Genomic DNA, 45,849 nt, shown 5'->3' on the forward strand with positions numbered 1-45,849 from the left:
GGGCAGGGGGGTGGGGCGGGGCTCGGCGACGGGGCGGCGGGCCGGGCAGTGGCAGGGGTGCGAGGCCGGGCGCGGGGACCCCGGGGCATCCACAGGTGGTGCTTATCCTCGTGTAACCGGGTGGTCGCCACACTGGCCGCCATGCGTGTGCTGGTGGTCGAGGACCATGAAGAGCTCGCCGAGACCGTGGCCGCCGGGCTGCGCCGCGAGGGCATGGCGGTCGATCTCGCGCTGGACGGGCCCACGGCCCTGGAGCGCGCCTCCGTCCACGGGTACGACGTCGTGGTGCTCGACCGCGATCTCCCCGGCGTCCACGGCGACCAGGTGTGCCGAACGCTGGCCGCGGGCGGCAGCCGGGCCAGGGTGCTGATGCTGACCGCGTCCGGCACGGTCGCCGACCGGGTCACCGGCCTCGGCCTCGGCGCCGACGACTATCTGCCCAAGCCCTTCGCGTTCGCCGAACTCGTCGCACGCGTACGGGCTTTGGCGCGCCGTGCGCAACCCGCGCTGCCGCCCGTACTGGTCCGCGGGGAACTGCGGCTCGACCCGGCCAGGCGGCAGGCGACCCGGGGCGGTTCGGGACTCGCCCTGAGCCCCAAGGAGTTCGCGGTGCTCGAACTCCTGCTGGCCGCGCAGGGAGCCGTGGTCTCCAGCGAGGAACTCCTGGAGCGGGCCTGGGACGAGGCGGCCGACCCCTTCAGCCAGACCGTGAAGGTCACCGTGAGCCGGCTGCGCCGCAAACTGGGGGAGCCGCAGCTGATCGCGACGGTGGACCGGGCGGGATACCGGATCGCATGAAGGACGCATCCGCGGGCGTCAACCGGTCCGCCCGGTACGGCACATGTCCGCCAGGGGTATCGCCCGAGCGACCTGCATCACCCGTGCCGTCCTCGGCGCCCGGGCCGTATGCGGCGTTCGTGCCGTCCTCGGCGTTCGTGCCGTCCGCGGAGGGCCCGCCATTCGTGCCGCACGCACGGCGTGTGGCATCGGCCGCCGTCGAGGGCGGGCCCCGCGACGCGTCCGGGGGCGGCACGTGATGGGCGGTGGGCGAGGGGCGGTCCCGGACGGGGGCCGGGGGTGGTCGGTCCGCGCCGGTGTCCGGTGGAGGCTCGCTCCGCGCAGCATCCGCTGGCGGCTCACCCTGATCTACAGCGCGCTGTTCATGGCCGCCGGGGCCGCCCTCCTCGGCTTCACCTATCTGCTGGCCTCGCGGGCCGCGCCGTCGACAGCGGTCGGGGGGTCCTCCGCGGGTTCCGGGCTGCCCGGGATCGACGGCGGAACCCCCGACCCGCCGACCCTCACGACGTACGCCGAGGCCCTGCGCGCCGACCAACTGCACCAACTGCTCGTCGAAGCGGGCATCGCGCTCGCCGTCATGACGTTCGCCTCCGTGGCCCTCGGGTGGCTGATGGCCGGACGCGTTCTCGCGCCGCTGCGCACGATGACCGCCGCCGCCCGGCGGATCTCCGCGGACAACCTCCGCCAGCGGCTGGCGATGCCGGGTCCCGAGGACGAGCTCAAGGCGATGGCGGACACGTTCGACGACGTACTGGGGCGGCTGGAGGGCGCGTTCGAGGCGCAGAAGCAGTTCGTCGCCAACGCGTCGCACGAACTGCGCACGCCCCTCACACTCCAGCAGGCGATCGTGGACGTCGCGCTCGCCGACCCCGGTGCGTCCGTGGAGAGTCTGCGGGCCGCGTGCCTGCGCGTGCGGGCCGCCGGGCAGGAGCAGGAGCGTCTCATCGAGGCCCTGTTGACCCTCGCCCGCAGTCAAGGCGGCCTGCGGCGGCGGGAGTTCATCGACCTCGCCGACCTGGTGGGCGAACACCTGCCGGACGGGGCGGTGATGGAGGGCGGCTCCCAGGACGCCGGGCCGGGGCCGGTGGCGGGCACCGACAGGCCCCAGGAGGACGACGAGTCCGAGCCACGCGCGACCGGGCCCGGGACCGGGACCGGCGACAACGGGAACGGTGGGACTGGGACTGGCGCATCCGAGCTCAGCCGGACCGGAAACGGCGAGCCCGTTACCGCCGGTCCCGGCGACGGCAAGACCGAGCCCGGCAAGACCGAGCCTGGCAGGACCGAGCCCGGCAAGACCGAACCCGTCAAGACCGGGAACGCCGGACCCGAGGACACCCTGCCGCACGTGCGGGCAGCACTCCGTTCCGCGCCCCTTCTGGGCGACCCCCAGTTGATCGAGCGGCTCGTCGTCAACCTCACGGACAACGCCGTACGGCACAACAACCACGGGGACGGCGAGCGCTGGGTCCGGCTGTGGACCGGGGCGGAGGCCGGGTGTCCGGTCCTGCGGATCGACAACTCCGGCCCGGTCATCCCGCGCGAGCAGGTGGCCGGTCTCTTCCAGCCGTTCCGGCGGCTCGGCGCGGACCGGACCCGTACCCAGCCGCGCGGCAGGGGCCGGCCCCGGGACGGTCTGGGGCTCGGGCTGTCCATCGTCACGGCCGTCGCCACCGCCCACGGCGGCACGGTCGAGGCGTGGCCCCGTCCGCGGGGCGGCCTGTCGGTGCGGGTGACCTTCCCGCCGTGCGCGCCGCGGCGCCCGGAAACGGATCGACAGGGTGTCGGGTCGGCGGGCGAGTGATCGACGCAGCGTCCATTGTCCGGACCGAGCCGGGGTCGGCATGCTTCGCGCGTGCCCCTGAATCGGATGACCTCGCCCCCGTCCCGCCGGTCCGTGCTGCGTGCCCTCGGCGGTGGCGCCGTGCTCGGAGCCCTCGCGGGATGCGGGGTGCCGGCGGCGTACGTGGACAAGGGCGACCGGGCCGGTGCCGACCTCTCGGCCACCGACAAGCGGCTGACCTGGGCGAACTGGCCGCTGTACATCGACACCGACGACGATGACACCACCCGGCGGCCGACGCTGGAGGCCTTCGAGAAGCGCACCGGGATCTCCGTCGACTACATCGAGGAGATCAACGACAACGACGAGTTCTTCGGCAAGATCAGCCCGTCCCTGATGAACCACCAGCGGACCGGCCGCGACCTCATCGTCATCAGCGACTGGATGTGTGCCCGGTTCGTCCGGCTCGGCTGGGTCCAGGAGATGGACCGGTCCCGGCAGCCCAACGTCACCAAGTACCTGGACCCGCTGCTGCGGTCGCCCGCGTTCGACCCCGGCCGCAAGTCCTCGGTGCCGTGGCAGTCCGGGATCACCGGCATCGCCTACAACCGCCGCAAGCTCGGCCGCGAGATCCGGCACGTGTCCGACCTGTGGGCCGACGACCTCAAGGGCCGGGTCACCCTGCTCTCCGGTCTGGACGAGTCGTTCGCGCTGCTCATGCAGGCCAACGGCGTCGACATCACGAAGTGGCGGGCCGACGACTTCCACCAGGTGTGCGACCAGGTCGAGCGCCAGGTCCGGCGCGGCCAGATCCGCCGCTTCACCGGCAACGACTACATCAAGGACCTCGCCGGCGGTGACGTGCTGGCCTGCCAGGCGTACTCGGGCGACGTGATCCAGCTCCAGGCCGACAACCCCGACATCCGCTTCGTCGTCCCCGAGGAGGGCGCCGAACTGTGGGCCGAGTCGCTGATGATCCCCAACCTGGCCCGGCACAAGGCCAACGCGGAGAAGCTCGTCGACTACTACTACGAGCCCGAGGTGGCCGCCGAGCTGGCGGCCTGGGTCAACTACGTCTGCCCGGTGCCCGCCGCGCAGGACGTCCTCGCCTCCTCCAAGGACAAGGACACCGCGGCCCTCGCCGAGGACCCGCTGATCTTCCCGGACGCGAGCATGCGGCGGCGGCTCGCGATCGCCCGCGACATCACCGCCGACGAACGCACGCAGTTCGCCAAGCGCTGGAATTCGATAGCCGGCCTGTGACCCCCGGTCGTCGGCCGGGGCCCGGCCGCCGTCACTGCTCGCGCAGCAGGGCCCGGGCCCGGGCCAGCCGGCGTGTGCCGGCGGGGTAGGGCAGCGCACGGGCCAGCGACTCGGCCCGTGTCAGTTCCTTCGCGCCCTCCCGCTCCGGGGCGAGCCGGGCCAACGAGGTGCCGAGGACGATCCGCGCCTCCACCTCGGTGAGGCGTTCCCCGGTCCGTTCGGCCCGGGCCGCCTCGGCGCGCGCGAGCCGCAGCGCGGCCTCGGGCCGCCCCGACATGAGCTCGGCCCAGGCCACCAGCACCGGCGCGTCGTCGCCGTGCCCGTCCAGGGCGTGCAGCGCCTGGTCCGGACGGCCGGTGCGCAGGGCGAGTTCGGCACGCGCCGTGCGCACCTCGTGCTCGGCCTGCCGGTCCCCGAACTCGGCGGCCACCGCCTCCGCCCGGTCCAGGAGCAGCGTGGCCTCTTCCGCCGCGCCCGCGAAGACCCGTACGCGGGCCAGGGTCGCGAGGGCGTACGGCAGGCACCAGGCGTCGTACGCCTCCGCGCCCGCGACCGCCTGTTCCGCGAGGGCGTGGGCGGGCCCGGCCTCCTCCAGCAACAGCCGCAGTTCCGCGAGGTTCCCGCGTTCGAACGCGGCGGCCGTCGGATCGCCGGACCGTTCGGCGAGGCCGAGCGCGCGGGTGCCGATCTCGACCGCATCGCGCAGCCGTCCGGCGCGCCGCGCGTTCTCGCGCAGCATCGACAGGACCGAGCCCAGCAGCGTCGGATCGCCGTACGCCTCGGCCGGGGCCAGCGCCTGGTCGCCCGCCTCGCGTGCCTGGTCGAAGCGGCCGGCGAGCCCGAGGTTGGCGGCCTGCATCGCGAAGGCGCGGGCCAACAGCCGCTGGCCGGACGCCCCCGGTACGTTCCGCGCCGCGGTCAGGGCCTGCCGCGCGGCCTCGTGCCCGGCCGTGTACCGCCCCTGGACACAGCGGACCACGGACAGGGCGACGAAGTGAGTGGCGGCCGGTTCCGGTCCGGTGCGCGCGGTCACCGGGTGCTCCCGCAGCGTGCGGCGGGCGGCCGCCGGTGCGCTCGTCCGGGCCAGGGTCTCGGCGAGCAGCGCCGCGGCGAGGACGGCTTCGTCACGGTCCTCGCGCCGCTCGAACTCCGCCAGCGAGAGCCGCAGGGCGTCGGCCGCCTGCTCGAAGTGTCCCATTCTGCGCAGGACATGGGCGTGGGCGAGCCGGGCGCGGGCCGCGTCGACGTCGAGCCGGGCCACCAGGTCGCGGTAGTAGCGGTCGGCGGTGTCGTTGGCGTACAGCGCCGCGGCGCGCTCGGCCGCGCGGCGCAGGTACTCGGCCGCGCGCGGGTCGTCGGCACGTGCGAAGTGCGAGGCCAGGGTGTCGACGGCGTCGGGGCGGCGTCGTCTGACCGCCTGCGCGAAGGCCGCGTGCAGTTGCCGGCGGCGGACCCCGGCGAGCTGTTCGTAGCAGGTGAGCCGGACCAGCGGATGCCGGAACGCCACCCCTTCCTCGGACCGCCCGGCCACCACGACGGGCCGTTCCTCGACGAGGGAGGCCGCGATGGCCTGTTCCAGGGCGTCGGCCGCGGCGGCGCCGGCCACCGGGGGGTGCAGTCCGTGTTCGGCGACGTCGAGCAGTTCGGACAGTGCGGTGTCGCCGCCCGCCACGGCGAGCGCCTCGACGACGCGGCGCGCGTCCGCGTCGAGCCGTACGAGCCGGTCGGCCACCAGTCCCCGTACCCCCTCGGGGGCGAGGGCGCCGCCGTCCTCGTCGGCGAGACCGTGGGCGAGTTCGAGGGCGAACAGCGGGTTGCCGAGGGAGAGTTCCCACACCCGGTGGATCCGGTCCTCGTGCGGGGCGTCGGTGGTCGCGTCGCGGACGACGGCCAGGCACGCCTCCTTGTCGAGCCGGCCCAGTTCCTCGCGCACGCCATGGCCTCGGCGCAGGAGGGAGGCAACGGCCGAGCGGCGCGCGTCGCCCTCGGGCAGCTCCTCCTCGCGGTAGGTGACCAGGAACCGCAGGGCCGTGTCCCGTTCCACGGCCCGGCGGGCCAGATGACCGAGCAGGCCGTACGAGCCCGTGTCCGCGGCGTGCAGATCGTCGAGGACGACCAGCACCGGACGGGCCGCGGCCAGGTCGCCCAGCAGCGCCGTTATGCCGCGGAAGAGCCGGTCCCGCTCCTCCTCCGGACTGCGTTCACCGGAGGTTCCCACCTGCCCGAGCGAGGGGAGGAACGAGGCCAGTTCGGGGTACTCGGCGCCGACCCGGGCCCGTTCGGTGGCGCTGTGCTCGGCGAGCCAGCCTTCCAGCGCCTCCGCGAACGCCCCGTACGGTGTGTGCCCCTCGGCATCCTGGCCGCCGCCCCACAGCACGGCCGTGCCGTCCGCGGCGGCACGTCGGGCGACCTCGCCCGAAAGGCGGGTCTTCCCGACGCCGGCCTCACCGCTGAGCAGGGTCACGGGCGGCCCGTCCGCGGCGAGGAGCCGTTCGAGCACGGTGTCCCGGCCCCGCAGCGGCCGTCCGCCGTCGGCCCGCAACAGGGCGGGGAGCGGCGGGGCGGCCGGGACGGGGGCGGGCGCCGCGGCCAGCGCGGCCCGGTGCAGCCGCTCCGTCTCCGGGCCCGGCCGTACGCCCAGTTCCGCGGAGAGGACCTCGTGGCACACGTGGTACTGGCGTACGGCCCGGCGGCGCAGCCCCTGGCGCAGCGAGGCGTCGATGAGGACCCGGTGGGCCAGCTCCTCGGCAGGGCTGACGGCGAGGATCTGCTCGGCCGTTGCCGCCGCCTCGGCGGCGGCGCCCCGCTCCAGGTGTTCCTCGGCGAGCCGCAGAAGCAACTGCTCACGCAGCAGGGCGAGCTGCCCGCGCCGTTCCTCGGCCCAGCCGGCGTAGCGGTCCTCCGGCAGGATCTCGCCGGTGAACCGGGCGAGCGCGTCGGTCAGTTCGTCCACGCCGCCGTCGGCGAGGGCGGATCTGCCCGCCGTCTCGGCGTCGTCGGCGTCGATCCGGACCGTGGCCGGGTCGAGGTGGAGCAGGGCGCCGTCCGAGATCAGGTACGAGGAGGCGGCGCGCTTGGCGAGTTCGGGTTCCAGGGCGTGCCGGGCGGCGTGCAGGGCGACGCGCAGGCTTCCGGCGGCGGCCTGGGGGTCGGCGTCGGGCCAGCAGATGTCCATGGCCTGTCCGCGGTGGAGGCGGTGGCCGGGGGTGACGGCGAGGAGCTTGACCAGAGCGCGGGCGCCGGGGCGTGGCCACTTCTCGGCGAGCGGGGGACCGCTGTCGCGAGTCGCGTGAAACCCGCCGAAAAGGCGCAGGCGGAGCAGTGGAGCGGCTGGTTCCGTCCCGTTCGACTCGTGCGCGCCCATGTCGGCGACAGCGTAACCGAGCACGCCGAGGACCCCCTGGGCGAGGCCCAGGGGGTCCGGTTCGGCCGGTGCGGAGCGACGATCAGGAGAGCTTGTACGTGGCGACCTGATGGATGGCGTTGTTCGGGATGTAGTAGCGGCCGCCGAACTCCTCGGCGGTCCGGTCGAAGCCGTTGTCGTCACCGGCGAGCGACAGCACCTCGTCGACCCCGTCGCCGTCCAGGTCGGCGGCGAGGTAGTTCCGCGCGCCCATGAGGGTGACGTTGCCCACGGCGCCCGACCAGGTGTCGGAGCTGTCGAAGATGCTCGGGTCCCACATCTGGAGCCCGCCGTCGACACCCGCGACCAGCAGCCTGCGGCCCCCGGGCCCGGCCATGAAGCCGCCGCCGTAGGACTGCGCGACCACTCCGGCCTTGCTGTCCTTGCCATCGGCCTCGTACCGGCGGAAGGCTGCGGTGCCCCCCTCGTACAGCGCCCCGTCCTCCGCCCAGTAGCTGAAGTGCGTCCACAGGCCGCCGTCGTAGCCGGAGTGCAGTACCTCGCCGGTGCGGCCGTCGCGGATCTCGAAGTAGTTCCGGGGGCTGAGGGACTCGGCCCCGTTGATGTTGATCGGGGCGGTGAGGTTCCACTGGTAGACGACCGCGTGCCCGTCCGCGTACGGGATCTCCTTCGACGCGAGGATGCCGTCGTTCGGGGTGGCGGTGCGGACAGGACCGACCGCGTCGGCCGGGGCCTTCGGCGCGAGGTCCCAGCGGACCTTGCCGTTCTTGGCGTTGAGCGCCACGGCGTCGGTCACCGGGCTGTCCAGGTCGTACGCGTGGAGGCTGGCGTACGCCGCGTACACCTTGCCGTCGTTCACCGACGGGTCGGTGAAGCGCACGTCGCCCGCGCTGCTGGGCGCGCTGTACGTCCACAGCGCGCGGCCGTCGCCGTGGTAGGCGCGCAGGGCGTCGGTCGGGACGAGGATGTCCAGCTCGCCGTCGCCGTCCAGGTCGGCCGGCTTCGCCGAGCGCACGTACTGGCCCTCGCCGCCCTCGATGGTGGCGAGGGTCTTGCCGGTCCTCCCGTTGAGGACGACCACGGCGGTGTCGGCCGCGACGACGACCTCCGGCTTGCCGTCGCCGTTGACGTCACCGGTCTCGACGTCGTGCACCGCGCCGGGCACGGTCGCCTGCCAGAGCTTCTCGGGCTTGCCGCCGACCAGAGAGGGACCCGCGTAGGCCCACACGCCGTCGGAGGACCCGGCCATGACGACGTCGTTCCTGCCGTCCTTGTCCAGGTCGGCGGCCTTGGCGTACCCGATGTCCGCCAGCAGCGGCGTCACGCCCTCGGCCTTGCCGTTGCCGAGCTTGAACGTGCGGATGTTCTCCGCCTGGTCGACGATCCGCACGTGCGTGCCCGCGGCGTCGCTGAACACGTCCTGGTACATCGGCGCGGCGGCAACACCCTTGTTCTGCCAGCTGACCACACCTTTGGCGTTGTACACGGTCAGGGACGCGTAGCGCCCGCCGCCCGGGTTCCCCGCGCCGTTGATCTCGCGGTCGTCCTGAGCGGAGGTGACCAGCTTGCCGCCCGCCATCTGGAGCCGCCAGATACTCGCCGCGTCCTTGCTGTTGGCGGCATCGCGCTTGACCGTGCTCGACCACAGCAGCTTGTCCGGGTCGGTGCCGTCGAGGACGCGAACGGTGCTGGCGTTGACGTAGTAGTCCGCGTCGAGGGAGGACTCGGCGACCGCGTACTCGTCGCCGGCCCTGGCGGTGAGGTCGCCGACCGTCAGCGCGGTGGGCAGGACGTTGTCGCGGCCCTCCAGGGTGGCCCGGTGACCGGTCTTCAGGTCGTAGGACGCCACCTCGTAGTGGACGGCGTCCGTGGAGTCCTGCTGCTCCAGCGCGACGATCCGCCCCCGGCCCGCGTCCACGCGCAGTTGACGGCCGTAGAGCATGCTGTCGGTCTGCCAGGTGACGGAGCCGTCGGCCGTGTCGAGCACGAGTGTGCGGCCGCGCGCGTCGACGCCGGTGGCCTTGGCCAGGTTCCAGGAGACGGCGACCTTGCCCTTGCCCAGGTCCTGGATGTCGCCCCAGTTGGCCTTGCGGGCCTCGCCGGTGTCGTACGTCCAGGTCGTCGCCGGCGTCAGCACGCCCTCCGCGGACGAGAAACGGATGCCCGTCAGGGTCATCGTGGCGGCGGCCGGGACCTTGGAGTCGCCGCTCATCCTCGGTGCGTCGGCGACGAGCAGGGTGCCGTCGACGATCTTGACCATGGAGGCGCGGTTGTACAGCTTCGACCACATGGTCTTGCCGGTCCTGCCGTCGAGGACGGTGACGAAGGTGCCCGTGGTCAGCGACGAGCCCGGAGAGGTGAACGGACGCGGGTACGGGGTGGTGCCGACCTGCGCCGAGAAGACCACGTCCGGGACGCCGTCGCCGGTCAGGTCACCGGTGGAGTAGCCGTTGTCCGAGTTGGCGGAGAACGGCGACACCGCGTTGTAGCCCATCAGGATCTGCGCCGGGTACGGCTCGATCCGCCACGGCTGCGTCGGCTTGACCTGCCAGTCCGTGAAGAACGAGCTGCTGGTGCGCGACCACGTCTCGCCGCCGTCGGCCGTGTGCCGCTGCACGTAGCCCATGCTGTTGAAGGTGAAGTAGTCGCCGTTCCTGCCGACCGGCACGGTGGCGCCCATGCCGCGCACGCCTTCCAGCGTGGAGCCGGCGGTCAGCGTGACCTTGGTCTTCGGGTCGACGGCGTCGGCGGACGAGCCGGCGGTGGACGAGTCGTCGAGCCCCGAGCCGCTTTCGGCGGACTTCGCCGCGTCCAGGGCGGCGGAGGTCTCCTCGGACTTCGGGCTCACCGCGCTGTCGTCGGCGGTGGCGCCGTACGGGTCGATCGCGACCCGGTCGGTCAGGCTCGCGGCCTCGGTGCTGGTCAGCTTCATGGCCGAGCCGCTGTCGTCGGCGGCCAGGGCCTGTGGGGCGGCGGTCAGGCACAGGCCCGCCGCGACCAGGGCGGAGGCGAGCCGCAGGGCCCGCCGTGACTGGGGGGCGCTCATCACTTGGCTCCCTGCGCGAAGCGGACGGCGGTGCCGTCGGCGATCACGGACTGGTTGTAGGAGTACTGGAGGGCGTCGGTGCCGGACTGGTTCGCGATGCCGACGGTGGCACCCGCACCCTTGTCCGCGACCGACTGGTACTGGACCGTCACCGCGCCGGTCGCCTCGTCGAAGACGACCTCGAAGGTGGAGCGGCCCGAAGTGCCGCTGGCGTAGGCGGCGTTGTTCCAGACGATGGCGAACCTGCGGCTGCCCGTGGTGCCGGTGGTGGCGGTCTGCACCGAGGACTTCTTGTCGAGGGTCAGGTCGTCCCACAGCGGGGCGACGATGCCCTTGACGCCGTTCGCGCCGGTCGTCGGCAGCGCGGTGTTGGAGTAGTCGCCGACGCGCGAGGACAGGAAGTTCACCAGGCCGTCGGTCGTGACGGAGGCGGAGGAGTACGAGACCCCGTACAGCTTGGCCGGGAAGGGCAGGGCGACGGTCGCGGAGTCCTCGTCACCGGTCAGGGAGACCTTCTTCGAACCGGCGATCCAGGAGTACGCGGCCGGGGCGCAGCTGTTGCCGTTGGCGTCGGCGCGGGCCGGGACCTGGACGTCCTTGGTGAGGTCGGCCGAGGCGACGGTGGCGGTGCCGGTGTAGACGCCGTTGCACAGGACCGGCGTCGCGGGCTTGACCGTCAGGCTGTAGGTGCCCTCGGCGACCTTCGCGAAGGAGTACGTGCCCTTGGCGTCGGTGGTGGCGGCGGCGACCGGGGCGCCGGTCACCTCGACGGTGGCACCGGCGAGCGCCTTCCCGGTGACGTCGAGCACGGTGCCGGTGACCTTGTGCGAGGCCACCGCCGTCAGCGCGAAGTCCTCGGTGAGGGCCTGGTTGTCGGTGACGGTGACGCCGGTGACCGAGCCGTTCGCGTACCCGTAGCCGCTGAAGGCGAAGGAGTACGTGCCGGCGGGCAGGGGGAGCTTGTACGTGCCGTCGGCGGCGGTGGTCACCGTGCGGACGTCGCCGCCGGTGCCGGTGGCCTTGACGGTGATGTTGCCGAGGGCCGTGCCGGTGGCCTTGTCGGTGACCTTTCCGGTGACGACGGCCGCCGTGTGCGGGGCCTGGTCCACGGAGGCGAGGATGTCGAGCTTGCCCTCGCCCCACACGTTGTTCATGTCGGCGGTGCCGCCGCAATGGGTGTCGTCGACATTGCGCGCGCCCTCGTTGAGCAGCTTGCGCGTCTCGTCGATGTTGCCGATGAGCGAGGGGGCCGCCGACCACAGCAGCGCCACCGCGCCCGCGACGTGCGGTGTCGCCATCGATGTACCGGACTCGGTGTTGTACGACGAACCGGGCCATGTGGACTCGACCTTGACGCCCGGCGCCGAGATGTTCGGCTTCGTCGAGCCGTCGACGAGCGAGGGGCCGAAGCCGGAGAAGGACGCGATGGTACCGGTGGAGTCGTAGGCGCCGACTCCGTAGGACGGGGCCTGTGAGCCGGGGGCGTGGGCGGTGGAACAGGTCTTGCCGTCACCGTCGTTGCCGGCCGCGAACGCCTCGAAGATGCCGGCGGCGTTCCACGCTTCGACGATGTCCTGGTAGAACGTCGTGTCGCCGCCGCCCCAGGAGTTGTTGACGATGTTCGGCGCGAGGTCCGGGCGCGGGTTCTGGCCGTTGTGGTCGGTCGGCGCGAGGATCCACTGGCCGGCCGCCAGCAGCGACTCGTCCGAACAGGAGGAGGACTCGCAGCCCTTGGCGGCTATCCACTTGGCGTTCGGGGCGACACCGATGCCGTGCTTGCCGACCATCGTGCCCATCGTGTGGGTGCCGTGGCCGTTGTTGTCGCAGGGGACGCCGCCGGCGCCGCACTGGCCGGTCGGGTCGTACCAGTTGTAGTCGTGCGTGAAGGAGCCGTCGCCGTTGTTGCCGCGGTACTGGGCGACCAGGTCCGGGTGGTCGTACTGCACGCCGGAGTCGACGTTGGCGATGACGATGCCCTCGCCGCGGTCGCCGTACTGGTTCCACACGTCGTCGGCGTTGATGTCGGCGACGCCCCACTCGGGGGTGTCGTCTCCGTTCGCGGAGGAGTCCGTGCGCGACGTGGTGATCTTGTTGTCGGCGGTCTCGATGTCGTCGAGCTTGTAGTGCTGCTCCTTGACGATCGACGCGACGTCCGGACGCTTCGCCAGCTCGTTCACGAGGTCCTGGCCACCGCTGACCTGGATCGCGTTGGCGATCCAGTAGTCCTGGTGACCGATCTTCTTCTTGTCCAGGAAGGACTTGAGGGAGGCCTGGCTGTCCGCGGCCTTCGCGCGCAGCTCCTTGAAGGCGGCCCTGGCCCTCGCGGCGTGCGTCTTCTGCTTCTTGGCGCCGGACAGGTCCGCCTGGTCCTTCAGGACGACGAAGAACGTCGCGTCGCCGCCCTTGGCCACGGCGGCGGTGAGCGCGGAGTCGACGTCGGCCGACGACGACGGGGCGGCGCCGGCGGCGAGTGCGGGGGTCGACGCGGTCAGCAGGGCGGTCGCGGTGAACGCGGCCGCCACCCAGACGGCGCCTCTGCGCCGGGGCGGTTGGGGCAGGTGCATCGGGGGTGCTCCTCCGGGAACGGTAGGGGGAGCACGGACGCTAGGAAGACACCGTTACTCGGGTATTACAGGGCGCGATGCGGCCGTACAACCGCCTTCATTCCAGGGCGAATCTCTCCGCGGTGTTCCGGTGGCCGGTCCCAACACGACTGTCCGCAAGAAGATGTTGACGCCGAGGCTCAGCGTGATGCCTTCCGCCGACGGCCAGTTCGCCAAGCGCTGGAACGCGATAGCCGGCCTGTGGCCTGGGTGCCGGACCGCGTTCCGGCGCCTTTGCCAACCCTTTACAACCCCGTCCGCCGCCGACTCGTCTCTCCGCTCGATCCGTAACCGGCCCGCCGTTCCCACCGGCGGGGGGGCCGGCGAAAAAAAGAAGAACAAGGGCCGCAACATCTTTAATTCCCCCCCCCCCCCCGCCACCCCCCCCGCGAGCCCCAGCGCGGTCCCGGCCCCGGCGAGCTCCACCGCGACCCGGGCACCCTCCGCCGTGCCCAGCCCCGTTCCGACGCGGGCCCGGGACTCGCGCCAGGTCTCCGTCCGGCCGGCCGGGGCCCCCGACACCGGTGTGACGGCCACCGCCGCGCCGTCCTCCGATGCCGGCGCGCTCGTGGGCGGCAGCGCCGCCGCCCTGGTCGCCGCGGGCGCGGTCGTCCTCGTCGTACGCCGCCGGCGGGCGATCGGGGCATGACGTCCCGCTCCGGGCGCATCCTCGCCGCCACCGCGCTGGCCGCGCTCCTGGTGGGCTGCGGCGGCCGTTCCGGCACCGGCGTGCGGTCCGAGGGGGCGCCCACGAGCGCCCGGCCGGACCGCCCGGCCGCGGCGGCCCCCTCCGGTGACGCGTCCCCGGCCTCGCGGTCCGGTGCGCGTCGGACGGTCCCGGTCCGGCTGCTGATACCGGCCATCGGGGTCGACACCCCGCTGATCCGGCTCGGACTGGCCGCCGACGGGAGCGCGCAGGTGCCCCCGATCGCGGCGCACGACCGGGCCGGGTGGTACCGGTACTCGCCGACTCCGGGGCAGAAGGGTCCGTCGGTGATCCTCGGTCATGTCACCGTCGGCGCGTACGGCGACGGCGTCTTCCGTCGGCTCGCCCGGCTGCGTCACGGCGACCGGATCGTGGTGCGCCTGGAGAAGGGCCGGCCGGTGGAGTTCGCCGTCACCGAGGTCCGTACCGTCGCCAAGGCCGACTTCCCCACGGACGCGGTCTACGGCGACGTGGACCGCCCGGAGCTGCGGCTCATCACCTGCGGAGGTCCCCGCTCCGGAAGCGGCTACCTCGACAACGTGATCGTGTTCGCGGCGATGACCCCCGCGAGCCACTGAACCCCGCCCGGCGATCCGGGATCCTGGGCCGGCGGACCGTACCCCCGCGGCCCGGGATCCCTCCCGTCCGGCACCGTCACGACCATGGAGAACGTTGAAAGGCTCCCGTGAGAAGGCAGCGTCCGAGCTGTTCGCCGCCCTCTACCCACGCCTGGCCGGCTGGTGCCGCCGTCTCGTCGACGACGACGGGACGGCCCACGAGATCGCCTCGGAGGCGTTCACCCGGCTCTGGTCCCGCTGGACCTCCGTGGCCGAGCCGCGGGGATTCCTCTACGTCACGGCGGCCAACCTCGTCCGGGACCACTGGCGCAAGCTGGAGCGCGAACGCAGGGCCGTGCGCCGGGCCACCGCCGAGGCCGCCGTCGGCCCGCGCAACGAACAGGCCGACCCTTCCGTACGCCTGCTCGTGCAGGCGCTGCCCGAACGGCTGCGCGTGCCGATCCTGCTGCACTACTACGCTGACATGCCGATCCGGGAGGTGGCCGCGCTGACCGGGCGCAAGGAAGGAACGGTCAAGTCCGACCTGCACGCGGCCCGCGAACTGCTCCGCGCCCACCTGGGGAGACGTCTTGATCACACACTCTGACGACGGCCCGGACTTCGGCCCCGACGACCCGCTCGCCGTCATCATGCGGCCTCCCTCCGCGTACCTCTCGCCGCCGCCGGGCCGGTTCGAGGCGGTCCGCCGGAGCGCGGCCCGGCGCCGACTGCTGCGCGCGGCGGCCGGGGCGGCGGTGGCGTGCGCGGCCGGCGCGCTGCTCGTGCTGCCGCTGCGGTCGGCGGCTCCGGCCGCGCCCAGGTCCCCGGTGGTCCCGCTGGCCCCGCCGACCGTGACCGGTCCGCCGGCGACGCCCACCCCGCGAGTGTCGCCCGAGCCGTCCCGCCCCCGTACGGAGGGGAGGGACTCCGCCCGCCGGAGCTCCGCTCCCAGCACGGCTCCCGTGCCCACGGGCCGTACGACCGGCACGGTCACCCGCAGTCCCTCGGCCACGGGGACCTCGGCACCCGCGACCGCCCGGCCCTCCGCCGCGCGGACCGGTGCCGTCCCCACCCCGACCAGGGAAGTCCGGCAGTGAGCGGACGCGGGTCCCCGCTGGTCGAGGGGGCCGTCGGAGGGGGGTGCGGGAGGGCCGGGCCCGGCGCTGTGCGATGGTGGCGGGCGCACCCATAACGCGGCCCTTCAGGAGCCATAAGTCGGCCTTATGAGGTCATAGCCCGGACCCGCCTACTGACTTAGGTTTGCCTCAGTTTAGGCTTCCCGTCGAGTCCCCCGCCCCTGCTCGAAGGGAACCTGATCATGCCTCGCCCTCTGCGGGTAGCCATTGTCGGAGCCGGCCCCGCCGGTATCTACGCCGCCGACGCGCTGCTGAAATCCGCAGTGGCCGCCGAGCCCGGTGTGTCCATCGACCTGTTCGAGCGGATGCCGGCCCCGTTCGGCCTCATCCGTTACGGCGTCGCCCCCGACCACCCCCGGATCAAGGGCATCATCACCGCCCTGCACCAGGTGCTCGACAAGCCGCAGATCCGCCTCTTCGGCAACGTCGACTACCCGCGCGACATCAACCTGGACGATCTGCGCGCCTTCTACGACGCGGTGATCTTCTCCACGGGCGCTACCGCCGACCGGGCCCTCGACATCCCCGGCATCGACCTCGACGGCTCCTACGGCGCCGCGGACTTCGTCTCCTGGTACGACGGTCACCCGGACGTCCCGCGCACCTGGCCGCTGGAGGCCGAGAAGGTCGCCGTCCTCGGTGTCGGCAACGTCGCCCTGGACGTGGCCCGCATCCTCGCCAAGACCGCGGACGAACTCCTGCCCACCGAGATCCCGCCGAACGTGTACGACGGACTCAAGGCCAACAAGGCCCTGGAGGTCCACGTCTTCGGCCGCCGCGGTCCCGCGCAGGCCAAGTTCAGCCCGATGGAGCTGCGCGAGCTGGACCACTCGCCGAACATCGAGGTCGTCGTCGACCCCGAGGACATCGACTACGACGAGGGCTCGATCGCCACCCGGCGCGGCAACAAGCAGGCCGACATGGTCGCCAAGACCCTGGAGAACTGGGCGATCCGCGACACCGGCGACCGCCCGCACAAGCTGTTCCTGCACTTCTTCGAGTCGCCCACCGAGATCCTCGGCGAGAACGGCGAGGTCGTCGGCCTGCGTACCGAGCGCACCGCCCTCGACGGCACCGGGAACGTCAAGGGCACCGGCGAGTTCAAGGACTGGGACGTCAGCGCCGTCTACCGTGCCGTCGGTTACCTCTCCGACAGCCTGCCCAAGCTGCCCTGGGACGTCGAGTCGGGCACGGTGCCGGACGCGGCCGGCCGGGTGCTGGAGGACTCGGGCGAGCACCTCGCGTCCACCTACGTCACCGGCTGGATCCGCCGCGGCCCCATCGGTCTGATCGGTCACACCAAGGGCGACGCCAACGAGACGGTCGCGAGCCTGCTCGACGACCACGCGAACGGCCGCCTGCTCACGCCCACTTCGCCCGACCCGGAGGCGGTCGACGCCTTCCTCGGCGAGCGGGACGTCCGTTTCACCACGTGGGAGGGCTGGTACCGGCTCGACGCGGCGGAGAAGGCGCTGGGCGAACCGCAGGGCCGTGAGCGCGTGAAGCTCGTGGAGCGCGAGGACATGCTGCGCGAGAGCGGCGCCTGAGTCGTCGATGCCCCGGACGGGGGCGGTTTTGAACGCGTTCAAGTCGGGGCGTACGCTCCCGGTATGAGCGACAGAGCCGCCCTGCTCCGGGGCATCCGTGCGTGGCTTGCCTTTTTCGTCGTCAGCCTGGTGCTCAGCGGCGCCACGGCCTTCCCGCTGGTGCACGAACTGCGCTGGACAGAGGACCTGTTGAAGGCCCTGTCCGTGCCGGAGCACCTGCCCGCCCTGGCGGACTGGATCGACCGTGTGCGCCACGGCCTCGACACCGCCGACTCCGACTACCCCTTCCTGCTCTACGGGACCGACTGGCTGGCGTTCGCGCATCTGGTGATCGCCGTCGCGTTCTACGGTCCCTACCGCGATCCGGTCCGCAACATCTGGGTCGTCGAGTTCGGGATGATCGCCTGTGCCGGCATCGTCCCGCTGGCCCTGATCTGCGGACCGATCCGCGGAATCCCCTTCTGGTGGTCGGTCATCGACATGTCCTTCGGGGTCTTCGGGGTGATCCCGCTGTACGTCGTCCGACAGAGGATCAAGCGCCTGGAGGCGCTCGGCGCCGGCCCGGCCCCCGTGCCGGTGCCCGCTACCTGAGCGCCGCCAGGGCGATCCGCCGGGACACCGGGTTCATCTCCTCGCCCTTGGCGTCGGTGGAGCCGACCGAGTAGACGACCGTGCGCGACAGGTCCCGGGTGGCCGCGATCACGGTGCTGTAGCCGTACCGGGCACCCGACTTGAGCCAGTAGACCGTGCCCCCGTACTCGAAGCGCTGGAGCCCCGCGCTCATGTCGGCGCCCTCGATGTCCGAGGGCACGGTGAACATCTCCTCCAGTTGCGGCCGCGGGACCAGGTCGCCCCGGAACAGGTGCGTGACCAGCCGCTCCAGGTCCGCGGTGGTGGAGATCATGTCGCCCGCCGCCCAGCGGTCCGCCTGGTTCCAGTCGGTGACGTCCACGAAAGCCGTCGTGCCGTCGGGCCGGGGCACCGCCTGGTACCCGTGGTTGTGCGGGCCGTGGATGCGCGGATCCGTGCCGGGGAAGTACGTGTGCCGCATCCCCGCCGGGCGGAGGATCCGCCGGGCCGCCTCGTGTGCGTAGCTGTGCCCCGTCACCTTCTCGATCAGCAGGCCCAGGACCGTGTAGTTGATGTTCAGGTAGTCCTGCCGGGTGCCCGGCGCGAACTCCGGTCCCTTCGCCACGGCGGAGGCCACCACCTCGCGCGGGGTCAGGGTGTCGAAGCGGTGCGCGTACGCGTCCTCGAAGGCGTCGCCGAACCCGTCCCCGGCCTGGATGCCGCTCGTGTGGTTGAGCAACTGCCGTACGGTGAGCGGCTCGAAGGTGTCCGGCAGCAGACCCGGCAGATACTTCTGCACCGGCGTCCCGAGCCCGATCCGCCCCTCGGCCGCGAGTTGGAGGACGACCGCCGCCGTGACGACCTTCGTGGTGGAACCGGCGCGGAAGCGGGCGTCCGGATCGGCCGCGCGACCGCTCTCCAGATCGTGCACCCCCGCGCTGCCGCGCCAGGTGCCGTCACTGCCCCCGACCCGCACGAGCGCGGCCGTGGCGTCCGCGTCCGGCAGCCCCGCCAGCGCGGCGCGCAGCGCGTCGGCGTCGGGCCCGGCGGACGCCCGCGCCACCGCCGGCGCGGCGGAGGCGAACGCCGGAGCGCCCAGCGGACCGGCGGCGAGACCGAGGACGAGGGCGGCGGCGAGGACGGCTGCGGTACGGCGTACGGGCATGCGGTGCTCCTGGGAGACGTGTGCCGGAAGCGGACACCGCTCATCCTCGGCCGGTGCCCCCGCCCCGGGATCCTCACCAGGCAGGGCACCGACCCCCGTATCCGCGCCGGGGTCGCCCCTAGGGGCACGGCGCCAACTCCCCTGGCTGCCGCACCCCTTGAGCCCCCTCCCTCAGTCCCTGCGCAGGGCCGTCAGCGCGTCGATGCGGTTGGTCGTGATCGAGTCGACCCCCGCGTCGAGCAGCCGGCGCATGGAGCGGCGGGTGTCCGGCGTCCAGACGGAGAGCAGATGGCCGCCGCGGTGGACCCGGGCCGCCAGGTCACGGCTCACCAGTGTGAAGCGGTAGTTGAGCCAGCGCGGCCGGACGACGTCGAGCAGGCCCTGGCGCGGCGGCGCCAGGCTCGTCCAGGTCAGCGCGATCTCGGCGGACGCGTCGGCGGCCCGCACCGCGAGCATGGCGGGGGCCGCGGCGCAGTAGTACACCCGCTCCCCGGCCCCGCACGCCCGCACCACGTCCACGATGTCGCGGGCGGCCCGCGCGTCCACCGATCCCGGCAGGTCGACCATGACCCTGCTGTCGCCGGTCGCCTCGAGGGCCTCCGCCAGCGTCGGCACACCCCCCGCCGTGAGTCCGCGCACCTCGTCGCCGGAGAGCGAGCCGAGCGGCCGGTCGTGTCCCCACAGACGCTTGAGCGTGGCGTCGTGCAGCAGGACGGGTACGCGGTCGCGCGTCAGACGCACGTCGATCTCGACGGCGTCCGCGCCCCGGTGGAGCGCGGAACGCAGCGAGTCGATCGTGTTCTCACGGGCGCGGTAGGGGTCGCCGCGGTGGGCGACTGCGGTCACGGTGCGCATGGGGCCATTGTGGTGGGTCAGAGCGCGAGCCAGGCCGCGGCGTACGTGTCGATCTCCGCGGCGAGTTCCGCCTTCTCCGCCGAGGCCAGGAACGACGCGTTCACCGCGTTCTTCGCGAGCTCCGCGACGCCCCGCTCGTCGAGTCCGAGGAGGCGGGCGGTGACCGCGTACTCGGTGTTGAGGTCGGTGCCGAACATCGGCGGGTCGTCGGAGTTGACGGTGACCGTCACCCCGGCCGCCACGAACTCCTTGACGGGGTGTTCGTCGAGAGTGCGGACCGCGCGGGTGGCGATGTTCGAGGTCGGGCAGACCTCCAGCGCGATGCCGTGCTCGGCGAGATGGGCGAGCAGCCTCGGGTCCCGCGCGGAACTCGTGCCGTGGCCGATGCGCTCGGCGCCGAGGTGGTTCAGCGCGTCCCAGACGGTCTCCGGGCCGGTCGTCTCACCGGCGTGCGGCACCGACCGCAGTCCCGCGGCGCGGGCACGGTCGAAGTACGGCTTGAACTGGGGCCTCGGCACGCCGATCTCGGGGCCGCCGAGACCGAAGGAGACGAGCCCCTCGGGCCGCAGCCGGTCGTCGGTGGCGAGCCGCATGGTCTCCTCGGCGGCCTCGAGGCCGGCCTCGCCGGGGATGTCGAAGCACCAGCGCAGGACGACGCCGAGCTCCTTCTCGGCGGCCTTGCGGGCGTCCTCGATCGCGTCCATGAAGGCGCGCTCGTCGATCCCGCGCCGGGTGGAGGACCACGGAGTGATCGTCAGCTCGGCGTAGCGCACCTGCTGGCGGGCCATGTCACGGGCGACCTCGTACGTCAGCAGCCGGACGTCCTCGGGCGTGCGGATGAGGTCCACGACGGACAGGTACACGTCGATGAAGTGGGCGAAGTCCGTGAACGTGAAGTAGTCCGCGAGCGCCTCGGGGTCGGTGGGCACCCGGGAGTCGCGGTGGTTGGCGGCCAGCTCGGACACGATGCGCGGGGAGGCGGAGCCGACGTGGTGGACGTGGAGTTCGGCCTTGGGCAGCCCCGCGACGAAGGCGCTCAGGTCGCGGGCGTCGTCGCGTGCGGTGATGTGCTCGGTCAACGGGTTCCTCCCCGGAACGGCGCCCCTCGGCCGTGTTCGGCGGGACGCGGGCGATCGGCTGATCGGTGGTTCGGGATCATCGTAGGCGGCCCCCGCGCCCGGGGCCCGGTGCGCCCTGCGGGCGGGGCTCCGTGCCGTCCCGCGCCGAGATCCACGCGGCGGCTCGGGCCGTAGCATGACGGAACGTACGAGAGAGGGGACCTCGCGCATGTCCGACGACGCCCAGAGGCCGACAGCCCCACGCGACGCCGGTCCGTGGACTCCACCGGGCGGGGCGGACCCGACACCCACGGGCGACGGCCGCGCCGACGCACCCACCGGGAACGGACCGGCGGAGCGGAACGAAGCGCCCGAGCGGGGCCGGTCGCCCGAGCCGGTCGAAGGCCTGGAACCGGGCCGGTCGCCCGAGCCGGGCGAGTCGACAGGGTCTGACGGGGCATTTGAGCCCGCTGGGTCCGACGGGGTGCTTGAGGCCGGCGAGTCGGCCGGGTCCGACGGGGTGCTGGAGCGGGACCCCGATCTCGCGACGGACGCGATGTCCGAGGCCGGGCGGGCGTTCGCAGTCGGTGGCGCCGATTCAACAGCACCTGCCGGTGATCCCGACCCGGCGGCACCTGCCGGTGATCCCGATCCCGACCCGGCGGCACCCGCCGGTGGTCCGGATCCCGCAGCGCCCGCTGTGCTCTCCGACCTTGCGGCATCCCCCTCCGACGCCGCCCCCGTTCTCGCGACCGACGCGATATCCGAGGCGGGGCGTGCGTTCGCCGCCGGTCCGGAGTCGGCCGTCCCCGTGCCGGACGGGGACCGGGACGGAGCGCCGGGCGCGGACCCGGCGGACGCTGCCGGTGCCGGTGCCGGTGCCGGGGCTTATGCCGAGGCCGGTTCCGGCGCTGGTGTCGAGGCCGCGACCGGCGATGGTGCCGAGGCCGAGGAAGCCGCTCGGTGGGTGGACCGGGCGTTCGACGGTGGGCCGGGGCACACGGTGGCCGCGCCGGGCGGTGCGTTCGCCGCCGGGCCGACCGGCCCCCAGGGTTCCGTGCCCGCGCAGGGCACCGACTCCTACGCCGCCCCCGGCACCGGGATCTCCCTCGGGAAGCGGGACGCCGACGCGGACGCCGCGTTCGACCCCTGGGCGCCGCCCCACGAGATCCCCTCGCCCGGAGGGCCGGCGCGGGGGAGTGCCGCGCAGCCACCGGCGTACGGCCTCCCGGCGATCACCTCGCTGCCCGGTGCCCCGGTCCCGCCGGGCCCCTGGAGCCCGGTCGGCCCCACCCCGGAGAACCCCTTCGCGCCGCCGGCGGCCGGGGGTCCCTTCGCGCCCCCGGCGGCGCACGCCCCCTTCGGCCCCCCGGCGGCCGCCTTCGCCCCGCCGGCGCCCCGCACCCCCTACCCGCAGCCCGCTCCCGGCGAGTACGTCCCTCCGCCGCCGATCGCCCCCGACGGTCCGGGCCTCCCGTACGGCTACGGCTACGGCTACGGATACGGCCACCCGCAGTACCCGGGCGCGCCGGGCTACGGCTGGCCCATGACGGGCCCCATGCCGAGCAACGGGATGGGCACCGCGGGCCTCGTGCTGGGCATCCTCGCGGCGGTCCTGTTCATCGCGTGGCCGCTGGCGATCGTGCTGGGCGTCCTCGCCGTGATCTTCGGGCTGATCGGCCGGGGCAAGGCCCGTCGCGGTGAGGCGACGAACTCCGGGCAGGCCCTCGCCGGGGTCATCCTGGGGGCCGTCGGGCTCGTCCTCGCCATCGGCGTGGGCGTGCTCGTGATCCTCCACGGCGGGGACGACGGCGGTGACGCGGGCGGCGACGACGGCTTCTCCACGTCGTTGGTGACCTCCCACCGGTGACCCGCGTCCGGGCCGGACGCCGGGCCGGACGCCGGGCTGTGCGGCGGGCCGGAACCGTGCCCGGGCCCCGGCCCCCGGTACGGCGTCAGCCGGCCGACGGCGGTTCGCCCCGTCCCGTCGCCGTGCCCCGTTCCGACGCCGGGCCCGGGCCCGCCTCCACACCCTGGCCCGTCGCGGCGTCCTGGCCCGGCTCCGTCGCCCCGGCCCGGCCTCCGGGGTGGCGCAGGGTGACGAGGAAGGCGACGGCGAGCGCGATCGCCATGCCGTAGAAGACGTACTGGTTGGCCTCGGCGAAGTCGGTGCGCACGCTCGACATCACGTCGCGCATGGTCGACGCGGTGGCCCCGGAGCCGGTGGGCTGCCGGGTGTCGGCGTTGCCCGTGACGGCCTGGGCGATGTCGTCGGCGATGCCGTGGGCCTGCGCCGAGGTCATGCCGTGGGACGTGAGCGTCGAGACGACGTTGTCCGTCATCCGGTGGGTCAGGACGGTCCCGAAGACGGCGAGGCCCACGCTCGCCGCGTAGTTGCGGACGGTCTGGGTGATGCCGGTGACCTCGCCGTAGGAGGCGCCGATGGACCGGTTGACGGCGTCGGTGGACGCGGGCGCCAGGATGAAGCCGATGCCGGCGCCCGCGAGGGCGACGTAGGGCCACTGGTCGTGCATCGACAGATCGGTGAGCTTGCCGGCCCAGAGGTAGAACCCGACGGCCCCCAGGATGGTGCCGATCTTCATGGGCGGCCGCGCGCCCTTCTTGTCCAGCATCCGGCCGCCCCACTGCGAGGCGATCGCGAAGCCGACGAAGAAGTAGAGCAGATAGAGCGCCGCCTGGTTGGGCGAGGCGCTGAGGGAGACCTGCGCGTAGACCGAGGCGAAGAAGAACACCGGGACGAAGGCGAGCATGGCGAAGAAGAGCACCAGGGAGTCCACGGTGAACGCCTTGTCCCGGAAGACCGCCAGGTTGACCAGAGGGTGGCGCCGGTCCCGCTCGTAGCGCCAGAAGAGGACCAGGACGACGAGGCCGCCCGCGATGCAGCCCCAGGTCGCCGCGCTGCCCCAGCCCCAGGACCCGGCCTGCTGGAAGCCGAGGACGCTCAGCCCCATGCCCACCGCGATCAGCACGGCGCCGACGCCGTCGAGGGACTCCTCGCGCCGCCGGTCGGGGATGCGCGCCATCGCGGTCAGGACGAGCGCCACCACGGCCACGGGCACGTTGACCCAGAAGATCGCTCGCCAGGTCCACGCCGTGAGCCAGCCGCCCAGCAGCGGGCCGACGGCCGTCAGCGCTCCCGACAGCCCGAAGAACAGCGCCAGGGCCCGTCCGCGCCGCTCCACCGGGAAGACGGCCACGACCACGGCGAGGGCCGCCGGGAAGAGGAGGGCGGCGCCCAGGCCCTGGGTCGCCCGGAAGACGATCAGCCAGGTCTGGGCGAGGTCCCCCTTGGGCACGCAGCCGCACAGCACCGAGGAGACGACGAACACCAGGGTGCCGACGACGACCACGCGGCGGGGCCCGAACAGGTCCGCGAGACGCCCGCCGAGGGCGAAGAACGCCGCCAGGGACAGCAGGTAGGCGTTCACCACCCACTGCATCCCGGACGCCGAGAGCCCGAGCTCGCGCACGATGTCCGGCGCGGCGATGGAGACGATCGTCTGGTCGATGAACGTCATCGCCACGGCGAAGAGCATCGCCGCCAGTGCGAGCGACTGGTTCGGGGTGCGGGGTCCAGGGGGCGCGGTGTCGCTCCGCGCTGCGTCGATGCCGGTCACGGGCACAGTCTCGGCCGGTTACCCGGCACCCGCATCCGGGCCGCCGCTCGGCCGGACCCGCGCGCCGACCTGCCGACGGGCACCCGGGAAGGCGCGCTGCCCCGCCGCCGAGCCCTTCCCGGGAACGGCCGTACCCGGGCCCGGTTCCCCGGTCGAGCCCGGCGGCTAGCGCAGTCGCTCGCGTGCCTCCATCAGGGCGAAGCCCAGCAGGTTCGCGCCCCGCCAGCGACGGGGGTCGTGGGCCCCGTGGTCGGTGGCGGCGAGTCCGATGCCCCAGACCCGGTCCATGGGGCTCGCCTCGACCAGCACCCTCCCGCCCGTGCCCAGCAGGAACGCCCGCAGGTCGGGGTGGGCGGCGAACTTGTGGACGCTGCCCTCGACGACGATCCCGAACCGCTCCCGCTCCCAGACGGCCTCGTCGAACCCGCGGACCAGCCGCCCGGCCTTCTTGGCCTGCGCCGGGCTCGCCGCGGCGAGCGCCTGTCGCTCGGCCTCGGCGTCATGGAACAGGCGTGCCTTGGACGCCATCATCCAGTGCTCCGCCGTCGCGTAGGCGACTCCCTCGACCACGAACGGTGACGGCCACCACTGGCTGAGACAGCCCGCCCCCACCTGGCCGTCCGCCCTCGGACGGTGCCCCCAGAAGTGCAGGTACTTCACCCGAGCCCCCGAGTCGAGCACACTGACCAGCGCGTCCCGCGTATCGATCTTCCCCATGCACGCCACTGTGGCACGCACCACTGACATACCGTCCTGCCTTTTCCAGGAGGACTCGACACCTGGTCGAAGGATTCCGTCGCGTAACCAAAAGGCAACAACGGAATCACTTGTTGGAGTCCCTTTGCTCTGTCAGGATCGGCACTCAAATCGAGCTGGAGCTACGCCGACCCCCGTCCCGACGGGGAGGACGGCGGAGGAGAGCGACATGCACAATCCGGGCCATCGCTTCCAGGCGCAGGACCGCCTCGCGGACGGCGCGCAGTACATCGGAGGCCGCCTGACGAAGGGCACCTCCGGCCGTACGCACGCGGTCGTGAACCCCGCCACCGGCGAGGAGGTGTACACCTACGAGCTGGCGAGCACCGCCGACGTGGACGCGGCCGTCGCCGCCGCCCGCGCCGCGTTCCCCGGCTGGGCGGCCACCACCCCCGGGGAGCGGTCCGACGCGCTGCACCGGTTCGCCGCCGTCCTCGCCGAGCGCGCCGAGGAGTTCGCCCAGGCCGAGTCGCTGCAGTGCGGAAAGCCCCTCAAGCTGACCCGCGAGTTCGACGTCCCGGGCACGATCGACAACACCGCGTTCTTCGCGGGCGCCGCCCGGCACCTCCAGGGCCAGTCGGCCGGCGAGTACTCCGGCGACCACACCTCGTACGTACGGCGTGAGCCCATCGGGGTCGTCGGCTCCATCGCCCCCTGGAACTACCCGCTCCAGATGGCCGCCTGGAAGATCCTCCCGGCGGTCGCGGCCGGCAACACCATCGTGCTGAAGCCCGCCGAGCTGACCCCGCTCACCTCCCTGCTGTTCGCCGAGGCGGCCACCCACGCGGGCATCCCGGACGGTGTGATCAACGTCGTCACCGGTCTGGGCCGGGAGGCCGGCGAGCACCTCGTCGGACACCCCGACGTCGCCATGACCTCCTTCACCGGGTCGACCGCGGTCGGCAAGCGCGTCGCCGAGATCGCCACCTCGACCGTCAAGCGCCTGCACCTGGAGCTCGGCGGCAAGGCCCCCTTCCTCGTCTTCGACGACGCGGACCTGGAGGCCGCCGTGCAGGGCGCGGTCGCCGGCTCGCTCATCAACACCGGCCAGGACTGCACCGCCGCCACGCGTGCGTACGTGCAGCGGCCGCTGTACGACGCGTTCGTGGAGCGCACCGCCGCCCTGATGGCGGGCGTCCGCGTCGGCGACCCGTTCGCCGCCGGCACCGACCTCGGCCCGCTGATCTCGCACGCCCAGCGCGACCGCGTGGCCGGGTTCGTCGACCGGGCCCGCGGCTACGCACGCGTGGTGACCGGCGGCGAGGCCCCGCAGGGGGACCTCAAGAGCGGCGCCTTCTACGCGCCCACGCTCGTCGCCGACGCGGCGCAGGACAGCGAGATCGTTCAGGCCGAGATCTTCGGCCCGGTCCTCGTGGTGCTGCCCTTCGACACCGACGACGAGGGCATCGCGCTGGCCAACGACACGCCGTACGGACTCGCCGCCTCCGCCTGGAGCCGGGACGTCTACCGCGCCAACCGCGCCACCCGCGAGATCAAGGCCGGCTGCGTGTGGGTCAACGACCACATCCCGATCATCAGCGAGATGCCGCACGGCGGATACAAGGCCTCCGGCTTCGGCAAGGACATGTCCGCCTACTCCTTCGAGGAGTACACACAGGTCAAGCACGTCATGTTCGACAACACCGCGGTGGCCGAGAAGGACTGGCACCGCACGGTCTTCGGGGACCGGCCGTAGCCCCTCCACCGGCTACGGCCCAGTGGCACACCAGGCCGCGACCACGGCCGCGACCCTTCCGAAAGGGCACCAGAGCATGGAGCAGTACGAGCCCGAACGCCTGTCCCCGGTACAACTGGCCGCCATGCGGCGCAGTCTCCGCAGCGGCAGGGCGTCCCTCACCCGTCGTTCGCTGCTGCGCGCCTCGGCGGGCGGCGCGCTGGCCGTCGGCGGACTCGGGGCGCTGACCGGCTGCGGCATCCCCGCGGCCGGCAGGACCCAGGGCGGCACGTCCGCCCAGGACCACTCCGCCACGGAGAAGACCCTCAACTTCTCCAACTGGACCGAGTACATCGACCTCGACGACAGCGGCAAGCACCACCCGACGCTGGAGACCTTCCACAAGCGGACGGGCATCTCGGTCAAGTACACCGAGGACATCAACGACAACAACGAGTTCTTCGCGAAGATCAAGCCGCAGCTCGCCGCGGGTCAGGACACCGGCCGCGACCTGATCGTCCTCACCGACTGGCTGGCCGCCCGCGTGATCCGCCTGGGCTGGGTGCAGAAGCTGGACCCGTCCAACCTGCCGCACGCCTACACCAACCTGTCGCCGCAGTTCCGCAACCCCGACTGGGACCCGGGACGCGCCTACTCCTACCCGTGGCAGGGCATCCCCACGATCGTCGCGTACAACAAGAAGGCCCTCGACGGGATCGAGGTGAAGTCGGTCTCCGACCTCCTCGACAACCCGAAGCTCAAGGGCCGTGTCTCGTTCCTCTCCGAGATGCGCGACACCATGGGCATGACCCTGCTGGACATGGGCAAGGACCCGGCGAAGTTCACCGACGACGACTTCGACGCGGCGATAGCCCGGCTCCAGAAGGCCGTCGACAAGGGCCAGATCCGCCGCTTCACCGGCAACGACTACACGTCCGACCTGACCAAGGGCGACATCGCCGCCTGTGTGGCCTGGGCCGGCGACATCGTCCAGCTCAAGAACGACAGCCCGGACGTCGACTTCGTCATCCCCGACAGCGGCTACATGACGTCGACCGACAACCTGCTGGTCCCCAACAAGGCGCGTCACAAGACGAACGCCGAGCGGCTGATCGACTTCTACTACGAGCCCCAGCAGGCCGCCGAGCTCGCCGCGTACATCAACTACGCGACGCCGGTCGAAGGCGTGAAGCCCTACCTTGCCAAGATCGACCAGGACGCGGCGAACAACCCGCTGATCGTCCCCGACAAGGCCATGCAGGCCAGGTCCCACTCCTTCCGCGCGCTGAGCCAGAAGGAAGAGACCGCCTACGAAGAGAAGTTCGCGAAGCTCACAGGGGCGTGACGATCATGACGACAGAAAACAGCGGCGACGTCCGCCTCTCCGGAATCAGCAAGACCTACGACAACGGCTTCACCGCCGTGCAACCGCTCGACCTGACCGTGCCGCACGGCTCCTTCTTCGCCCTGCTCGGTGCCTCGGGCTGCGGCAAGACCACCACCCTGCGCATGATCGCCGGTCTGGAGGAACCTTCCTCCGGCACCGTGCACCTCGGCGACCAGGAGGTGACGAACCTGCCGCCGTACAAGCGGCCGGTGAACACCGTCTTCCAGTCGTACGCGCTCTTCCCGCACCTGGACATCTTCGAGAACGTCGCCTTCGGCCTGCGCCGGCGTGGGATCAAGAGCGTCAAGAAGCAGGTCGAGGAGATGCTCGACCTGGTCCAGCTCGGCGAGCAGGCGCGCAAGAAACCCCACCAGCTCTCCGGCGGCCAACAGCAGCGCGTCGCGGTCGCCCGCGCGCTGATCAACCACCCCAAGGTGCTGCTCCTGGACGAGCCGCTCGGCGCCCTCGACCTCAAGCTGCGCCGTCAGATGCAGCTCGAGCTCAAGCGCATCCAGACCGAGGTCGGCATCACCTTCGTCCACGTCACGCACGACCAGGAGGAGGCCATGACCATGGCCGACACGGTCGCCGTGATGAACGCTGGCCGCGTCGAGCAGCTCGGCTCGCCCGCGGACCTGTACGAGAATCCGCAGACCACGTTCGTCGCCAACTTCCTCGGCACCTCGAACCTCATCGAGGCCGAGGTGGACACTCGGTCCGGCGAGGACATCGTCCTCAAGGCGGGCGGCGGCAAGCTGGTGCTGCCCCGGGCGCGATGTTCCGCCCCGGCGCAGACCGGCGGCAAGGTCCTCGTCGGCATCCGCCCGGAGAAGATCTCCCTCACGCACGCCGACGACGCGGGCGAGATACCCGCCGGCCGCAACCGGATCACCGGCAGGATCGCCGACTCCAGCTTCATCGGCGTGTCCACGCAGTACGTCATCGACAGCGCCGTCTGCCCCGAGTTCGAGGTCTACGCCCAGAACATCGAGCGGGACTCCCGCCTGGTCCCCGGCGCCGAGGTCGTCCTGCACTGGAGCCCGGCGCACACCTTCGGACTCGACGCGGCCCAGGACATCGACGCGGGTGTCGACACGGCCGAGGAGGAGGCCGCCTGATGGCCACCGTCACCGAGGCCGAAGCGCCGCCCCTCGCGCCGCGGCCCGCGCCGAAGCCGCCGAAGAAGCGGGGCCGCCTGGTCCCGTACTGGCTGCTCCTGCCCGGCCTGCTCTGGCTGGTCGTCTTCTTCGCGCTGCCGATGATCTACCAGGCCTCCACGTCCGTGCAGACGGGCTCCCTGGAGGAGGGCTACAAGGTCACCTGGCACTTCGCGACCTACTGGGACTCGCTCGCCGAGTACTGGCCGCAGTTCCTGCGCTCGGTCTCCTACGCGGCCGCCGCCACGGTCCTGTGCCTGCTGCTCGGCTACCCGCTGGCGTATCTGATCGCCTTCCGCGCGGGCCGCTGGCGCAACCTGATCATGATCCTGGTGATCGCCCCGTTCTTCACCAGCTTCCTGATCCGTACCCTGGCCTGGAAGACGATCCTCGCCGACAGCGGCCCGGTCGTGCACACGCTGAACACGCTCGGCGTCCTCGACGTGACCGACTGGCTCGGCTGGACCGCGGGCGACCGTGTCCTCGCCACACCGCTGGCCGTGGTGTGCGGTCTGACGTACAACTTCCTGCCGTTCATGATCCTGCCGCTCTACACCTCGCTGGAGCGCATCGACGGCCGGCTGCACGAGGCCGCGGGCGACCTGTACGCCCGGCCCTGGACGACCTTCCGCAAGGTCACCTTCCCGCTGTCGATGCCGGGCGTGGTCTCCGGGACCCTGCTCACCTTCATCCCGGCGGCCGGTGACTACGTCAACGCCGAGCTCCTCGGCTCGACCGACACCCGCATGATCGGCAACGTCATCCAGACCCAGTTCCTGAGAATCCTGGACTACCCGACGGCCGCCGCCCTCTCCTTCATCCTCATGGCCGCGATCCTTCTCATGGTCACGGTCTACATCCGCCGGTCCGGGACGGAGGACCTGGTCTAAATGCCCTTCGTCAACTGGCTCAAGCGCCATCTCGTGGTCATCGCGGGACTGCTGACCCTCGGCTATCTGCTGCTGCCGAACGTCGTCGTCACCGTGTTCTCCTTCAACAAGCCGAAGGGGCGCTTCAACTACGAGTGGCAGCAGTTCTCCACGGACGCATGGAAGGACCCCTGCGGCGTCGCCGACATGTGCGGCTCGCTCGGGCTCAGCCTCCAGATCGCCGTCTGGGCGACGATCGGGGCCACCGTCCTCGGCACGATGATCGCCTTCGCGCTCGTCCGCTACCGCTTCCGCGCGCGCGGCGCCGTGAACTCGCTGATCTTCCTGCCGATGGCGATGCCCGAGGTCGTCATGGCCGCCTCGCTGCTCACCCTGTTCCTCAACATGGGCGCCCAGCTGGGCTTCTGGACGATCCTGATCGCCCACATCATGTTCTGCCTCAGCTTCGTCGTCACGGCCGTCAAGGCCCGTGTCATGTCGATGGACCCGAGGCTCGAACAGGCCGCCCAGGACCTCTACGCGGGACCGGCGCAGACCTTCCTGCGGGTCACCCTGCCCATCGCCGCCCCCGGAATCGCGGCGGGCGCGCTGCTCGCCTTCGCGCTCTCCTTCGACGATTTCATCATCACCAATTTCAACGCGGGCTCGACCGTCACGTTCCCCATGTTCGTCTGGGGTTCGGCACAGCGCGGAACACCCGTTCAGATCAATGTCATCGGTACGGCCATGTTCCTGGTCGCCGTACTGTTCGTCCTGTCCGGAATGATCATCGGAAATCGCCGGAACAGGCAGAAGGCATAAAGCCCGTCACCCTTGTAGGGAGTTGAAATCATGGCCCCAAGCGCCATGACCCGTGGTAATCAGTGGACGAAATCCCTTTCCGACGCCCAGCCGGTCCCGTACTGGCTGGACGACCCCGGCAAACCCCACCCCGAGCCCGCGCTCACCGGCGCCGAGACCTGCGACCTGCTCGTCGTCGGCGGCGGCTACAGCGGACTGTGGACCGCGCTGATCGCCAAGGAGCGCGACCCCGGGCGGGACGTCGTCCTGGTGGAGGGCCGCGAGGTGGGCTGGGCCGCCTCGGGCCGCAACGGCGGCTTCTGCGCCGCCTCCCTCACCCACGGTCTGTCCAACGGGATCACCCGCTGGCCGGACGAGATCGCCAAGCTGGAGGAGCTGGGCGCGCGCAACCTCGACGCGATCGAGGAGGCCGTCGCCCGGTACGGCCTCGACTGCGACTTCGAGCGCAGCGGCGAGATCGACGTCGCCACCGAGCCGCACCAGGCGGCCGAACTGCGCGAGTGGCACGAGGAGCTGGAACGGCGGGGTCTCGCCGAGGGCATCGAGTTCCTCGACACGGCCGCGGTCCGGGAACAGGTCGACTCCCCGACCTTCCTGGCCGGACTGCACGACCGGCGCGGGGTCGCCATGCTGCACCCGGCCAAGCTGGCCTGGGGCCTCAAGCGCGCCTGCGTGGAGCTCGGGGTGCGGGTGTACGAGCACACGCCCGCCCTCGAACTGAAGCCGGCCGGCGCCGGCATGGCCGTCCGCACGCCGTACGGATCGGTCCGCGCCCGCCGTGTGGCCCTCGGCACCAACATCTTCCCCAACCTGGTCAAGCGCGTCCGCGCGTTCACCGTCCCGGTCTACGACTACGCGCTGATGACCGAGCCGCTCACCGCCGAGCAGCTCGCGTCCGTCGGCTGGAAGAACCGCCAGGGACTCGGCGACTCGGCCAACCAGTTCCACTACTTCCGGCTGTCGGCCGACAACCGCATCCTGTGGGGCGGGTACGACGCGATCTACCCGTACGGCGGCCGGGTGCGCGCCGAGTACGACGACCGTCCGGAGACGTACGCCAAGCTCGCCGAGCACTTCTTCACCTGCTTCCCGCAGCTGGAGGGGGTCCGCTTCTCGCACGCCTGGGGCGGCGCGATCGACACCTGCTCCCGGTTCTCGGCGTTCTTCGGCAGCGCCCACCGGGGCAAGGTCGCCTACGCGGCCGGCTACACGGGGCTCGGTGTGGGCGCCACCCGGTTCGGCGCCGAGGTGATGCTCGACCTGCTGGCGGGGGAGCGCACCGAACGCACCGAGCTGGAGATGGTCCGCAGGAAGCCGCTGCCGTTCCCGCCCGAGCCGTTCGCCTGGACCGGCATCGCGCTCACCAAGTGGTCGCTGGCGCGGGCGGACACGCACGGCGGCCGGCGCAACCTCTGGCTGAAGACGATGGACAAGCTGGGCCTCGGCTTCGACAGCTAGTCCCGCAAAGCGGTCGAGTTGAACACGCGTCAATTGTTCTTCCGAACCCGCGTAATGAACCGCCCGGACCTCCCTCTCCCTTGTGACGCGCCCGCGTCGACACGAGAGGGAGGTTCCGTCATGACAGGGCCCAAGGCGGCGGTCGAGTGGCTGGCATCCGTGGCTCCGGACCCGGAGGCCTGCCGCTGGGAGTGGGAGCGCAGTCCGCGCGGGGTCGCGCTCCTGCCCGCGGGACGGGCCTGGGACGTCCTGATCCTGCCGGCCGAGCTCGGCTATCCGACCCTGGACGTGCTGACCCGGGTGCTCGACCGGCCCGGGCCGGTGCTCGTCGACTTCGGCGACGCCCGGATGGGCTTCTTCGTACCCGCGGGCACGGCCGCCCGGTGGCTGGGCACGGGGGTGCGCACGGCGGGCCACGGCACCTGGATCGTGGTGCCGTACCCGGGGCGGGCGACCGGCGGGGTCCGCTGGCTCGTCCAGCCGGACGGCTCGGGCACCCTCACCGATCCGGCGCTGCTCGAACTGGCCATGCACGAGGCCGCGGCGCACCTCGCCGGTGAGGAGGGCCGCCGGCGGTGAGGGGAAGGTTTCGGCGGTCACGTGAACTCCGTTGCCCGCCAGGGGTCTTGACAACCGAATTGGTCTGGACCAAGTTGGGCGCGCGCTCCATCCCCAACTCCCCCATGCCCGGAGGCACTCATGGCCCCCACCAGACACGACAGACCCCCCGCACCCCGCCGTCGCAGGCTGCTCGCCGCCTGCGCGGCCACCGTCCTGGCCGTGCCCGGACTGGTGGCGCTCTCCACCACCGCTCAGGCGGCCGACGTGAACGTGGCCAAGAACGGCGGCTTCGAGTCGGGCCTGGGCAACTGGACCTGTACGGCGTCCACGATCGTCAACTCGCCTGTGCACAGCGGCGGTTCGGCGATGATGGCGACCCCGGCCGGCAGCGACTACGCGCAGTGCTCGCAGACCGTGACCGTGAAGCCCGACTCCCAGTACACGCTGTCCGGCTACGTCCGCGGCGCCTACGTCTACCTCGGCGCGAGCGGCACCGGCACCACCGACGTCAGCACCTGGACCCCGTCCGCCGCCGACTGGCAGCAGCTCGCCACCACCTTCCGCACCGGCGCGTCCACCACCCAAGTCACGATCTACACGCACGGCTGGTACGGCACGGGCTCCTACTGGGCCGACGACCTCTCGCTGACCGGCCCCGGCGTCGACGCGGGCCAGCCGCCCGCCGCGCCGACCGGTCTGAAGACCGGCACGATCACCTCGTCCTCGGTCGGCCTGTCCTGGACGGCGGTGTCCGGCGCGACCGGCTACGCCGTCTACCGCGACGGGGCGAAGGTCCAGACGGTCACCGGAACCTCGGCCACCGTGAGCGGGCTCACCGCCTCGACCGCGTACTCCTTCCAGGTCACCGCCACCAACGACGCGGGCGAGTCCGCCAAGTCGGCGACCGTCACCGCGACCACCTCGGCCGGATCCGGCGGCGGGGGCGGAGGCTCCTCCGACCTGCCCCCGCACGCGCTCGTCGGCTACCTCCACGCGAGCTTCGCCAACGGCGCCGGCTACACGCGCATGGCGGACGTGCCCGACAGCTGGGACGTCATCGACCTGGCCTTCGGCGAGCCGACGTCGGTCACCTCGGGCGACATCCGCTTCAACCGCTGCCCGGTCACCGAGTGCCCCACGGTCGAGAGCGACGCCGACTTCAAGGCCGCGATCAAGGCCAAGCAGGCGGCCGGAAAGAAGGTGCTGATCTCGATCGGCGGGCAGAACGGACAGGTCCAGCTCACCACGACGGCCGCCCGTGACACCTTCGTCTCCTCGGTCTCGAAGATCATCGACACCTACGGCCTGGACGGCCTGGACATCGACTTCGAGGGCCACTCGCTCTCCCTCGACGCGAGCGACACCAACTTCAAGAGCCCGACCACCCCGGTCATCGTCAACCTGATCTCGGCCCTGAAGACCCTGAAGGCCAAGTACGGGGCGAAGTTCGTGCTGAGCATGGCCCCGGAGACGTTCTTCGTCCAGCTCGGCTACCAGTACTACGGCACCGGGAAGTGGGGCGGCCAGGACCCGCGCGCCGGGGCGTACCTCCCGGTGATCTACGCCCTGCGGGACGACCTGACCCTGCTGCACGTCCAGGACTACAACTCGGGGTCGATCATGGGCCTCGACAACCAGTACCACTCCATGGGCGGCGCCGACTTCCACATCGCGATGACCGACATGCTGCTGACCGGCTTCCCGGTGGCGGGCGACGCGAACAACGTCTTCCCGCCGCTGCGCCCCGACCAGATAGCCATCGGCATGCCCGCCACCACCAACGCGGGCAACGGCTACGTGGCCCCGGCCGAGGTGAACAAGACCCTGGACTGCCTCACCAAGAAGACCAACTGCGGCTCGTACACGACCCACGGCACCTGGCCGGGCCTGCGCGGGCTCATGACCTGGTCCGTCAACTGGGACCGGTTCGGAGGCTGGGAGTTCTCGCGGAACTTCGACGCGTACTTCGGCTGAGGAAGAGCCACAGGCACGACAGCAGCACGGTGCACAGGCACCAACTGGCCACGACGTCCAGGGGCCAGTGGTAGCCGCGCCGGACCAGACCGAAGGCCACGCAGGCGTTCAGGGCCGCGCACACGCACAGCAGCGCGCCCCGGGCGCCCGCGGTACGGAGCAGGGGGAGGAGGAGCAGGGTCGCCGTCCCGTACGCGACGAAGGCGGTGGCGGTGTGCCCCGAGGGATAGAAGCCGGTGCCGGGTCCCATGACCGGGGGGCCCGGCCGGGCGACCAGTTCCTTCAGGGGCACGACCACCACGGGCACGAGAAGCATCAGGACCGCCGCGGCGGCCGGGGGCAGCCACCAGCGGTCCAGACCGGTGGCACGGTTGTGCAGGGCGACGAGGACCAGCGCCAGTGCGAGCACCGGAACCGCCACCTGGACGCCGCCCAGGTCGGCGAGCAGTTCGGAGAGGCGGTCCGGGTGCACGAGGCCGCCGCTCAGCCGCTCGTCCAGACGCACGAGCGGACCGTCGGCCACGACCTGCCAGGTGATGAGCAGGAAACACAGGCCGGGCAGGCCGAACAGAAGAGGCGTGCGGGACATGGGGGACAGCCTGCCATTGTCCGCAGCCGCCGCGGCGCGCGCCCACCCGCCGTCGACGGCGGAAATGCGGCCGGGCCCAGCAAGCGGAAGGAAGGGGCCCGCCGACGAGCGGGGCCCGAGGGCCGGGGGCCGGCCGGAGAAGGAGTCGGCCGCCCCGGAACAGGGGGGGGTGGTTCCGGGGCGGCCGCAGGACCGGAAATGCCGCGCGCCCCGGGGGGTTTGGGGCGGGCGACTGTCCGATCGTGAGGAGAACCGGAGCCGCAAGCCCCGGGTGTGTGCGCGAGGGCACGACCAGGCGAAGCCGGGGAGGCCTCGGCCCGGTACAGCCCACAGTCCCCTGCGGGCGGGTGTATCCCTGATCTGGTTAGAACCTACGGCAGCGGATGCGCCTCCGACAGACGGATTCGCGTCCCGCCATGCACCTCGCACACCTTCTTCACACGCTCCCACGGGAACGCCGCAGCACCGGTCCCCACGGAATCCGCCCTGGGGCGTCTCCGGGGTTCCGGTGCTGCGGTGACGTCCGCGTCAGATGCGGGAGAAGGCCTGCTCGATGATGTCGAGGCCCTCGTTCAGCAGGTCCTCGCCGATGACCAGCGGGGGCAGGAAGCGGAGGACGTTGCCGTAGGTGCCACAGGTCAGGACCAGCAGGCCCTCCTGGTGGCAGGCCTTGGCGAGCGCGCCGGCCGCCTCCGGGTTCGGCTCCTTGGTGTCCCGGTCCTTGACCAGCTCGATCGCGATCATGGCGCCGCGGCCGCGGACCTCGCCGATGATCTCGAACTTCTCCGCCATGGCGCCGAGACGGGTCTTCATGACCGACTCGATGTGCTTCGCCTTGGCGTTGAGGTCGAGCTCCTTCATCGTCTCGATCGAGCCGAGCGCGCCGGCGCAGGCCACCGGGTTGCCGCCGTAGGTGCCGCCGAGGCCGCCCGCGTGCGCGGCGTCCATGATCTCGGCGCGGCCCGTCACGGCGGCGAGCGGCAGACCGCCCGCGATGCCCTTGGCGGTCGTGATCAGGTCGGGGACGATGCCCTCGTCCTCGCACGCGAACCACTGGCCGGTGCGGCAGAAGCCGGACTGGATCTCGTCCGCGACGAAGACGATGCCGTTGTCCGAGGCGAACTGGCGGATGGCCGGCAGGAAGCCCTTGGCCGGCTCGATGAAGCCGCCCTCGCCGAGCACCGGCTCGATGATGATCGCGGCGACGTTGTCGGCGCCGATCTGCTTGTTGATCATGTCGATCGCCTGGGCCGAGGCCTCGGCGCCGGCGTTCTCCGGGCCGGTCAGCCAGCGGTAGCCGTAGGCGACCGGCACGCGGTAGACCTCGGGCGCGAACGGACCGAAGCCGTTCTTGTACGGCATGTTCTTGGCGGTCAGCGCCATCGTGAGGTTCGTACGGCCGTGGTAGCCGTGGTCGAAGACGACGACGGCCTGGCGCTTGGTGTACGCGCGGGCGATCTTGACGGCGTTCTCGACGGCCTCGGCACCCGAGTTGAACAGGGCCGACTTCTTGGCGTGGTCGCCCGGGGTCAGCTCGGCGAGCGCCTCGGCGACGGCGACGTAGCCCTCGTACGGCGTGACCATGAAACAGGTGTGGGTGAAGTCCTGGAGCTGCGCGGAGGCGCGGCGCACGACGGCCTCGGCGCTCGCGCCGACCGACGTCACGGCGATGCCGGAGCCGAAGTCGATGAGGCGGTTGCCGTCGACGTCCTCGATGATGCCGCCGCCCGCGCGCGCGGTGAAGACCGGGAGCGTCGACCCCACACCGGCCGCGACCGCGGCGAGGCGTCGGGCCTGCAGCTCCTGCGACTTCGGGCCGGGGATGGCGGTGACGACGCGGCGCTCCTGCGGAACTGCGGTCATGAGGGGCTCCCTGATGATGGTGCGAACCGGACGGTTCCCCGCGGACGGCGGGGCGGTCCGGGCGGGGGGTTTCGGACGCTTTCCTTCTCTCTTCGCAGGCTAGGGCCGAGAAGGGGGGGTCGGCATGCGCCATGTGGGCGTTGTCCGAGGAATCCGTTGTCCGCCGTGGACATAGCGGTGGACAGAGCGGCGGACACCACCGCGGACGCCACCGTGGGCGGGGGCGGACGCGCGGCAGCCGGCCCGCGGTGCCCCGCCGCCCCGCGGACCCGGCCGTGTAAACGGTGAACTCGCCCCGCCGGACCACTAGATTGGCCTGAGAGCGACAAGCGGACGGGCTGGTCAGGGGGGCGCACACGATGGACTTCGACGGTACGCGCGACGCACGTGGCACGCATGCCGACCCCGTGCCTCGTCCGGCCGCACCCCCCGGGCAGCCCGCCCCGCCCGGAGGAGCCCCGCCCCGGCCCGCGGGCCCGCCGCCCGCGCCCGGAGCCCAGCCGGCCCCCCGGCAGTCCGTCCGGGACTGGCTCAACGCGCCCCGCCCCGACGCCGCCCTCGGGATCTGGAGGTTCGGCTACGTCGCCCCCAAGGCGTCCAAGGAGCGCGGGCGCCTGCCCTCCGTGACCGTCGTCGGCCTGGTGATCCCCCTGGTGATCGGGCTGATCGTCTGGTCGCTGTGGCGCCGCGGAAACGTTCCCTACCAGCTGGTCGTGCTCAAACTGTTCACGCCCGACGACTGGTGGTGGGGCGGGACGACCGCCCCGAAGTCCTGGGAGGGCGTGGACGCCCGCATCGTCTACGACGGCCTCTTCTTCGCCGCGCTGGTCTACACGATGGGACGGCTCGGAAGCTGGCGCGAGATCGCCCATCACTTCGTCGTACGGCGGCCGCAGCCCGGCCGTGCCCTCGTCGCCGCCCTCGCGGCCCTGCTGACCCTGTCCTTCGTCTGGCCCGAGGCCTTCCCGGGCGTGAGCTGGGACCCCCTGCCGATCGTCAACCCGGTGCTGTCCCTGGTGGCGCTGATCGCCGGGGGCGACGACGTGTTCACGTCGCTGGCGATCAGCTACGGCGTCTACACGCTGATCACCGTGGCCGTGCTGGTGCCCTTCGCCCGGCTCGGCGGGTGGTGGCCGCTCGCCAAGGAGCGGTTCGGCGCCCGGCCGGCCGCCGCGGCGCCCTCCCCGGGCACCCCGGCGGAGCCGTCCGGCCCCCCGGCCGAATGGCCCGAACTGCGGGCGACCGGACAGCACAAGGCGGCGGAGCTGCTGTCCTCCGAGGTGCTGAGCGAGCGCATGAACGACGTCGACTGCGCGCGGATCGTCGGGGCCTGGACCTCCGCCCGGCGCGAGGGCCGGCTCACCGGCTTCAGCGACACCGTGCTGCGCCGCGGCGCCGCCGCCTGGACCCATCCGTCCGGAGCCCGCGACCTGCCCGTCCGCTCCGCCGCGCACGACCTGCTCGCCTCCCAGGTGCGGCTCGGCCGGTGGGTCGACCGGGAGCGCACCCCGGCCGCCTACTCCGGCGCCGGTGCCGCCCTCGGCCCGGCGACCCTCGGCACCTCGCTGCTGGCCGTCGGACCGTCCGGTTCCGGCAAGACGCGCCACCTCGTCCGGCCCGTCGCCGAATCCCTCGGGCTCCAGGCCCTCACCGCGCGCTGCGCCGTCGTCGTCGTGGCCGCCGCGGGCACACCGGTCGGCCCCGACGGCTCGTACGACGTCGTCGTCAAGCTCGGCGACCCCGAGTCCGTCCACGACCTGGACCTCTACGCCGACTGCGAGGACCCCGACGAGGCCGCCGCGTTCCTCGCCGAGGGCCTGGTCGGCAGCGCCGACGGCGTGGACGTCCGGCGCGCCGCCACCGCCCTGGCCCAGCTCCTCGGCCCCTACCGGGCCGTCCACGGCGCGTTCCCGACGATTCCCGTCCTGCGCGAACTGCTCGAAGGGGTGCCCGCGCTCCTGGAGGACCTGCGGCACGCCCTGACGGCCGAGGGGCACCCCGCGATGCTCCGCGAACTGGAGGCGCGGCTGCGGCAGAGCGGCGGCCCGAACGACCCCGGCCCCGTGCTGGCCGACCGGCTGGCGCTGCTGGACCGGCCCGTCTTCGCGGACTTCTTCGGTTCCGGCACCGGTGCCCGCCCCTTCTCGCTCCGGGCGGTGGCCCACCATCCGCTGCGGGTCCGCGTGGATCTGCCCGAGCGCGGCTACGAGGAGGCCTCCCAGCTCCTCACCCGGCTCCTGCTCGCCCAGTTCGCCGCCGTCGTCCGCGGCGCCGACCGGCGCGGACACTTCGCCTGCCTCGTCCTCGACGACGCGACCGGCGCCCTGACCGCCGAGACGGTCCGCCGCGTCCAGGGCCTGCGGGCGCACAACGCCGGAGTGGTCCTCGCCCTGCGGTCCATCGGAGACATCCCCGAGTCCCTGCACGGGCCGCTGTACGGAGCGGTCGGCTGCCGCATGGCCTTCTCCGGCGTCACGACCTGGGACGGCGGCCGCTTCGCCGAGTCCTGGGGCACCGAATGGGTGGAGGCGCGGGACGTGGCCAAGCACACCGTCTTCGCCGACCAGCCCATGACCCGGGCCATCCACGCGCTGCGCAAGCTGGTGACCGGCAAGGCGGTGACCACGGACGCCGTGACCGTGCGGCAGGTCGAGCGGGAGCGCTGGTCCGCGTCCGAACTGGCCCACGCCGTCCCGCCCGGCCACGCGGTGCTGTCGCTGACCAGCGTGAAGGGGGAGCACGCACCCCCGCTGCTGGTGGATCTGCGGGGGTGAGGGGGGCGGAGCTGCGGGGGTGAGGGGGCGGAGCTGCGGGGGTGACCGGCGGTGGTTCCGTGGTGGTGACCGGCGGTGGTTCCGCGGGGTGGTGAACGGTGATCCGGCGGGGCCGGTGACCTGGCGGGCCGGTGACTTCGGCCCCGGGGGCCGGTGACAACGGCCCCCCGGGGTGTCCCCGTCAGGCGGTTTCGGGGCGTCCCGGTGACCCTCCGGGGAACGTACAGGGCACGTATCGGGCCGAACGCATGGATATGCGGGCCCTCCGACCAGGGCTTCCGGGCGGGAACGCACACGGCGACCGTACGGTGAGGCAGAATCGACACAGGCCGTTCATACGCGGCGGCCAAAAGATCACAGAGATCGCCGAGCCCACACCGACCTGAAGGCCCCATGCCCCCGACGCTCGCCTCGCTCGTCCACCATTCCGCGCTCAAGCTCACGGTGCGCGCGGGCGAGGACCGCCTGGACGTACCCGTCCGCTGGGCCCACGTCAGCGAGCTCGCCGACCCCGTGCCCTACATGGAGGGCGGGGAACTGCTGCTGATCACCGCGCTCAAGCTGGACGCGGACGACCCCGAGGTCATGCGGCGGTACGTGAAGCGGCTGGCCGGCTCCGGGGTCGTCGGGATCGGCTTCGCCATCGGGGTCACCTACGACGAGATTCCGAAGGCCCTCGTCGACGCCGCCGAGGAGGAGGGGCTGCCGCTCCTCGAAGTACCCCGGCGCACCCCCTTCCTCGCCATCAGCAAGGCCGTGTCCGCCGCCATCGCCGCGGACCAGTACCGGGCCGTCACCGCGGGCTTCGCCGCCCAGCGCGAACTCACCAAGCAGGCCCTGAACGAGGGACCCGAGGGCCTGCTGGCCGCGCTCGCCGGACAGGTCGACGGCTGGGCCGCACTCTACGACGCCTCCGGTGCCGTCGTCGCCGCGGCCCCCGACTGGGCGGGCCGCCGCGCCGCGCGGCTCACCCCGGACGTGGAGCGGCTGCGCGAGCGGCCCGCACCCGCGAGCTCCGTGGTGGGCGGGGAGGACCGCGTCGAACTGCACTCCCTCGGAACGGGACGCCGGCCGCGCGCCGCGCTCGCCGTCGGGACCGAGGGCGCCCTCGGCACCGCCGAGCGCTACGCCGTGCACTCGGCGATCGCCCTGCTGACCCTCACCACCGAGCGCTCGCGTTCCCTGCACGCCGCCGAGCAGCGGATCGGCGCGGCCGTGCTCGGCATGCTGCTCGCCGGGGAACCCGACCACGCCCGGGCCGTCGCCGGGGACCTGTACGGGGAACTGCTCGACGCGCCCTTCCGGCTGATCATCGCCGAGTCGGCGTCCGCGTCGGCCGGCCGGGCGCACGCCGACGGGCACGCGCGCGTCGGCGCCGCCGCGCCCGCGAAGACCTCCGTCGCCGTGCCCGACGTCAAGGGCGATCCGCTGGGCGCGCTCGCGGAGGTCGTCGAATCGGCCGCCGTGCGTTCCGGGGAGTCCGTGCTCGCCGTGCCCGACGGCGAGCGGCTCGTCGTCCTCGCCGTGGACGGCGGGGCCGCGGTCGCCGCCTGCGGGGACTACGCCGCCGCTCTGGAGGCCGCGCGGGCCGTCCCGCGCGAGAAGGGCGCCGGGGCGGCGGGCGACGAGGACGAACTCGTCGTCGGGCTGTCGGCGCCCGCCGGTCCGATCGCCGCTCGCGCCGCCTACAAGCAGGCCGAGCAGGCCCTGTCCGTCGCCCGGCGGCGCGGCAGGTTCCTCGTCGAGCACGAGGAACTGGCGGCCGGTTCCGTGCTGCCGCTGCTCGCGGACGACGCCGTGCGGGCGTTCGCGGACGGGCTCCTGCGGGCCCTCCACGAGCACGACGCCACCGGCCGGGGCGACCTGGTCGCCTCGCTGCGGGCCTGGCTGTCGCGGCACGGTCAGTGGGACGCGGCGGCCGCCGACCTGGGGGTCCACCGACACACGCTCCGCTACCGGATGCGCAGGGTCGAGGAGATCCTCGGCCGCTCCCTGGACGACCCCGACGTCCGGATGGAACTCTGGCTGGCCCTGAAGGCGACGGCCGCGACGGGGGAGTGACCGTCTCCGGGGTGGTGTGAGGGTACGTCGGGGATCCGGGGATCCGGGGCTCCAGGGCTCCAGGCAGGTGGCGCCGGAATGCCCGGCGGACGGCCTCGGAGGGGCTCGGCCGACCGGCCCTCCCCGATGACGCTGGGACGACCCTCCACACCGATCGGCGGGGACCGATGCCGATCAGTCCAAACCGTCGCACCACGGCCCTCGACTGTTACGCGTCGGACAAACGCACCCCGGTGATCCCGGCCCTACCGTGGACGGAAGAGCAGTACCAGCAGGAACACCCCCATCGTCACACCCCATACGGAAGGGCCGGGACTCGCACATGCCCCAGGAAAATGTCGTGGGGGCCACCCACGCCTTCTGGCTCGCCGGCCGCCAGGCCACCGGCGAGACCACCTTCGACGTCACCTCGCCGTGGGACGGCCGCCTCGTCGGCCAGGTCAGCGTGCCCACCGACGCCCAGGTGGAGGAGGCCGTGGCCGCCGCGTACGCCGTACGCGACGAGTTCGCCGCCACCCCGGCCCACGTCCGTGCCGCCGCCCTCGACCACGTCTCGCGCCGGCTGGCCGAGCGCACCGAGGAGATCGCGCAGCTCATCTCCGCCGAGAACGGCAAGCCGATCAAGTGGGCCCGGGGCGAGGTCGGCCGCGCGGTGTCCGTTTTCCGCTTCGCCGCGGAGGAGGCCCGCCGCTTCAACGGCGGCGAGGCCCAGCGCCTCGACACCGACCTCGGCGGCCAGGGGCGCCTCGCGCTCACCCGCCGCTTCCCCAAGGGTGTCGTCCTCGGCATCGCACCGTTCAACTTCCCGCTGAACCTGTGCGCCCACAAGGTCGCCCCGGCGATCGCGGCCGGCGCGCCCATCATCCTCAAGCCGGCGCCCGCCACCCCGCTCTCCGGCCTGATCCTCGGTGACCTGCTCGCCGAGACCGAGCTGCCCGCGGGCTCCTGGTCGATCCTCCCGGTCGCCAACGACAAGATGCCCGCCCTGGTCCAGGACGAGCGCCTTCCCGTCATCTCCTTCACCGGTTCCGAGACGGTCGGCTACGCGATCATGGACTCGGTGCCGCGCAAGCACTGCACCCTGGAGCTGGGCGGCAACGGCGCGGCCGTCGTCCTCGCCGACTTCGCGAGCGACGCGGACCTCGACTGGGCCGCGACCCGCATCGCGACCTTCTCCAACTACCAGGGCGGCCAGTCCTGCATCTCGGTGCAGCGCGTGATCGCGGACGCCGCGGTGTACGAGCGGCTGCTGCCGCGCATCGTCGCCGCCGTCGAGGCCCAGGTCACCGGCGACCCGTCCGACAGCGCGACGGACGTCGGCCCGCTGGTCAGCGAGGCCGCGGCCGAGCGCGTCGAGTCGTGGGTGGACGAGGCCGTCGCGGCCGGCGCCACGCTGCTCACCGGCGGCAAGCGCGACGGCGCCTCCTACGCGCCGACCGTCCTCGCCGACGTTCCGGCGGACGTCACGATCTCCTGCGAGGAGGTCTTCGGACCGGTCCTGACCGTGCAGAAGGTGGACGGCGAGGCGGCCGCGTTCGAGGCCGCCAACAACTCCAAGTACGGCCTGCAGACGGGTGTGTTCACGCACGACCTGGGGACCGCCTTCCGCGCGCACCGCGCCCTGGAGGTGGGCGGCGTGGTCATCGGCGACGTCCCGTCCTACCGCGCCGACCAGATGCCGTACGGCGGCGCCAAGCAGTCCGGCGTCGGCCGCGAGGGCGTCAAGTTCGCGATGGACGACTACACCTACGAGCGCGTGCTCGTCCTGACGGGTCTCGCCCTCTGACCGGGACCTGACCAAAGCCGACGGCCCGAACCCACTGTGCGGGGGTTCGGGCCGTCGGCGTATCCCGGTTGCGGGACACGGGAGTTCAGGGCTGGACGAGGTCTTCGGGGGAGCACTCCCTCGCGTGGTACTTGGGGATCGTGCCGCAGACGGTGACCGTGCGGGGCGGGGCGTCGGCGGCGACGGCGAGCATGCCGGTGTATGTGTCGCGGTCCACCCGGACCGTGGCGGACAGTTCGAGGTCGTACTTGTCCTTGATGGTGACCGAGTCGCCGATGGCACCGCTCTCGATACGGCCCCAGACCGCCCCGCAGGCGGCGCTGTAGCGCAGCTCGATGTGCATGCCGCGCAGCCAGGTCTCGCGGGCGGTCGTCGCGTCCCACTGGCAGTCCATGGCCTGGGGGTCGCGTCGCAGACAGGTGTCGTGGGAACAGCCGGGCCGCGGGGACGGTGCCGCCGTGCCGGACGCCGAGTCGTCGCCCGAGGCGCTGTGGGACGGGCCCGCGCCCGCGCCCAGGGCGAGGACGGTGGCGAGACTGCCCACGAGGGCACCGGCGGTGACGAGCCCGGTCATGCGCAGGGCGTTCCTCCAGTCCCGCGCGGGGCCGGGTCCCGGGGCCACGGGCGGTACGGAGCCCGGTGGGCCGGCGGAGGGCGGGGTGGTGCCGGTCCCCGTGCCCACCGGCGGTTCGTCGGCGGGTGCTCCGGCCGATTCCCCGAGCTCACCCGTCCCGGCCGCGGCGCCCTCGGACCCTGCGGAGCCCTCGGCCGTGCCCGCGACGAAGCCCCCGGTCCCGGCACCGATTCCGCCCTGTGCGCCGGCGGGCAGCCCTGCTCCTGCACCTGCCCCGGACCCGATTCCCGCTACGGGGACGAGTCCGGTAGCGGACCCGCCCGCCGCGCCGGTAGGTATCCCTGCCCCGGCGTCGGCTGCGATCCCGGACCCGATGGACGGTCCGGCCCCGGCTGCGATCCCCGCGCCGAGGGGCAGCCCGGTCCCGGCTGCGATTCCAGGCACGGTGTCGAGTCCGGTCCCGGTCGGAAGCACGGTCCCGCTCCCGACACCCGCTCCCGAAAGCAGCCCGACCTCGCCCCGCGCCCCCGGCGCATCCTCCGGCTCCAGTGCCGCAACCAGCAGCCCGCGCAGGAACTCCGCGTCCGCGTCCATCACGGTGGCGAACTCCTCCAGGGCCACCGCGGTGGGCAGTTGCTTGCCGTTCAGGAAGCGTTCCCATGAGGAGCGGCTGTAGTGCGTCCGGTCGGCCAGCCGCCCGAAACTGAGTCCCGATTTCTCCTTCAGCCGGCGCAGCTCGGCCGCGAGCGCCTGTCTGCCCGACGGCATGCTGCCGCCGTCCCCCTGACCGCTGGTCACTTGGTCCCCCGTTACACATGACTCTCAGCACCGCGTAGAACGGGCTGATTATCGCTCATGTGTACCCATGGCTCGACGAGATGGGCCGGTGTGGCGTTCGGGAGCCCAACTGGGCGAGAGGCGTCCCGGCCGTCGGGACATGACCGAAAACGACATGTCTAGTGACAATCGTTTTCAGCTAACGTCGGCCAAGAGGGGGCCCGGCACCGATGCCTTCCGGTGCCGGGCCCCTGTGCCGTCTTCTCCGGACCCTCAACCGGAGAAGCCGACGTGCGCGAGCCGCACGGGGCCGCGCAGTCCGAGGCGGACGTCGTGCACGCCGTCCGCGGTGAAGGCGACGGTGAAGGTGCGATGGTCGTAGGGTCCCCGCGACCCGCTCACCGCGAGCCGGGCCACCGTCCGGTCGGACCCGCCCGTCTGGGCCACCGTCCGCCCGGACCCGCCGGGTTGAGCCACGGTCCGGTCGGGCCCGCCGGGCTGCGCCACGGTCCGGTCGGGCCCGCCGGGCTGCGCCACCGTCCGTCCGGACCCGTCGAGCCGGTCAACCGTCCAGCCCGACCCGTCGAACCGGTCCACCGTCCGGTCGGACCCGTCCGTCGCCGAGCCGGTGGGTGCCCCGCCCCCGACGGCCGTCGCGCCCCCGCCCCCGACGGCCG

Annotated in this window: 31 protein-coding genes and 2 pseudogenes; 21 read left to right on the forward strand and 12 right to left on the reverse strand. The window is 72.6% G+C overall.

Annotation, left to right across the window (positions count from 1 at the left end; translation table 11 throughout):
- Positions 1–141: 141 nt before the first annotated feature.
- From IO36_RS34690 to IO36_RS34700, 3 genes are all read left to right on the forward strand, one after another.
- On the forward strand, positions 142–798 hold the full coding sequence (locus tag IO36_RS34690) for a response regulator transcription factor (RefSeq protein WP_037626066.1): 657 nt from the start codon (positions 142–144) through the stop codon (positions 796–798).
- 238 nt (positions 799–1,036) lie between these two features.
- Entirely contained in the window at positions 1,037–2,602 is a 1,566-nt protein-coding gene (locus IO36_RS48615) for a sensor histidine kinase (RefSeq protein ID WP_245173589.1), read from the forward strand.
- Positions 2,603–2,668: 66 nt separating this feature from the next.
- Entirely contained in the window at positions 2,669–3,844 is a 1,176-nt protein-coding gene (locus IO36_RS34700) for an ABC transporter substrate-binding protein (protein ID WP_037626019.1), read from the forward strand.
- 31 nt (positions 3,845–3,875) lie between these two features.
- Here the strand turns inward: IO36_RS34700 and IO36_RS34705 are convergent, their stop codons facing one another.
- From IO36_RS34705 to IO36_RS34715, 3 genes are read right to left on the reverse strand one after another with little or no spacing between them, the layout of a single operon-like run.
- Entirely contained in the window at positions 3,876–7,232 is a 3,357-nt protein-coding gene (locus tag IO36_RS34705) for an ATP-binding protein (protein WP_245173590.1), read from the reverse strand.
- Between the two features lie 58 nt (positions 7,233–7,290).
- Positions 7,291–10,254 carry an FG-GAP repeat domain-containing protein gene (locus IO36_RS34710; protein ID WP_037626021.1) on the reverse strand — a complete coding sequence of 988 codons (2,964 nt, stop codon included), beginning with the start codon at positions 10,252–10,254 and terminating at the stop codon, positions 7,291–7,293.
- Positions 10,254–12,818, reverse strand: a complete 2,565-nt coding sequence (locus tag IO36_RS34715) for a S8 family serine peptidase (RefSeq protein WP_037626023.1) — start codon at positions 12,816–12,818, stop codon at positions 10,254–10,256. Before IO36_RS34715 ends, IO36_RS34710 begins: the two co-directional genes overlap by 1 nt.
- 487 nt (positions 12,819–13,305) lie before the next feature.
- On the opposite strand from IO36_RS34715, the gene IO36_RS34720 reads away from it, so the two are divergent.
- The 6 genes from IO36_RS34720 (at position 13,306) to IO36_RS34745 (ending at position 17,394) form a co-directional block, all read left to right on the forward strand.
- A complete protein-coding gene (locus IO36_RS34720; RefSeq protein ID WP_245173591.1) occupies positions 13,306–13,506 on the forward strand; it encodes a hypothetical protein in 201 nt (66 codons plus the stop codon).
- On the forward strand, positions 13,503–14,141 hold the full coding sequence (locus tag IO36_RS34725; protein ID WP_037626025.1) for a class F sortase: 639 nt from the start codon (positions 13,503–13,505) through the stop codon (positions 14,139–14,141). Before IO36_RS34720 ends, IO36_RS34725 begins: the two co-directional genes overlap by 4 nt.
- A gap of 94 nt (positions 14,142–14,235) precedes the next feature.
- Positions 14,236–14,727: an RNA polymerase sigma factor gene (locus IO36_RS34730; protein WP_037626027.1), complete on the forward strand. Its 492-nt coding sequence runs from the start codon at positions 14,236–14,238 to the stop codon at positions 14,725–14,727.
- Positions 14,711–15,217: a hypothetical protein gene (locus IO36_RS34735; protein WP_037626029.1), complete on the forward strand. Its 507-nt coding sequence runs from the start codon at positions 14,711–14,713 to the stop codon at positions 15,215–15,217. The genes IO36_RS34730 and IO36_RS34735 overlap by 17 nt, the downstream gene beginning before the upstream one ends.
- Positions 15,218–15,438: 221 nt before the next feature.
- Positions 15,439–16,803 (forward strand): FAD-dependent oxidoreductase, encoded by a 1,365-nt coding sequence (locus IO36_RS34740; protein ID WP_037626031.1) that lies wholly within the window; start codon positions 15,439–15,441, stop codon positions 16,801–16,803.
- Between the two features lie 63 nt (positions 16,804–16,866).
- Complete coding sequence (locus tag IO36_RS34745; protein ID WP_037626032.1) at positions 16,867–17,394, forward strand: hypothetical protein; 528 nt, start codon at positions 16,867–16,869, stop codon at positions 17,392–17,394.
- On the opposite strand, the gene IO36_RS34750 is transcribed toward IO36_RS34745, so the two are convergent.
- The 3 genes and pseudogenes from IO36_RS34750 to IO36_RS34760 form a co-directional block, all read right to left on the reverse strand.
- Positions 17,387–18,538: a serine hydrolase domain-containing protein gene (locus IO36_RS34750; RefSeq protein WP_037626034.1), complete on the reverse strand. Its 1,152-nt coding sequence runs from the start codon at positions 18,536–18,538 to the stop codon at positions 17,387–17,389. The genes IO36_RS34745 and IO36_RS34750 overlap by 8 nt on opposite strands.
- A 171-nt stretch (positions 18,539–18,709) precedes the next feature.
- Positions 18,710–19,393: a glycerophosphodiester phosphodiesterase gene (locus tag IO36_RS34755; RefSeq protein WP_037626036.1), complete on the reverse strand. Its 684-nt coding sequence runs from the start codon at positions 19,391–19,393 to the stop codon at positions 18,710–18,712.
- A gap of 17 nt (positions 19,394–19,410) precedes the next feature.
- Positions 19,411–20,559, reverse strand: a pseudogene (locus IO36_RS34760) (adenosine deaminase); the annotation flags it as partial.
- 376 nt (positions 20,560–20,935) lie between these two features.
- Between IO36_RS34760 and IO36_RS48620 the strand changes: the two are divergent.
- A complete protein-coding gene (locus tag IO36_RS48620; protein ID WP_245173592.1) occupies positions 20,936–22,321 on the forward strand; it encodes a DUF4190 domain-containing protein in 1,386 nt (461 codons plus the stop codon).
- 85 nt (positions 22,322–22,406) lie between these two features.
- Here IO36_RS48620 and IO36_RS34770 read toward each other — a convergent pair whose 3' ends face one another.
- Together IO36_RS34770 and IO36_RS34775 are read right to left on the reverse strand one after the other, a co-directional pair.
- Positions 22,407–24,008 carry an MFS transporter gene (locus IO36_RS34770; protein ID WP_078943628.1) on the reverse strand — a complete coding sequence of 534 codons (1,602 nt, stop codon included), beginning with the start codon at positions 24,006–24,008 and terminating at the stop codon, positions 22,407–22,409.
- 246 nt (positions 24,009–24,254) lie between these two features.
- The gene (locus IO36_RS34775) at positions 24,255–24,836 is read right to left on the reverse strand and encodes an NADAR family protein (RefSeq protein ID WP_037626039.1); all 582 of its coding nucleotides are present in this window, start codon (positions 24,834–24,836) and stop codon (positions 24,255–24,257) included.
- Positions 24,837–25,014: 178 nt separating this feature from the next.
- Between IO36_RS34775 and IO36_RS34780 the strand changes: the two genes are divergently transcribed.
- The 8 genes from IO36_RS34780 (at position 25,015) to IO36_RS34815 (ending at position 34,748) form a co-directional block, all read left to right on the forward strand.
- Entirely contained in the window at positions 25,015–26,541 is a 1,527-nt protein-coding gene (locus IO36_RS34780) for a gamma-aminobutyraldehyde dehydrogenase (RefSeq protein ID WP_037626042.1), read from the forward strand.
- A gap of 76 nt (positions 26,542–26,617) precedes the next feature.
- The gene (locus IO36_RS34785) at positions 26,618–27,865 is read left to right on the forward strand and encodes a polyamine ABC transporter substrate-binding protein (RefSeq protein WP_037626078.1); all 1,248 of its coding nucleotides are present in this window, start codon (positions 26,618–26,620) and stop codon (positions 27,863–27,865) included.
- 5 nt (positions 27,866–27,870) lie between these two features.
- Positions 27,871–29,025, forward strand: a complete 1,155-nt coding sequence (locus IO36_RS34790) for an ABC transporter ATP-binding protein (RefSeq protein WP_037626080.1) — start codon at positions 27,871–27,873, stop codon at positions 29,023–29,025.
- Positions 29,025–29,954: an ABC transporter permease gene (locus tag IO36_RS34795; RefSeq protein WP_037626044.1), complete on the forward strand. Its 930-nt coding sequence runs from the start codon at positions 29,025–29,027 to the stop codon at positions 29,952–29,954. The genes IO36_RS34790 and IO36_RS34795 overlap by 1 nt, the downstream gene beginning before the upstream one ends.
- Entirely contained in the window at positions 29,955–30,755 is an 801-nt protein-coding gene (locus IO36_RS34800) for an ABC transporter permease (protein ID WP_037626046.1), read from the forward strand.
- Between the two features lie 30 nt (positions 30,756–30,785).
- Positions 30,786–32,213, forward strand: coding sequence for an NAD(P)/FAD-dependent oxidoreductase (locus IO36_RS34805; RefSeq protein ID WP_037626048.1), 1,428 nt, complete (start codon positions 30,786–30,788; stop codon positions 32,211–32,213).
- Between the two features lie 120 nt (positions 32,214–32,333).
- Entirely contained in the window at positions 32,334–32,792 is a 459-nt protein-coding gene (locus tag IO36_RS34810) for a hypothetical protein (RefSeq protein WP_037626050.1), read from the forward strand.
- Between the two features lie 120 nt (positions 32,793–32,912).
- Positions 32,913–34,748 (forward strand): chitinase, encoded by a 1,836-nt coding sequence (locus IO36_RS34815; protein ID WP_037626052.1) that lies wholly within the window; start codon positions 32,913–32,915, stop codon positions 34,746–34,748.
- Here IO36_RS34815 and IO36_RS34820 read toward each other — a convergent pair.
- Together IO36_RS34820 and gabT are read right to left on the reverse strand one after the other, a co-directional pair.
- Positions 34,687–35,337, reverse strand: coding sequence for a phosphatase PAP2 family protein (locus IO36_RS34820; RefSeq protein ID WP_037626054.1), 651 nt, complete (start codon positions 35,335–35,337; stop codon positions 34,687–34,689). The genes IO36_RS34815 and IO36_RS34820 overlap by 62 nt on opposite strands.
- A 528-nt stretch (positions 35,338–35,865) precedes the next feature.
- On the reverse strand, positions 35,866–37,200 hold the full coding sequence (gene gabT / locus IO36_RS34825) for a 4-aminobutyrate--2-oxoglutarate transaminase (protein ID WP_037626056.1): 1,335 nt from the start codon (positions 37,198–37,200) through the stop codon (positions 35,866–35,868).
- Between the two features lie 359 nt (positions 37,201–37,559).
- Here gabT and IO36_RS34830 point away from each other — a divergent pair, with 359 nt between their 5' ends.
- From IO36_RS34830 to IO36_RS34840, 3 genes are all read left to right on the forward strand, one after another.
- Positions 37,560–39,974 carry a type IV secretory system conjugative DNA transfer family protein gene (locus tag IO36_RS34830; protein WP_037626058.1) on the forward strand — a complete coding sequence of 805 codons (2,415 nt, stop codon included), beginning with the start codon at positions 37,560–37,562 and terminating at the stop codon, positions 39,972–39,974.
- A gap of 393 nt (positions 39,975–40,367) precedes the next feature.
- The gene (locus IO36_RS34835) at positions 40,368–42,035 is read left to right on the forward strand and encodes a PucR family transcriptional regulator (protein ID WP_037626060.1); all 1,668 of its coding nucleotides are present in this window, start codon (positions 40,368–40,370) and stop codon (positions 42,033–42,035) included.
- A gap of 340 nt (positions 42,036–42,375) precedes the next feature.
- Positions 42,376–43,821 carry an aldehyde dehydrogenase family protein gene (locus IO36_RS34840; protein WP_037626062.1) on the forward strand — a complete coding sequence of 482 codons (1,446 nt, stop codon included), beginning with the start codon at positions 42,376–42,378 and terminating at the stop codon, positions 43,819–43,821.
- An 85-nt stretch (positions 43,822–43,906) separates the two neighbouring features.
- Here IO36_RS34840 and IO36_RS43475 read toward each other — a convergent pair whose 3' ends face one another.
- Together IO36_RS43475 and IO36_RS46420 are read right to left on the reverse strand one after the other, a co-directional pair.
- Positions 43,907–45,193 (reverse strand): helix-turn-helix domain-containing protein, encoded by a 1,287-nt coding sequence (locus tag IO36_RS43475; protein ID WP_158997673.1) that lies wholly within the window; start codon positions 45,191–45,193, stop codon positions 43,907–43,909.
- A gap of 252 nt (positions 45,194–45,445) precedes the next feature.
- Positions 45,446–45,849: pseudogene (locus IO36_RS46420) on the reverse strand (hypothetical protein); the annotation flags it as partial.

This window comes from Streptomyces aureus (assembly GCF_000725495.1).
GTDB lineage: Bacteria > Actinomycetota > Actinomycetes > Streptomycetales > Streptomycetaceae > Streptomyces > Streptomyces aureus_B.

What these genes read in the sequence shown, in the direction of transcription:
- IO36_RS34690 (WP_037626066.1), top strand. Translation starts at nt 142, where the DNA reads ATGCGTGTGCTGGTGGTCGAGGACCATGAAGAGCTCGCCGAGACCGTG.
- IO36_RS48615 (WP_245173589.1), top strand. Translation starts at nt 1,037, where the DNA reads ATGGGCGGTGGGCGAGGGGCGGTCCCGGACGGGGGCCGGGGGTGGTCG.
- IO36_RS34700 (WP_037626019.1), top strand. Translation starts at nt 2,669, where the DNA reads ATGACCTCGCCCCCGTCCCGCCGGTCCGTGCTGCGTGCCCTCGGCGGT.
- IO36_RS34710 (WP_037626021.1), bottom strand. Translation starts at nt 10,254, where the DNA reads ATGAGCGCCCCCCAGTCACGGCGGGCCCTGCGGCTCGCCTCCGCCCTG.
- IO36_RS34715 (WP_037626023.1), bottom strand. Translation starts at nt 12,818, where the DNA reads ATGCACCTGCCCCAACCGCCCCGGCGCAGAGGCGCCGTCTGGGTGGCG.
- IO36_RS34725 (WP_037626025.1), top strand. Translation starts at nt 13,503, where the DNA reads ATGACGTCCCGCTCCGGGCGCATCCTCGCCGCCACCGCGCTGGCCGCG.
- IO36_RS34740 (WP_037626031.1), top strand. Translation starts at nt 15,439, where the DNA reads ATGCCTCGCCCTCTGCGGGTAGCCATTGTCGGAGCCGGCCCCGCCGGT.
- IO36_RS34745 (WP_037626032.1), top strand. Translation starts at nt 16,867, where the DNA reads ATGAGCGACAGAGCCGCCCTGCTCCGGGGCATCCGTGCGTGGCTTGCC.
- IO36_RS34750 (WP_037626034.1), bottom strand. Translation starts at nt 18,538, where the DNA reads ATGCCCGTACGCCGTACCGCAGCCGTCCTCGCCGCCGCCCTCGTCCTC.
- IO36_RS34755 (WP_037626036.1), bottom strand. Translation starts at nt 19,393, where the DNA reads ATGCGCACCGTGACCGCAGTCGCCCACCGCGGCGACCCCTACCGCGCC.
- IO36_RS34770 (WP_078943628.1), bottom strand. Translation starts at nt 24,008, where the DNA reads ATGCTCTTCGCCGTGGCGATGACGTTCATCGACCAGACGATCGTCTCC.
- IO36_RS34775 (WP_037626039.1), bottom strand. Translation starts at nt 24,836, where the DNA reads ATGTCAGTGGTGCGTGCCACAGTGGCGTGCATGGGGAAGATCGATACG.
- IO36_RS34780 (WP_037626042.1), top strand. Translation starts at nt 25,015, where the DNA reads ATGCACAATCCGGGCCATCGCTTCCAGGCGCAGGACCGCCTCGCGGAC.
- IO36_RS34785 (WP_037626078.1), top strand. Translation starts at nt 26,618, where the DNA reads ATGGAGCAGTACGAGCCCGAACGCCTGTCCCCGGTACAACTGGCCGCC.
- IO36_RS34790 (WP_037626080.1), top strand. Translation starts at nt 27,871, where the DNA reads ATGACGACAGAAAACAGCGGCGACGTCCGCCTCTCCGGAATCAGCAAG.
- IO36_RS34795 (WP_037626044.1), top strand. Translation starts at nt 29,025, where the DNA reads ATGGCCACCGTCACCGAGGCCGAAGCGCCGCCCCTCGCGCCGCGGCCC.
- IO36_RS34800 (WP_037626046.1), top strand. Translation starts at nt 29,955, where the DNA reads ATGCCCTTCGTCAACTGGCTCAAGCGCCATCTCGTGGTCATCGCGGGA.
- IO36_RS34805 (WP_037626048.1), top strand. Translation starts at nt 30,786, where the DNA reads ATGGCCCCAAGCGCCATGACCCGTGGTAATCAGTGGACGAAATCCCTT.
- IO36_RS34810 (WP_037626050.1), top strand. Translation starts at nt 32,334, where the DNA reads ATGACAGGGCCCAAGGCGGCGGTCGAGTGGCTGGCATCCGTGGCTCCG.
- IO36_RS34815 (WP_037626052.1), top strand. Translation starts at nt 32,913, where the DNA reads ATGGCCCCCACCAGACACGACAGACCCCCCGCACCCCGCCGTCGCAGG.
- IO36_RS34820 (WP_037626054.1), bottom strand. Translation starts at nt 35,337, where the DNA reads ATGTCCCGCACGCCTCTTCTGTTCGGCCTGCCCGGCCTGTGTTTCCTG.
- gabT (WP_037626056.1), bottom strand. Translation starts at nt 37,200, where the DNA reads ATGACCGCAGTTCCGCAGGAGCGCCGCGTCGTCACCGCCATCCCCGGC.
- IO36_RS34830 (WP_037626058.1), top strand. Translation starts at nt 37,560, where the DNA reads ATGGACTTCGACGGTACGCGCGACGCACGTGGCACGCATGCCGACCCC.
- IO36_RS34835 (WP_037626060.1), top strand. Translation starts at nt 40,368, where the DNA reads ATGCCCCCGACGCTCGCCTCGCTCGTCCACCATTCCGCGCTCAAGCTC.